This window comes from Desulfovulcanus ferrireducens, from assembly GCF_018704065.1.
GTDB classification, from domain to species: domain Bacteria; phylum Desulfobacterota; class Desulfovibrionia; order Desulfovibrionales; family Desulfonatronovibrionaceae; genus Desulfovulcanus; species Desulfovulcanus ferrireducens.
On sequence record NZ_JAGUQP010000027.1, the window covers coordinates 1 to 42,703 of the forward strand.

37 protein-coding genes are annotated in these 42,703 nt (G+C 41.9%); 15 read left to right on the forward strand and 22 right to left on the reverse strand.

Going from position 1 to position 42,703, the window contains the following annotated elements:
* Nucleotides 1–671 precede the first annotated feature (671 nt).
* The 5 genes from KFV02_RS09400 (at nucleotide 672) to KFV02_RS09420 (ending at nucleotide 8,888) form a co-directional block, all read left to right on the forward strand.
* Complete coding sequence (locus KFV02_RS09400) at nucleotides 672–1,649, forward strand: universal stress protein (protein WP_252381294.1); 978 nt, start codon at nucleotides 672–674, stop codon at nucleotides 1,647–1,649.
* A 193-nt stretch (nucleotides 1,650–1,842) separates the two neighbouring features.
* On the forward strand, nucleotides 1,843–3,642 hold the full coding sequence (locus tag KFV02_RS09405) for an SLC13 family permease (protein ID WP_252381295.1): 1,800 nt from the start codon (nucleotides 1,843–1,845) through the stop codon (nucleotides 3,640–3,642).
* A 111-nt stretch (nucleotides 3,643–3,753) separates the two neighbouring features.
* Nucleotides 3,754–4,209 (forward strand): CBS domain-containing protein, encoded by a 456-nt coding sequence (locus KFV02_RS09410; protein ID WP_252381296.1) that lies wholly within the window; start codon nucleotides 3,754–3,756, stop codon nucleotides 4,207–4,209.
* A gap of 229 nt (nucleotides 4,210–4,438) precedes the next feature.
* The gene (locus KFV02_RS09415) at nucleotides 4,439–5,776 is read left to right on the forward strand and encodes an ArsB/NhaD family transporter (RefSeq protein WP_252381297.1); all 1,338 of its coding nucleotides are present in this window, start codon (nucleotides 4,439–4,441) and stop codon (nucleotides 5,774–5,776) included.
* Between the two features lie 1,084 nt (nucleotides 5,777–6,860).
* Nucleotides 6,861–8,888 carry a S16 family serine protease gene (locus KFV02_RS09420; RefSeq protein WP_252381298.1) on the forward strand — a complete coding sequence of 676 codons (2,028 nt, stop codon included), beginning with the start codon at nucleotides 6,861–6,863 and terminating at the stop codon, nucleotides 8,886–8,888.
* Nucleotides 8,889–8,947: 59 nt separating this feature from the next.
* On the opposite strand, the gene KFV02_RS09425 is transcribed toward KFV02_RS09420, so the two are convergent.
* The 6 genes from KFV02_RS09425 to fliJ form a co-directional block, all read right to left on the reverse strand.
* Entirely contained in the window at nucleotides 8,948–10,306 is a 1,359-nt protein-coding gene (locus tag KFV02_RS09425) for a sigma-54-dependent transcriptional regulator (RefSeq protein WP_252381299.1), read from the reverse strand.
* A 21-nt stretch (nucleotides 10,307–10,327) separates the two neighbouring features.
* Nucleotides 10,328–11,731 (reverse strand): sensor histidine kinase, encoded by a 1,404-nt coding sequence (locus tag KFV02_RS09430; RefSeq protein ID WP_252381300.1) that lies wholly within the window; start codon nucleotides 11,729–11,731, stop codon nucleotides 10,328–10,330.
* Nucleotides 11,732–11,890: 159 nt separating this feature from the next.
* Entirely contained in the window at nucleotides 11,891–13,732 is a 1,842-nt protein-coding gene (locus KFV02_RS09435; RefSeq protein ID WP_252381301.1) for a hypothetical protein, read from the reverse strand.
* Nucleotide 13,733: 1 nt separating this feature from the next.
* Nucleotides 13,734–14,480, reverse strand: a complete 747-nt coding sequence (truA, locus tag KFV02_RS09440; RefSeq protein WP_252381302.1) for a tRNA pseudouridine(38-40) synthase TruA — start codon at nucleotides 14,478–14,480, stop codon at nucleotides 13,734–13,736.
* A complete protein-coding gene (locus KFV02_RS09445) occupies nucleotides 14,477–15,034 on the reverse strand; it encodes a MotE family protein (RefSeq protein WP_252381303.1) in 558 nt (185 codons plus the stop codon). The genes truA and KFV02_RS09445 overlap by 4 nt, the downstream gene beginning before the upstream one ends.
* A 31-nt stretch (nucleotides 15,035–15,065) precedes the next feature.
* Entirely contained in the window at nucleotides 15,066–15,503 is a 438-nt protein-coding gene (fliJ, locus tag KFV02_RS09450) for a flagellar export protein FliJ (protein WP_252381304.1), read from the reverse strand.
* 336 nt (nucleotides 15,504–15,839) lie between these two features.
* Here fliJ and KFV02_RS09455 point away from each other — a divergent pair, with 336 nt between their 5' ends.
* The gene (locus KFV02_RS09455) at nucleotides 15,840–17,783 is read left to right on the forward strand and encodes a molybdopterin biosynthesis protein (protein ID WP_252381305.1); all 1,944 of its coding nucleotides are present in this window, start codon (nucleotides 15,840–15,842) and stop codon (nucleotides 17,781–17,783) included.
* A 15-nt stretch (nucleotides 17,784–17,798) separates the two neighbouring features.
* Here KFV02_RS09455 and KFV02_RS09460 read toward each other — a convergent pair whose 3' ends face one another.
* From KFV02_RS09460 to KFV02_RS09475, 4 genes are all read right to left on the reverse strand, one after another.
* A complete protein-coding gene (locus tag KFV02_RS09460) occupies nucleotides 17,799–18,368 on the reverse strand; it encodes a nitroreductase family protein (RefSeq protein WP_252381306.1) in 570 nt (189 codons plus the stop codon).
* Between the two features lie 478 nt (nucleotides 18,369–18,846).
* Nucleotides 18,847–19,584, reverse strand: coding sequence for an adenosylcobinamide-GDP ribazoletransferase (locus KFV02_RS09465; protein ID WP_289510138.1), 738 nt, complete (start codon nucleotides 19,582–19,584; stop codon nucleotides 18,847–18,849).
* On the reverse strand, nucleotides 19,581–20,360 hold the full coding sequence (locus KFV02_RS09470; RefSeq protein WP_252381308.1) for an SAM hydrolase/SAM-dependent halogenase family protein: 780 nt from the start codon (nucleotides 20,358–20,360) through the stop codon (nucleotides 19,581–19,583). Before KFV02_RS09470 ends, KFV02_RS09465 begins: the two co-directional genes overlap by 4 nt.
* 253 nt (nucleotides 20,361–20,613) lie before the next feature.
* Nucleotides 20,614–21,477 (reverse strand): YitT family protein, encoded by an 864-nt coding sequence (locus tag KFV02_RS09475; protein WP_252381309.1) that lies wholly within the window; start codon nucleotides 21,475–21,477, stop codon nucleotides 20,614–20,616.
* Nucleotides 21,478–21,810: 333 nt separating this feature from the next.
* Between KFV02_RS09475 and KFV02_RS09480 the strand changes: the two genes are divergently transcribed.
* Nucleotides 21,811–22,677: a DUF2156 domain-containing protein gene (locus KFV02_RS09480; RefSeq protein ID WP_252381310.1), complete on the forward strand. Its 867-nt coding sequence runs from the start codon at nucleotides 21,811–21,813 to the stop codon at nucleotides 22,675–22,677.
* 65 nt (nucleotides 22,678–22,742) lie between these two features.
* Here the strand turns inward: KFV02_RS09480 and KFV02_RS09485 are convergent, their stop codons facing one another.
* The 3 genes from KFV02_RS09485 to KFV02_RS09495 form a co-directional block, all read right to left on the reverse strand.
* Entirely contained in the window at nucleotides 22,743–23,591 is an 849-nt protein-coding gene (locus tag KFV02_RS09485) for a transposase (RefSeq protein ID WP_252381311.1), read from the reverse strand.
* A 127-nt stretch (nucleotides 23,592–23,718) separates the two neighbouring features.
* Nucleotides 23,719–25,986, reverse strand: coding sequence for a type I DNA topoisomerase (gene topA / locus KFV02_RS09490; protein WP_252381312.1), 2,268 nt, complete (start codon nucleotides 25,984–25,986; stop codon nucleotides 23,719–23,721).
* A 120-nt stretch (nucleotides 25,987–26,106) separates the two neighbouring features.
* Nucleotides 26,107–26,496: a Ros/MucR family transcriptional regulator gene (locus tag KFV02_RS09495; RefSeq protein WP_252381313.1), complete on the reverse strand. Its 390-nt coding sequence runs from the start codon at nucleotides 26,494–26,496 to the stop codon at nucleotides 26,107–26,109.
* A gap of 462 nt (nucleotides 26,497–26,958) precedes the next feature.
* Here KFV02_RS09495 and KFV02_RS09500 point away from each other — a divergent pair, with 462 nt between their 5' ends.
* Nucleotides 26,959–27,450, forward strand: coding sequence for a hypothetical protein (locus KFV02_RS09500; protein WP_252381314.1), 492 nt, complete (start codon nucleotides 26,959–26,961; stop codon nucleotides 27,448–27,450).
* A 13-nt stretch (nucleotides 27,451–27,463) separates the two neighbouring features.
* On the opposite strand, the gene KFV02_RS09505 is transcribed toward KFV02_RS09500, so the two are convergent.
* From KFV02_RS09505 to KFV02_RS09540, 8 genes are all read right to left on the reverse strand, one after another.
* Nucleotides 27,464–27,973 (reverse strand): hypothetical protein, encoded by a 510-nt coding sequence (locus tag KFV02_RS09505; RefSeq protein ID WP_252381315.1) that lies wholly within the window; start codon nucleotides 27,971–27,973, stop codon nucleotides 27,464–27,466.
* A 4-nt stretch (nucleotides 27,974–27,977) separates the two neighbouring features.
* Entirely contained in the window at nucleotides 27,978–28,589 is a 612-nt protein-coding gene (locus tag KFV02_RS09510) for a hypothetical protein (RefSeq protein WP_252381316.1), read from the reverse strand.
* On the reverse strand, nucleotides 28,574–29,104 hold the full coding sequence (gene thrB, locus KFV02_RS09515) for a homoserine kinase (protein ID WP_252381317.1): 531 nt from the start codon (nucleotides 29,102–29,104) through the stop codon (nucleotides 28,574–28,576). The genes KFV02_RS09510 and thrB overlap by 16 nt, the downstream gene beginning before the upstream one ends.
* A gap of 10 nt (nucleotides 29,105–29,114) precedes the next feature.
* A complete protein-coding gene (locus KFV02_RS09520; protein WP_252381318.1) occupies nucleotides 29,115–29,840 on the reverse strand; it encodes an ABC transporter ATP-binding protein in 726 nt (241 codons plus the stop codon).
* A complete protein-coding gene (locus tag KFV02_RS09525) occupies nucleotides 29,840–30,607 on the reverse strand; it encodes an ABC transporter ATP-binding protein (RefSeq protein ID WP_252381319.1) in 768 nt (255 codons plus the stop codon). The genes KFV02_RS09520 and KFV02_RS09525 overlap by 1 nt, the downstream gene beginning before the upstream one ends.
* Before the next feature lie 13 nt (nucleotides 30,608–30,620).
* Nucleotides 30,621–31,634: a branched-chain amino acid ABC transporter permease gene (locus KFV02_RS09530; protein ID WP_252381320.1), complete on the reverse strand. Its 1,014-nt coding sequence runs from the start codon at nucleotides 31,632–31,634 to the stop codon at nucleotides 30,621–30,623.
* Nucleotides 31,635–31,811: 177 nt separating this feature from the next.
* Entirely contained in the window at nucleotides 31,812–32,741 is a 930-nt protein-coding gene (locus KFV02_RS09535) for a branched-chain amino acid ABC transporter permease (RefSeq protein ID WP_252381321.1), read from the reverse strand.
* 175 nt (nucleotides 32,742–32,916) lie between these two features.
* The gene (locus KFV02_RS09540; RefSeq protein WP_252381322.1) at nucleotides 32,917–34,080 is read right to left on the reverse strand and encodes an ABC transporter substrate-binding protein; all 1,164 of its coding nucleotides are present in this window, start codon (nucleotides 34,078–34,080) and stop codon (nucleotides 32,917–32,919) included.
* 199 nt (nucleotides 34,081–34,279) lie between these two features.
* Here KFV02_RS09540 and KFV02_RS09545 point away from each other — a divergent pair, with 199 nt between their 5' ends.
* The 3 genes from KFV02_RS09545 (at nucleotide 34,280) to hemC (ending at nucleotide 36,372) form a co-directional block, all read left to right on the forward strand.
* Nucleotides 34,280–34,900: a D-sedoheptulose 7-phosphate isomerase gene (locus KFV02_RS09545; RefSeq protein WP_252381323.1), complete on the forward strand. Its 621-nt coding sequence runs from the start codon at nucleotides 34,280–34,282 to the stop codon at nucleotides 34,898–34,900.
* Nucleotides 34,901–35,153: 253 nt separating this feature from the next.
* Nucleotides 35,154–35,399 (forward strand): FmdB family zinc ribbon protein, encoded by a 246-nt coding sequence (locus KFV02_RS09550; protein WP_252381324.1) that lies wholly within the window; start codon nucleotides 35,154–35,156, stop codon nucleotides 35,397–35,399.
* Between the two features lie 52 nt (nucleotides 35,400–35,451).
* Nucleotides 35,452–36,372: a hydroxymethylbilane synthase gene (hemC, locus tag KFV02_RS09555; RefSeq protein ID WP_252381325.1), complete on the forward strand. Its 921-nt coding sequence runs from the start codon at nucleotides 35,452–35,454 to the stop codon at nucleotides 36,370–36,372.
* A 58-nt stretch (nucleotides 36,373–36,430) separates the two neighbouring features.
* Here hemC and KFV02_RS09560 read toward each other — a convergent pair whose 3' ends face one another.
* A complete protein-coding gene (locus tag KFV02_RS09560; RefSeq protein ID WP_252381326.1) occupies nucleotides 36,431–37,591 on the reverse strand; it encodes a hypothetical protein in 1,161 nt (386 codons plus the stop codon).
* 130 nt (nucleotides 37,592–37,721) lie between these two features.
* Here KFV02_RS09560 and KFV02_RS09565 point away from each other — a divergent pair, with 130 nt between their 5' ends.
* The 4 genes from KFV02_RS09565 to KFV02_RS09580 all read left to right on the forward strand — a co-directional run bounded on the left by KFV02_RS09565 (nucleotide 37,722) and on the right by KFV02_RS09580 (nucleotide 42,573).
* A complete protein-coding gene (locus KFV02_RS09565) occupies nucleotides 37,722–38,681 on the forward strand; it encodes a rhomboid family intramembrane serine protease (RefSeq protein WP_252381327.1) in 960 nt (319 codons plus the stop codon).
* Between the two features lie 80 nt (nucleotides 38,682–38,761).
* Nucleotides 38,762–40,051 carry an MATE family efflux transporter gene (locus KFV02_RS09570; protein ID WP_252381330.1) on the forward strand — a complete coding sequence of 430 codons (1,290 nt, stop codon included), beginning with the start codon at nucleotides 38,762–38,764 and terminating at the stop codon, nucleotides 40,049–40,051.
* A gap of 251 nt (nucleotides 40,052–40,302) precedes the next feature.
* The gene (locus tag KFV02_RS09575) at nucleotides 40,303–40,701 is read left to right on the forward strand and encodes an FxsA family protein (protein ID WP_252381328.1); all 399 of its coding nucleotides are present in this window, start codon (nucleotides 40,303–40,305) and stop codon (nucleotides 40,699–40,701) included.
* A 21-nt stretch (nucleotides 40,702–40,722) separates the two neighbouring features.
* Nucleotides 40,723–42,573, forward strand: a complete 1,851-nt coding sequence (locus KFV02_RS09580) for a UbiD family decarboxylase (RefSeq protein ID WP_252381329.1) — start codon at nucleotides 40,723–40,725, stop codon at nucleotides 42,571–42,573.
* Nucleotides 42,574–42,703: the final 130 nt, after the last annotated feature.

The window sequence follows — 42,703 nt, forward strand, 5'->3', positions numbered from 1 at the left end:
GACCAAAAGCTGAGTTACGGTGTCTTGATGCACCAGAAAGTTGAACGGTCTGTCACGCCTAAATTCTTATTTCTTTATCTCTTAAATTTGAAAACAGGTGATGTAAACATACGAGAAAGTTGAGGTGGGATATTTTGATTAAACAAATATTCTTTTTATTACCGATAGTTATGCTCAACTCACTTTGAGATAAGTATTTCTTGGTTTTCCAAGATATCCTTAGCTCGATTTTTATCCTCCCCTTAGGCCTGTCAGAATTTATCACCGTTTATCCATCATAAGTAATCATTGTCATAAGCTGAATTTTTCTTAAAAGTTAAATTGCTGGAGTTTGTGAATTTTGTTACAAAATGTTACGCTGTTGCAATGTGCAGCTTGACAACAGGGGCAATGCTTTTATTGTAGAGCCACCCTCCATTTATTCTGGCTAGTTAAGCTACCCTTCGAAAAAGTTATCCTCCTTTATTTCGATAATAATCCTTTCGTGAGCACCATTGTTGAGAAACTAACATTGCATCCTGCAACGTTAGTTTGTTTGTTTATTTATAATAAAAGTTAATCGTTCTGGTAGGTTAGAGGTAAATCTCTTTTGGCACTGATTTTGATTATAAGCTGTCAAGAATATTTGTTTTAAATAGCAAACCTAAAGCTAGGATAAGGAGATTGATGTGATGGGTGCAAGTTTTATAACGGACATAGAGACGGCTGAGAAAGTATTAAACGATGCCAAAAGAAAAATATTGGTTGTATCTACTTATCCATACCATGGCGATAAAAATATTTTTCAGGTCATTAACCTGGCTTCGAGGCTAGATAAAGAAGTAGTGTTTATGTCGGTAGATAATATATCCCGGCTTTATGATTACAAGAGACAAAGACAAAGATATATCAAAAAGTATGAAGAACGAGCAAAAAGAAATTTTTGTCGTTGTGATAAGTTGTGTAAATCATTTGGTGTTAATGTGTATTATTTGGTTGTGCATGATAACTTGGACAAAATACTCTCGCGCATATGCAAAGCAGTCAAGCTTATTGATATGATTGTTTTAGAGCCAGATATAGATATTTATAGTATTACAAGTAAACTTCCTGTGCATTTATACAGTATCCATGTATTGTCTGATATAGATATACAGGGATACGAAGTTGATAGTTGTAGAGAAAATATAAAAAACAAAAAAGAAGAAGATAGAGGTGGTGCCATGTTTCTAAAACTTAAAAGAAAAAGAAAGAAGAAAAAGGAAGTGGAAGAGAAAGAGCATTTAAACAAGCCTACAGCGCAGCAATCATGTGAAGAAAACAAAATTTTGGTGGTTAGCAAAGATTCTTCATTTACCCAGGCTATTATCGAGTATGCTGTGCACATGGCTTCTAAGTTAAATGCCAAGATTGTCGCTCTAAATTTAGATGAAAAGTCTCAGAATTTTGAGGCATTTAAAAAGCAGGCAAGAGAAGCTGCTTTGGTGTTTCAAGCTAAGGCAGGAGAGAGAGGGGTAGGATTTTCTCATCTTGTAGCCGAGGGTGAGGAGAGTGCTGTTATTCGTCAATTGCATGCTAAAGATAAAGCGATGAAGTATATTATTGATGATTCTCCGACCTATATAGAAAAGGGACAACATTTTCCTGTTTATTGTCGTCTTCAGGTATAGACTTGCAGTTTCTAGCTTTGAGAGTCTGTGTCCAAACCTTACTTAAGAGGGGAATTTTTCATAATTTTTTTTCAATCCTGATTTCTAATCTGGTAGTCAAAATGGGGTTTGGCCACAGACTCTTAAGTGAGGGATGTGGACTTTCGGATCCTGACTCTGGTTTGACTGAAAACTTAACTTGAAGGGGGATTGTATGACCTTTGAGATGATTTTGGTTATGGGGGTGCTTTTTGTAGCTATCCTTATGTTTATTTTTGAGTGGGTACGTGTTGATGTAGTGGGCATTATCATGATGGTTGTTTTGCCTCTTCTTGGCTTGGTTACTCCTAAGGAGGCTATAAGCGGCCTGAGTAGTAACGCTGTTGTCTCTATTATTGCCGTAATTATTATTGGCGCAGGACTGGATAAGACTGGAGTTATGAATTCTCTGGCTCGTCTTATTTTGAAGTTTGCTGGCAAGAGCGAAAGCAGGATTATTGCCCTAATTTCAGGAACTGTCGCCTTCATATCTAGTTTTATGCAAAATATTGGAGCAGCAGCTTTATTTTTACCTGCGGTGCGCAGAATAGCAAGGCAAACCAACATTCCGGTTCCGCGCATCCTCATGCCAATGGGCTTTTGCGCTATCATTGGCGGGTGTATTACCTTGGTTGGCTCCAGCCCCCTTATTTTACTGAATGATTTAATGAAGGTGGTTGGAGATTATCAACCATTTGGACTTTTTAGTGTTACCCCGCTTGGTCTCGCTCTTACAGCGGCAGGCATATTATATTTTATTTTTTTGGGAAGGTATATTTTACCTGCCAAGGCCAGTGAAGAAAAATACGGTCCGTTGTCTCCAGTCTTGGCAAAGACATACGGAGAAATTGGTGATTTGTATGAACTTCATATCCCCGATAGTTTTAAGGAGCAGAGCTTAAAGGCTATTGACTTACGGCCGCTCTATTTTTGTACTGTAGTGGCAATAGCCAAGGGCACAACGCGTCAGAGAGTTTTTGCCCCTGAGCCAGATGAATTCCTGGGGCCTGGGGATGATATCGCCGTGGTCGGGCCGCGTGAGCTGGTAGAAAAACTCGCTCAAGATTACGGATGGAAATTAAAAAAGGAGCTAGAGGTTTTTGCCGAAGACCTTTCCCCTAACAACGCTGGTATTATGGAAGCTATTGTTACTCCTCGTTCACAACTGGTTCACCATACTTTAAAGGAATTTAAGTTTCGTCGTCGTTTTGGTGTAAACCCGATGGCCATTTTTCGCAGAGACAAGATATTTATTAGCGGTATTTCGGACATAGAGTTGTTGCCTGGTGATGCGCTTTTGTTGTTTGGACGTTGGGAAAAATTTCATTTCCTAAAAGAAAAACCGGATTTTGCTTTTACAGAACCAGTGAAAGGGGAAATTATTAATACGGAAAAGGCCAAGTGGGCCCTTGGTTGCCTGGTTGTGTCTCTTGTTATGATTTTGGGCTTTCATGTGCAACTTTCAATTGCTTTGCTGACCGGTGCCTTGGGCATGGTGATTACCAAAGTCTTGACGATTGATGAGGCATATGATTCAGTTGACTGGATGACTGTTTTTCTTCTGGGGGGCCTTATTCCTTTGGGCGTAGCTTTTCAGAATACTGGGGCAGCTAAGTTTATAGCAGATTCGATTATGTCAGCATTAGGAAGTGTTTCTCCCCTTACATTATTTATTGTTATTGGTCTATTGACTTCATTCTTTACCCTTGTTGTTTCCAATGTGGGATGTACCGTATTAATGGTTCCTCTTTCCATGAATATGGCTATTAAGGCGGGAGCCGATCCAAGAATCGCCGCATTGGTAGTGGCTGTTGCGGCCTCCAATACTTTTGTCTTACCTACCCATCAGGTGAATGCCTTGATTATGCGGCCAGGTGGATATCGTACTATTGATTATGTAAAGGCAGGATCTGGTATGACCATCCTTTACCTAGTAGTAATGATAGCTGGGTTGGCTTTATTTTATGGTTTCTAAGGCTATCTAACTTAAGTTTGTACCGGCATGGCCGCTAAATGCCATGCCGGCGCGTAAGGATAGGGTTTTGTTCACATGTCTTTATCTTATAAAAAATAAGTGGAGCTATGTATGTTGGTTTCTAAAATCATGCAAACAGAACTTGTGTTGGCTGATATGGAAAGTGATTTTGTGACACTTTTATGCAAGATTAGTAACTTATCGCCAAGACAAATTTACGTAGTTGATGATCAACTAAAATTGCAGGGGATAATTACTGGGTATGATTTGTTAAAGGTGGTATTGCCTGAATATATAGATTCAAATTTATTACGTTCAATTAGAGACCAGAAAATTGATGATTATCTTTTAAAATGTATTGACCATATAAAAGAGAAAAAAGCCAGTGAAATTATGGTTCGTGACTTTACTTATTTAAAAGAAACAGATCATGCTATGGAGGCTGAGGCTTTGATTGTTGAAAAAAGAATTAATGCTTTACCTGTACTAGATGAGAATGGAAAAATTCTTGGAGAAGTGCACAGACGTGATATTTTGAATTATATAGCCAGGCTTTGCTGTAAATAATAGACTGATATGAGAAAAAAATATTAGCAAGATTTTATATCCAGCATATTTTGTTAAACTTTTTTTTGTCCATAGTTTTTTGGGTCTTCAATCTTGGTTTTTATGGGAGTGCATCCGTTGGTTCTTCCAGATTGGGAGTTGGGATGCTTTAACCTCCCATTTTTTTGTGAAATAAGTATAGTAATTGGGGAATCCAGATATAGTTAAGTGATATTTAGGGAGGGAATAAATGTTTTGGACGGCGACCTTAATATTTGTCATTTCATATGCGGTAATTGTATCTGAAAAGATACATAAAACCAAGGTGGCGCTGTTTGGAGCTGCCCTGGTTTTAATTACAAAAATCCTTTTGCAACACGAGGCTCTGCACGACATTGAGCTTGGTGTAGATTGGAACGTTATCTTTTTGCTCATTTCAATGATGATCATCATCAATGTTATGACCAAAACAGGGGTTTTTCAATATGTAGCCATCAAATCTGCCAAGGTAGCCAAAGGAGAGCCATATACCATAATGGCCATCTTTGCCGTGATTACTGCCATTGGTTCGGCCTTTCTGGACAATGTAACCACTGTTCTTCTTCTGGCTCCGGTAACTCTGTTAATTGCAGAACAACTGGAAGTGGACCCGGTCCCTTACCTGATTACCGAGGCCCTGGCTTCAAATATTGGCGGGACTGCCACGTTAATTGGTGACCCCCCAAATATCATGATCGCATCTAAAGCGGGTCTGAACTTTATGGACTTTATTGTCCATCTTACCCCGGCCATTATTATCATCTTTGTTATCTGGATGCTTTGCTGGAAAATCATTTTTGGCAAGCGTCTTCATGTTAAGCAGGAAAACAGAGAGCGCGTCATGGCCATGAATGAAAACGAGCTTATCAAAAATCCTGTCCTGCTCAAAAAATCACTCTTTGTTCTAGCCTTAACCATTACTGGTTTTATCCTGCATGGGGTATTTCACTACGAACCAGCCACAGTAGCCTTGATGGGTGCAGCCACATTGTTGCTTATTTCCGGAGAAGAGCCGCATGAAATCCTGGCCGAAGTGGAATGGCCAACCATTTTCTTTTTTATTGGCCTGTTCATCATAATTGGCGGCACGGTCAAAGTCGGACTTATTGAACTCATGTCGCAAAAAATGATCCAAATAACCAACCCCCAACCGGATAACATGTTCACCCTTTCCATGGTGATGGTCTGGTTCTCTGCAATTGCCTCAGCTATTGTGGACAATATCCCCTTTGTGGCCACTATGAATCCATTGCTCATTGATATGGTCCACAAGGTTTACGGTTTAACTGACGCTGCAACAATGGAGCACATCCAGCACGCAGCCATGATGCCGGTCTGGTGGGCCTTGGCCTTAGGTGCTTGTCTTGGGGGTAATGGTTCTCCCATTGGGGCCTCCGCCAATGTTATTGTTGTTGGTATGAGCGAAAAGGCAGGGCATAAAATAACCTTTGTTCGCTTTTTAAAATATGGTGTGCCAGTAACGGTTTTGACTATTGTTATATCTATGCTTTATATTTATGTACGGTATTATGTGTTGGGTTGGGTATAAAAAGCGATTTATTGCCGTATTTTTGTAAGTGATAGGCTAAAAAAATAAATGTGAATGGTTAATTCCTGTTTTTTGCTAGTTATAAATGTTATTGTACGTGTTTTGATGTTGTGAGCTTAATAAAAATTGAACAAGACTAACATAATAAATAAGTTACTCAGCTTTCTGAGTTAATTTGCGAGCGCATTTTCTTCAATGCTAACAAAGACTTGGACAGATCTAAGGCTTGCTTGCGGGCTGTGCATAATGGGGTTAGTCAATAGAATATTATTTAATGCTTTTTCTGTTGTTATGATGGGTTTCGAAAGTTCGATGGAATAACCTCCCTATGCACAGCACTTCCGCAATCTTCGCCAAGATGTGTTACCCAACCCGTTTGTAATGCATTTCAGAAAATGCTCTCTTCAATTGTGTAGTAATTTGAGGATGTTAATCATGTCAGCAAGTTGAGTAAGTTATCATCAACACCTAAAGAGACTGTGGCCAAACTTTACTTAAGAGGCCAAATTTTCATCAATCCTGATTTCTTTCATGCTGGTGCAAATGCCTGGACCCATCTATAGTTTGCTTGCGAGCAGAGCATGAAGGGATACTTTGGGTAAACAAATAGGCTTTTAATTATACTCAAGTTGAGCGATTTTCAGTCAATGGGTGAGATTGCCACGGACAGCTTCGCTGCCCTCGCAATGACAATCTCGCTCCTGTCATGGCGAGCGGAACAAAGTGAAGCGAAGCAATTTCAAGGTTTGAACTGCAAAAAAATCGCTCAATTTACACGATAGATAGTTATAGTAAGGCCCGTAAGGTAGTTAACTTTGTCGCCCCGATGCTCTGCTTATCCTCAAGCTTCGTCCCGCACCCATTTTGACTGAGTATCTGAAAAGCGATGAGCATCGATGGTTTTAAAGTTAATTTTTTGCTTTGTCACAAAATTTGCTGAAAATGGGCGCGGGATTACCCTGCCCTTTGCAATGCATTCAAGAAACCAGGATTTTCAATCATAGTAGTGAAATGGGGTTTGGCCACGGACTCTAAAATGTAATATTTCCTCAAAAAACGGGGGGATTTAGGGGTTCCTGTTATTATGTTTTTTAGAAAAAAAAATCGTATTATAGAAACGGACTTGCCATCAACGCCTCCACAGGAACTCTTGCGTTTGGATCCCTTGGAAAGCTTAAAGAAGAAGGTTGAAGAAGCAAATCTGACTTTCCCAGCCAAGGATGCTGTCAGAAATGAATTGCGTAAGCTAGAGAAAACAGATCCTGCCTTACCAGACTATACGATTGGCCTTAATTACATTGACTTCGTCCTCAGTTTACCGTGGCAAAAAAGTACACCTGACCGTTTTGATCTTCTTTCTGTAGAGCAAATTCTACAAAAAACTCATTACAGTTTGCGGGAGGTAAAGGAGAGGGTACTGGATTTTCTGGCATCCAAGGTTTTACACCAACTTAATCATAGTCATATTTTGGTGGTAGATGATGAAGAAATAACCCGTTCCAACTTAAAATATGCCTTGAGCAAAGATGGATATAATGTTTTAACCGCGGCTAATGGCAGCGAAGCCCTTGATATACTCAACAAATGCAGGATCGATGTATTAATCTCAGACCTTAAAATGGAACAGATCAACGGGGAACAACTTTTGGAAGAGGTGAAGAGAGTATCTCCCTCTACCCGTTTTATTATGATCACTGGGTATGCAACCGTTGACTCTGCTGTATCGATCTTAAAAAAGGGAGCTGTGCATTATTTACGCAAGCCCGTTGATTTGAACGAACTGCGAAAATGTGTGAGGATGGCTTTAGATTACTCTTCGGCTTATATTGCCAGAGGAACTGTCCTTTGCTTTGCCGGGCCTCCAGGTACAGGCAAGACCTCAATAGGCCAGACTATTGCCCAAGCCATGGGCAGAAAATTTATTTGTTTTTCAATGGCCGGTTTGCGTGATGAAGCAGAACTTAAAGGACACCGTAGAACTTATATTGGTGCCATGCCAGGCCGCATTATCAGTGAAATAAAAAAGGCCGGTGTGAACAACCCTGTTATTATGCTTGATGAGGTCGATAAACTCGGTACTGACTTTAGAGGATATGCTTCTGCTGTTTTACTGGAAATTTTAGATCCTGCTCAGAACCATAACTTTATTGATTTTTTTCTGGACGTTCCTTTTGATCTTTCTAAAGTTTTTTTTATCGCAACGGCCAATGAAATAGAGCGCTTGCCAAGGCCATTGCTGGATCGAATGGAAGTAATCTATTTCCCCAGTTATTCAGAAGAAGAAAAAATAGCTATAGCCAAACATCATCTTGTCCCTCGACAGCTTAAAGAATGTGGGCTCGCTATTGGTGACGTAATGTTTCAGGAAGATGCTCTCCAGGAAGTTATTCGGAGTTACACACAGGAGGCAGGGTTAAGGGAGTTGGAACGTCAGATAGCCAAAATTTGTCGTAAATTAGCCAGGAAAAAATTGAGACGGGAAGAAAACTCTTTTCTTATCGACAAGGAGGAAGTGTATCGTCTTCTGGGACCGAAAAGAGTTTACAGGCCTTTATTAAAACCGAAGCAACGTGTTGGAGTAGCCAGGGGACTGGTCTGGTCTGAATTTGGAGGCGAGGTGATTTTGGTTGAGGCCTGTAGAATGCAGGGCAATAAGCAGCTTTTGCTTACTGGTTCCCTTGGACGTGTCTTGCGAGAGTCTGCCCGGATTGCCCTTAGCTTTATTCGTACAAATGCCAGTCAGCTTAAATTAGCGCCGGATTTTTTTGCCAACTCTGATATCCATGTACATATTCCAGCAGGTAGTGTGCCCAAAGATGGTCCTTCTGCAGGGCTGACTATCGTCATGGCCTTGATCTCGTTACTTGCCGATATACCTATATTTAGTGATGTGGCTATTTCGGGAGAGATAACTTTAAGCGGAGAAGTTATGGCTGTAAGCGGTTTGCGCGATAAACTTCTTGCAGCTAAAAGAGCGGGAATAAATAAAGTTATTTTGCCTTTAGCTAATAAGGAAAATGTATTATATATGTCAGATGATGTTAAAAAGGGGCTGGAAATTGTCTTTGTAGATGAGATCTTGGATGCTGTCCCTTATGTTTTAAGTCGATAGGTGCAATTGTAATTCAAGAATGATTCATCAATGTGGTTAGTGTCAACCGTTGCTAGTATTTATATATCGCAGTCATATTTTTTTAGTTTACGCCATAGGGAAACACGGTCGATTCCTAGAATTTTAGCTGCCTTTGTTTTATTTCCTTTTGTCATTTCCAGAACTTTTAAAATATATTGTCGTTCGTGTTCTGCCAGAGGGACAAAGTGTCGAGGCTCACTTTCTTCTATTGGAAGGATGACACTTTCCGGGTTTTGACGCAGATCTGGTGGCAGATGTCCAACATCAATAGTGTCTGCATGACACAAAGCGATGCTCCTTTCTATAATGTTCTTCAGTTCCCTTACATTGCCTGGAAAATCATATTGCATCAGCCTGCCCAGCGCCCGATCAGAAATCTTTAGTTCTTTATCTGGCTGCAATTGTTTCAGAAAATGGTGAACAAGTAGAGGGATGTCTTCTTTTCTTTCTCGAAGCGGAGGTACCTCTATAGTAATTACATTTAGTCTGTAATAAAGATCCTGGCGAAAGCTGCCTTGTTCTACTTCGTAGCTTAAAATTTTATTGGTGGCGGCGAGAATTCGAACATCAAGGTCAATTTCTTTTGTCCCACCTACCCTCATTACCTTTTTTTCCTGAAGCACGCGCAACAATTTTGCCTGCGTTGTTAATGGCATGTCTCCAATTTCATCAAAAAGCACTGTGCCCTGGTTGGCTATTTCTAAAAGCCCGGGTTTTGCGCGATGTGCCCCGGTAAAAGCACCGGCTTCATAGCCGAAGAGTTCGCTCGCCAGTAGAGATTCGCTGAATATACTGCAGTTGATGGCCAAAAACTTTTCTTTTGAGCGGGGACTGAGGGCATGTATCATCCGTGCTACCACTTCTTTGCCAGTGCCTGTTTCTCCAGTAATTAAAACGGTTGTATCCAGTAAAGCTATCTGAGAAATCGTTTCCTTTAGGGCAATGATTTTGGGAGATGAGCCAATGAGTTGTACACTGGATTTATTTTTTTCTTCCAGTTGTTGTCTCAGAGAGTGCACTTCTTTTTTGAGAGCACTTTTTTCCAGGGCTTTTTTGACAAGAATGCGTAGTTCTTCAATTTTAAATGGCTTTGTTAAATAATGGTAGGCACCTTCCTTCATGGCATGGACGGCCGTATTGATTGTAGCGTAGGCGGTTATAATAATTACCTCTGTTGCCGGATGCAATTCTTTGCATCTCTTTAAAACCTCAATCCCGTCTATATCTGGCAATTTTAAATCTGTTATTAGTAGGTCATAGTTATCTTTTTGAAGAAGTTCCAGAGCTTCTTTTCCAGTAAGAGAGGTAACTGTCGTATATCCTTCTTTTTGTAAGATATAGGCAATATTGTCCAGAGTGATTTGTTCGTCGTCGCATATAAGTATTTTGATGCTCATTGTCGTATATGTGTGTATCGTTTACAATGGTAAATAAATTGTAAACGTAGTTCCTTGGCCTAATTTGCTCCTTAGTTTAAGATGGCCACCATGTTTTTTTACTACGTTATAGACAATAGAAAGACCTAATCCTGTCCCCTCAGATGGGCCTTTAGTCGTAAAAAATGGATCAAAAATCTTATCCTGAACATCGTCAGGGATACCTTTGCCATTATCTTCTATTTCTATTACTGCTTGATTGTTTATATTGTCTTTTTTGCAGCGGATAATGATGCGTCCCGGCGGCTTCTCAATAGCCTGGATAGCATTTAAGATAAGGTTTAAAAGTGCCTCTTGCATTCGTTGTCTATCAAGAGGCAGAGTTATATCCTCTTGTATTTTTAGGTCTATGGTGATGCCCGATGGCATTTCGCTCATAGCCAGAAGCTTGGCTCGTTCAATAAGGTTGTTTAGAGATGTTGGATTGAGTTGGAATTCCTGTTGACGAGAAAACTCTAACAACCCCTTTACAATATCTCTTGCTCGCAGACTTTCGGACTCTATGTTCGATAGATTTCTGTCCAAAAAATTTGTTTCAATATCGGGCAACTCTTCTCTAAGGATTTGAGCGGTTGTCAGGATGTTGTTTAAGGGATTATTTAACTGATGGGCGATACCCGAGGCGAGGATACCGATGGATGACATTTTTTTAGCTTGAATAAGCTGTTGCTGATGTATTTTTAACTCTTGAACCATTTTGTTAAAAGCATCAATAACCAGTTGATTCTCGTCATAAGTAGTTAGAGGGGGAATTGGTTCGAAGGAGCCATGGGCAATCATATTCGCCGCATCCATGACAGTAGTTAATGTTTTAAAGACTCCTTTGAACAGGATAAAAAAGATAATCATACCTGTTAAAATGGTCAAAATCCCGGTAAAAATAAGTTGTAGCTTCAAATTTCTAACGATTCTATCCAGCTCTTTTTTTTCCGAGTCGGTAATAGTTTTTGTCAATTGGAGCATCGACTGAGCAACTGACCTTAGGTCTGTAATAAGCTCTGATTTTTTTGTGGGATGTGAGGAATAAGCTTTAATATCGTTAAATATTTTTTTGTATTTTGGGATTAACTCTTTTAGCTTGACTAATGGGTCGTGTATATGCTTTGACTGCGGTATAATATTGTTTAATATATTTAAGGAGTTGTCAAGGTAGATGATTGTTTTGCGAAAATCGTTATCATCTTTATATAATAAAAAATTTTTTTCGTATCTTCTTACTTGAAGAAGGTTATTTCTAAACTCTTCACTCTTTTCCAGAAAAATAAGTTTATCGTTTATTTTGTTCAAATTAATATAAGAAAGACACCCTATTATCAATTGAGATACGGTATAAAAAATAAATATTATTATTATTTTTTGTTTGAGTGTTAATCTGAATATTTTCATCTCTGTCTATAGCTCGCAGATTTTTATGTTAAAAACGCTATGTATGAACGTGACAAATTTTAAATATAGTTTCTATGTATTGAGAGGTCTCAACAATAGTTCGGAAATAAGTAACTAAATTGCCTGATATTACATTTCGTATTACACAAATTTGCGTTTTTATTCAAACAAGTCAAGTAAGTTCTCTTTTAATTCATTGTCTAATTTTTTTTCCCATGGTAGATAGTGGTCCATATAGGCTGTGGCCGGGAGAAGGAAAGATTCCAGCCCTTTTTTGTTCATGTAAGAAAGCATGCCCTTCCATTTTGGTATAAGGCCTTTTGTCTCATCCAGGAGAATGCGTTTAACCCTATGTTTATCCTCTCCCAGGGCTTGCCAGAATCTATCTCCGTTGATCCATAACAATCCTTTTTCTTTGATCTTTTGTATGCCGAGCCAGTCCAGCTCAGTTTTAAGGTCATTTGCTGGTTTTTCCCAGTCTGAAATAAGTTCCTTCTCAAAGATGTCTTCGTCTTTGCGTAGAAATAGAAGTAGATCATTATAGGCATGGATAACTTCACCCAGGCGTGCATGCACTTCCTCCATGGCCTGGACTATTTTTAAGGGCAGTACCTGGCCAAACACCTTCTTTAATTCTATATTCACTTTGCCCCGATCCTGGCTGAACCAGTTACTGGCTGAGGTGTAGGTATGACCATTAATATTTAAAATAGCATCAGAACCGGGTCTGGCTGTGCTTTTCATGCCTAAAAGAGCGAGAGGTGAATTGTTGCCGTCCTTTAAATACATTCGCTGGCCAATTTTAGGCTCTTTTAAATTGACTTCCAGAAATAGTTTGGAGGTATAAAGGGTTTTGTCCTGGCTATAGTCCGGAACGTCACGCTTGCTTACATTTACCTGGACGTTTGTGAGTGATGAATTGAGATAGCGGGCCAGGCCGGATAATAAATCTTCGTATGTGCTCTCCGGGAAAACAACCAGCCCTTGTCCGCTAAGTTGTGAGACAGTTGAAGCCCAGGTAGCATTATCGTCTATTTGACTGCTATTAAAGGTTAAATTGGATACTTTAGTTTCCCAATCTGCTGTGTCCTTGACCAGGGCCTGAGGGTCCTGCGCCAGGGTTTGTGCTTCTTCCCAGGTGTTTTTATCAACAACAAATACAGATATATTTGTCGTAGTTTGATCTACGTTTATACTGAAAGTGTATTTTTTTATGCCCCAGTTTATTTCTCGGTTGGCAGAAAACCCTGATGATGTATAAAGAGAAGGGCTATTAATACTTTGTCCTTGTAAAAGGTATGTTTTAATCTTGGCTCCGGGGATTGGTTCATTAACAGGATACAGGCCAAGTTTTTTGAGCAAAAGGCCATTTGTGTCTTTAATCTCCAGTTTTTGTTCTGCATTGGGATGATTTACACTGATAGCTAAAATTCGACCCAGAGAAGGCGAACTTACTGCTTGATATGGAGAATAATGGTGTACAGTCTCGGCCTGTACAGGCAATGAACTGGCATTGATTACATTTTTTACTGTGTCCAAAACCTTAGCGTATGTTTGTCCATCCGGAATGGTTAGGCTGAGGGTCTGCTCGCGACCATTAATTTTCAGGCTGAATCTATAGGTTCCAGCCGGGATATTGGCGGTTCGATTAGCTGGAAAAGCACGCGAAAGATATTGGTATGGCGGGATGATTTGGTGTGGTGTAATGGCTTTGACTTTGTCTTGAAGTGTAGAATCTGCGCGGGTTAAAGTTGATTTGTGCCAGGGTAAACCATCAGCAGGCCAGTCAAATTTGTCCAATGCATTCTGAAGCCCATTTAATTTTTGTTCCAGGGAAAGCACAAAAGGTTTGGCCAGACGCAGGTAACTTTTTTTTGCCCTGTTTCTTTGTTCTTTTTGAGCCCATATAGATGATGTCCACAGTCCTGTTTTGTTCAGGATACTGTTGGTGCCTTCAAAAAGGCGGTTTAAAAAAGGATTGATGAACTTGATATTGACCATCCTAATACTCAACCTGTTCCAGACATAATCCTTGAGCCGGGGCCGTTGCTGGAGCCAATGTTCTGTCTTTTTTATGGATGATGTCTTTTACTTTTTGCAGAGGAAGTTCTTTTTTGCCAATACACTTTATGAGGCCGGCAATATTTCTGACCATTTGTTTTAAAAAGCCATTGGCCTGGATAGACATGACCAGTTCCTGCGGATAAAAACCAGGCCTGAATTCAAGCATGTATACGTTTCTGACCGTATTTTTAACCGGTGTACCAACATTCATAAAAGATTTGAAGTCATGCTCGCCTAAAAGATAAGCACTTGCCTTTTGGAGCAGGTCCAGATCCATGGGCCCAACCGGCCAGACATAATCTTTGCGCCACGGGAGGACATATTTTTTTTCTGTCCAAAAGGTATAGGTATAGGTTTTAGATTTGGCGCTGTACCGTGCGTGAAAGTTTTGTGATACAAACTCGGCTTTTACCACACTAATATCTTTTGGCAAAAGTGAATTTAAGGCCTTTTGCCAGGGAATGCTAGCTTTGTCAGTGGGCACATCAAAGTGCGCCACCTGGCCTAAGGCGTGTACCCCCGCATCAGTGCGCCCTGAGCCATGTACACGGATAAATTGCTGACAGATTTTTGTAATGGCCTCTTCCAGAGTACCCTGAATTGTAGGGCCATTTTTCTGCACCTGCCATCCGCAAAAATTGGTTCCGATATAAGCCAGAGTGAGCTTTATACGTTGCAGGCTCATTTTTTATCTTCAGCAAATGGGGCGTGAAGCTGGGTCAACTTCTCAGAGAGCTTGGCAGCTTTTTTAGCCTCGACATAGGAGAGTATCTCGCCTGCTTTGCGCCCACGCATTCCGGACAGAATTTTGACAGCCAAATCTTCGTCCACTGTTGACAGGACCTGTGCGGCTTGTTTGGGTTTCATATTGGCATACATATCTACCAGATGTTTGATTTTTTTGTCCTTTAATACGTTGGCTTCCTCAAGCATCTTCTTTAGACGGGCCTCAACTTTTTGCAACTGCTTCAGTTTGGCATTGAGTTCTTTTTCAAGAAGTTTAAGACCTTGTTCCTTCTGGGCCAGTTCCTTTTCTTTGGCTTTAAGACGCTTTAGCTCAGCAGAGAGATTGACTGGTTGAGTTTTTTTAGGCGGAGCACTTTTTTTCTGTTCTTTGGGCTTGGAAGCGGCAATGGCCGGCTTTGTCAGTTGCAGATGCGTTCCTTGTTTGGCCGGATCATATTCTGGCTGGATAGCGATACCTAGAAAAAAGGCCAGTTTTATGACGCCGACAGCCATCACAACCTGAAGCAACCTGGAAGGTTTGAGACTAGCGCTGTTGAAAACGCAAGACAGCCATCTCGTCAAATTCTTTTTGTTCTTTTTGTTTTTGTTCATACTCATGTCTAATCATTTGTTTTTGTTTAAATTTTTCAAGCAGCTTCCTTTCTTTGCTTCTTAAAATAACTTCCTGCCGGCATGTATTTACTTTTTGAGCTAAAAGATGCAGTTTTTTTTCCGCAACGGCAAGGTCAGCTTTTAAGTTATCCCGATACGTTGTCCATAGCCATAATTCAGCAGGAGTTAAATTTTTTTGGGCTAAGAATTTGGCTTGGTGCTGATGCAGTTCATTTTTTATTTTTTTTACCAACTCGGTTTGGGTTTGATATTCAAGCTTGGCCCGGGCTAGATTTTGTTGAGCCTGTTCTTCACGCTGAATCCGCAGATCCAAGATCTTTTCTAAAGAAAATTTAAAAGGTTTAGACATATTTAAACATTGGTTAAGTTGAGGTGTCTTTTATTTATTACTCTTTTATTGAGGAGTATGCAACTTTTGCGCCATGATTGTTAATGGTTGAGAGTCGATGTCGGGCTTGACTGCTGAGTAAAAAAAGACTCAACAAGCTCAATAAAGCCAACAAACGGGTGTGTCCTCAAAAAATCAAAGGGTGAACTCAAGACTGATACACACCTTGCACCTTCTATCTTATGAGATTTTTTCTTCACTTCGCTCAGAATGAGGCAAGTCAAAAGACCAATTTACGCATTGCCAAATAATGTGCATTTTCATATGGATGCGTTTTAATTTTAAAAAGGAGCTTTTATGTCCAATAAACGTCATATTTATCTGCAAACCATAGAAATAGAGGAAGCTATTCATAAGGTAAAACATGTCCTTCAACCCAGTCAATTAGTGCAAAAAGAAATGGTGCCGACCCATGATGCCGTAAGGAGAATTACAGCCGCTCCCATCTGGGCGAAGTACTCATCCCCTACCTTTCATAGTGCGGCCATGGATGGGGTGGCAGTAAAAGCAGACAAGACATTTCAGGCCAGGGAAGGCAGTCCCGTGTATTTAAAGAAGGAGCAGGATTATATTGAAGTAAATACAGGCAACCCCCTGCCAGAAGGTATGGATGCAGTGATCATGATTGAAAATATAGTCCAGGTCGATGATGATACTATTGCTATAGAACAGCCTGCTTTTCCCTGGCAGCATGTTCGTCGAATCGGGGAAGATATCGTGGCCACGGAGCTCCTTCTCCCCCAGAATCATGAACTTTCGCCCTATGATATCGGAGCACTTTTAAGTGCTGGCATTTGGGATGTAGAAGTGTGGGAAAAGGTGAAGATTCTCATCATTCCTACAGGCGACGAAGTCCTGGACTTTCGCTTGCGCCCCAAGCCTAAAGCCGGCCAAGTAGTGGATAGTAACTCTCAAGTTCTGGCCAGTATGGCCAAATCCTGGGGATGTGATGTCCAAACCATTGCCCCTGTGCCTGACGATGTGAATAAACTTGAGGCAGCCGTGGACCAGGCCTTGAACTCTTCTGCCCATGTTGTGGTCATTGGCGCAGGGTCTTCTGCAGGGAGTAAAGATTTTACGCGCCAGATTATGGAGCGCTTTGGTCAGGTGTTGGTTCACGGCATTAAGGCCATGCCAGGTAAACCATCTCTTTTGGGCGAGGCCAGGGGAAAGTTGTTGGTTGGTGCACCTGGTTATCCTGTCAGTGCGGTCATCTGTTTTGAGCAATTGTTAAAGCCCATTGTTCATTGGCTTGGGCGCAAAGTTTTATCTGAGCCAGAAAAAATAGAGGTTGAATTAACTAGGCGGGTGCCGTCTAAACTTGGAGTGCGCGAATTTTTGCGTTTGTCCATTGGGCGGGTGGGGGATAAATATGTGGCCACACCTCTGGCCAGAGGCGCTGGAATGATTACAACTTTAACAAAGGCCCAGGGCATGACCATTATTGAGGAAAAAAAAGAGGGTTTGGAAGAAGGCGCCATTGTGCCAGCTGTTCTTTTGCGCAACAAAAAGGAATTGGATCAAGTCCTGGTGGCTGTTGGCAGTCATGATAACACTCTGGATTTGTTGGCAAATGAACTAATGGGTCTGAGCCAGCCCATCCGGCTTTCTTCCACCCATGTGGGCAGTATGGGCGGCCTTATGGCGGTCAAAAAAGGTTCCACGCATTTAGCCGGCATACATTTATTCGACCCGGAAACAGGAGATTATAATTTCCCCTTTATTGATAAATATATCCCCGGGTTAGAATTTAAATTGATTAACCTGGCAATCAGACATCAGGGCCTGATTGTGGCAAAGGGAAATCCAAAAAACATAAAAGGGATTGATGACCTGACCAGAAAAGATGTTCGGCTTATTAATCGCCAGCGTGGGGCCGGTACGCGTATTCTTTTAGACCATCATCTTAAAACAGCCGGGATCAGCCCTAACCAGGTAAATGGTTACGATAAGGAGGAATTTACGCATATGGCTGTGGCAGTAAATGTACTTAGCGGAGCTGCTGATTGTGGTCTGGGAATCTATGCGGCGGCTAAAGCCCTGGGTCTGGATTTTGTGCCTTTGGCCAAGGAGCGCTATGATCTTCTTATCCCGGATTTTGTAATGCAGGATGAAAAAGTGCAAGCCGTGTTGGAGTTTTTAAATAACGATGCCTTTAAAAATAAAATTCTCGCTTTGGGCGGTTACGAGGTGGACTTGACCGGACAGGAGATGAAGCCGTCCGGCCAGAGGCTGGATTGATTGGCGGACAATATTTTAGTCAACTATAATTTCCTCCAGCGTCCGTTTGGGCACATGGTGTTTACCGTCTTGGTCTCGCCAGTATTTGATATCTCCGTCAGGGCCGACAGACTCCAGGACAACAACCTCCCTGGGCTTACCAAGGGCAATGACGAGAAGAATTTCAAATTGAGCGGGGAGGTTTAAGGCTTGCTCCAACTTTTTTCGGTTAATGGAGCCGATAATACATGCACCTAAGCCTTTTTCGGTTGCTCCCAGACGGATTGTCTGCGCAGCTATCCCATGATCGCAGCCAAAAGATTGACTAATATTTTTGTCACCCAGAATAATGATGTACGCTGAAGGCCTCTCGCCAGGGGCAGGTCCGGACCACTCCGGGATGTAAGCTGCCCAGCCAAGATGGGGGAAAATCAGGGAGTTTTTTTTGGGTTCGCAGGAAATGAAGTATTTTAGTGGCTGGATATTCCCTGCCGAAGGGGAAAATCTGGCAAGATCTATAAGCTCGAGAAGGGTTTCTCTGGCTATACTTTCTTCCTCATAAAAGCGGCGATAACTTCTGTTTTTGAGTACAAGGTTTTTGAACATTTTCAAGCCTCCTTTATTTCCTGATCCTCGTAGACTCTAGGAGGATCAGGATGGGAAAGCAACCTATATCCTTTCCTTATCGTTGTTAAAAAAACTTGCTGCAAGTTTTTAAAGAAAAAAGTTTGACTTGTAGAGTCTGTGGCCAAACGCTATTTTAAGCGCTGATTGAAAGTCTTGGTTTCTGAAATGCCTTACAAACGGCTTGGGTAACCCATCTTGGCGAAGCTTGCGGAAAAACAGAGCATCGGGATGAAAGGGGTAAATACTTTGCGATGTTAACCATGACTATCGATATTAAAAAGAATTTTTGTTTACTCAAAATATCCCATTATGCTCTGTCCGCAAGCAAGTTTTAGATGGGTCCAAGTCTTTGTACCAGCATGAAAGAAACCAAGACTTAGAATAAGCCATGAAAATTAAGTTGATAAAAAGGTTTGGTTACAAGCTTTGGTATTGTTTTCCCCAGTGTTTTTTTACCTTATGAAACAAGCAGAACACAAAAAAGACCGCTGATTTCTCCCCAGATAATTGCTGCCCCAAGAAAATCACCGTTCAATCCTTCCTGTTTCCTGGCTAGCTTGTAAAGCCTTAGCAGTCCAGGGCCAAGGATTAGAAAGGAGAAAACGACCTGCTCAATATTTAAGATAGACAGTCCTAGAAGGAGGCTTAAGAAGAGATTTAAGAACAGGACTTTTGGGGTGGCGCCTTGAAGAAAATATTTGCCCATGCCGGGTCTTAAAAGGTTTCTTCCCGAAAATGCGAGAATAACCGCTGCTGTCCGGCCCAGGACAATGGCCCAGATGATGATGGCCCATTTGTTAGCTGCTGCAATTTCATAATTTAAAATAAGTTGGCCAGTGAGCCCCAGGATGAGACCGATTACCCCAAAGGCACCAGTATGGCTGTCTTTAACTATGGTCCAAAATTTTTCTCCTTGCGCATTACTTCCTAAGCCGTCCCAGATATCTGCCCAGCCATCCCAGTGCAGGGCCCTGGTCAAATAGATGTTTAAGCATAATATGAGCCAGGCCTGGACAAGTGGATGTCCCTGGCCCAGACCCAGATAAAAGGGTAGAGTGATAATAAGCCCTAAAATGAGACTTACAGGGAAAAAATAGATCATGCACCGGCTCATGTCTTGAGGAGTGGCCATAGGAGCTTTGCCAATCCGCGATAGAAAAGATAGCGTCAATAGAAACAAGTTTTTATGGTTCATTTTTGAAGAGTCAAAGAGATTTTTTGTCCTATTGAAAGGTTTAGTCTTTTCTGGGCACTGGCCTGGTTTAAGGCCAGCTCATACATTTTTTGACTGCCAGGGATAAGCCCTAGTTCATTTGTCGGTATATGGCCATAAGTGGAAACCAGATGAAGTTGAAGTTCATTAAAAAAGAGTCGAGAGTGCTGCTCAAGAGTTGTCTCCCAACTGGTAATAGGTAGATTGAGGACTATATTGCCAAAATGATCAATATGTAAAACAGTAGTGGTTATTTTCTGTTCTTTATACTCTGGCTGTATATTGGGTAGCATATAAATGCTGTCCGGATTAATTTCTTTACCCAGGTCATGCGCTTCTTTTCCAAGGCTTAAGCGCGCGGCCAAGGGTGCAAAAATGTCGCGGCCATGGAAAGTGCTGCTGGCCAGAAAATCTTCATGTGAGACAGTATAGACTTTATCCAATAGATGTTCATGGGCCAGCATCGTTAGCAGGCCGTTGTCCGGAGCAAGGAAAAGTCGGGTTTTGTTTTTAGCTATAAGAATTCTCCTTTTTGTGCCTACGCCTGGATCTACAACGCAGACAAAAATGGAGTCTTCAGGAAAATAGTTATAACTTGACCATAAAAAATATGCCCCTTGGAGAATATTGAAGGGCTGGATGTGGTGGGTTAAATCGATAACTTTTATTTGGGGGTTATAGTGGGAGATAACACCTTTTAGCTGGCCCACATACATATCTTCCAGGCCAAAATCAGTTAGCAGGACTATGGGTTTCATAACAAAGTCTATGGGTTAAGGAGTTAAAAGGTTAAAGTGTGAAGAGCTAAGAAGACAGAAAAAGTTAACTTCTTAGCCTTTTAGAGTCTGTGGCCAAACCCTACTTAAGAGGACAATTTTTATAATTTTTTTCAATCCTGATTTCTTTCAAGCTGGTGCAAATGCTTGGACCCAGCCCATTGCAATGTATTCAAGAAACCAGGATTTTCAATCTGGTAGTCAAAATGGGGTTTGGCCACAGACTCTTTAATCTTTAATAGACTTTTCTTTTGGAAAATCCGCGGCCTATGACATTTAATGTGTTTTCAAAAATGACAAAGGCTTCCGGGTCAATGGAAAAGATTATTTCTTCAAGTCTTTTGAGTTGGATATTGTTGACCACGGTCATGACGATTTTTTTGCGCTGACCAGTATATGCTCCCTCACCATAGATGAGAGTTGAACCGCGGCGTAAGTTTTCATTTATGCTTTTAGCGATGGCATCTGGGGAGTTACTGATGATGAGGACCATTTTGCGTTGGTTAAATAAGGACATAAAATATTCACTGACAAAGGAAGAAACAAAGACTGCTGCCAGTGAAAAGAGCACCAGGTCCGTATCTAAAAAAGCAAAGCTTAAAGCAAAAATGATGAAATTAAATAGAAAGTTTGTTTGGCCAATACGCAGGTTAAATTTTTGATGCAAAATGATAGTCAGGATACTTGCGCCACCTGTTGACCCCAGAGTTCGAAAGGCTATGCCGCCTCCAGCACCTGCAATACAACCGTAACTTAGTGCTGCCAGAAAGTGATCATGAATAATAATGCGAAAGTTGATGACCTCCAGAAAAAAGGTCATGGCCAGCATTCCAAAGAGGCTATAAAGAAAAAATCTTCGGCTGACAAAAATGAGTCCGAGGACAAATACGGGTATGTTTAAGAGAAAAAACCAGATGCTTGGACTTAGTTTATGCGTGGAGTAATAAAAAAGAAGGCTTAAGCCCGAAATCCCGCCGCAAATAAACTGATGATCCAGGGCAATGGCCTTAATGGATGTTGCAATAAGAAAGGCCGCCAGAGTCAGGAGCCCAAGGTTCCATGGAATGGAAAAAGTAAAATCGCGAATGCTTTTTTTCACTTCAACTCGCCTCCAGGCATCCAAACCAGATAATCTGGTTTTAGTTGCCCTATCTTCGATTTGTGTGCTCGGCCTTCGACATGTAAGCGCACAAAGACCTACCGGTCCTTTAGCCTTTGTGTCTGCTTGATACCCTGTGATTGGTTATTTCGGCATTAAACGAGCCCTTCCTCTTTGAAGGGCAATGGTTTAGTCTTTTCGTCAAAAAAACAATTCTTATTTGGTTGACCAGCGAAAAAGAGTCACCTAGCCTATATAGTTTGGGGCTGCAGGTGCAGATTGCAATTAGTTAATACATCGATTTTTTTAAGGGAACTCACGAATCACAAAGTTATGAATTTTGTTAACGTAGCGCTTTCAAGACAGGATGAATATAATAATTTCTTTTGTCAATGTGCACAAAAGGCATCAGATTATAGTTTTGCCAATATTTGGGGATGGGCAGAAGAATATGGGATAAAATGGTCTTTTGCTGATAACTTGGTCTGGCTCAAACAAACCAGACCGGAAGAAGTTTTTTGGGCCCCTGTTGGCGATTGGAACCTGGATTGGAGAAAAATTTATACTCGTATCAAGAAACCTGTTCGCTTTATCCGAGTCCCTGAGAAGTTAAAGCAAATCTGGCTTGAGCAACTGCCGGAGATCATGGTGCAAGAAGCCAGAAACCATTGGGATTACCTTTATCTTGTTCAGGAACTTATAGAGCTAAGGGGGAACAAATTTCATAAAAAGAAAAATCTATTGAATCAGTTTGTAAAAAAATATGATTTTACTTATGTTGAACTTGATCAAAAATATATTGAACATGCCCTTGCCTTACAGACTGAATGGTGCTTGTGGAAAGAGTGTTTCAATTCGCCTGCGTTGGATGCAGAGAATAAGGCCATCATAAGGATTTTTCACGATTTTGATAGAATAAAAGGTTTATTTGGAGCTGGACTTTTAGTTGATCAGAAAATGATCGCCTACACAGTGGCTGAGGAGTTGGAACCAGACACCCTGGTTATTCACTTTGAAAAGGGATGTCCCAATTATAAAGGGGTTTATCAGGCTATAAACCAGCTATTTTTAAAAAATTCTGCTTCGAGATATAAGTTTGTAAACAGAGAACAGGACCTGGGTGATCTTGGACTGCGCAAGGCCAAGGAATCCTATCATCCGGTAGGCTATTTAAAGAAATATGAAGTTATTTGGAAATGATATTTGTTTGACTGTTCCGCCTCCGGCGGGATTAGGTTGACTGGCTTGTTTGATAGTTTAAAAGGCTATGAGTTATTTAACGTGTCATTAGGGATCAAGGCACACAGATAACTGGCTAGAGTAGTAAAGGCATCGCTGTTGCGGTGGTTATAGCGAAATTCTAGTTCTTTAAAGTAGAGTAAAAAGCGTTGGGGATTCATTGTTTTGAACCGTTTGAGCCTGGGCTTGGCAAAGGCCCAGAAATTTTTGTTGCCATCAATGGCGAGAGATTTCCCATTGTGTTTTAAACCGTATTGGGCAGAGATCCCGTCATCGTAAAATAAGATGCTTAAGTATTCTTTATACCGGTCAGAATAGACAATGTGCCCGATATTTTTAGTTTGTAGATGAAAATTAAGTTTAAAGTGAATTACTGTCTCTAGGCTTAAATCTGGTAAAAAATCCACAAAGACCTGGTCTGACCGTTCCAAGATACCCAAAATCGGACTGATCCTTCTGGCAGGTGGTTTGTTTTTCAAAAGAGAAAGCAGGGATAGGGAAGCAATAATCTGCGGTCCATCCAGGGAATGGGCTAGGATTGCCAGGCGAAGGACTGTCAGGGCCTTACGAACAGTATTATAGCTAACATCCAGCTGTTTGGCCATAACATCCGTGGTTACCTCCAGTTCAAAGAGTTTTAAAAATCTCAACCATTGCCGGGGAGAAAGTTGACCATAATTGATAAATCTGCGGCTGAAGTCATGGAAAGTATAGCCACACTTGGAACAGCGTCTTTTGCCGCTGGAAAGTTTATACAGCTTCCGACAGCGGCAGCGTGGACAAAAGCGTTGATAGTTTTTCCAGCAAAACTTGAGTAGAAATTTTTGAGCTGCAGCTCTGGTTTTTATTATTTTTTCGTAATCATAAAGGTACATAGTTTACGTGTTTAGGAATATAGGATGTTGGGAAGCTTGGAAGTCAAGTTCATGTTAAAAAGTGAGTAGAATGCTTGCTGAATTTTTGCACCTCCCCTTTTTTGTTCTTTTTAATCTTCCCATCTTCCTATTCAATCTTTTCCCAGTACCGGCATCCTTTTTCAGGACAGGCAAGATGCTCTCCTCTGGCCTTGGTGGTTTTTTTGACCAGAATTTTTGACCCGCACTCAGGACACTCTCTCTCCACGGGAAAATCCCAAACAGCATAAGTGCATTCGGGGTATTGGTCGCATCCGTAAAAGATTTTTCCGCGGCGAGAACTTCTTTCCACTAATTCCCCCGGACAGCCGGGGGCAGGACATGGAACATGGGTGGAAAATGGCTTTGTATAATTGCATTCTGGATAACCTGTACAGGCAATGAACCGGCTGCCTGTACGCGCTTTTTTTTCCACCAAGTCGCGGCCACATTTTGGACAGGTTCCTACTTTCTTTAATTCTATGGGCTCTGAAGGGATAATTTGAATTTTGCCTGATTCATCCCGTGTAAAATTGGCTGTATTTTTACACTCCGGATATCCAGAACAGGCCAGAAAGGTTCCGTTTCGACCAAAACGAATAAGCATGGTCTGGCCACATTTGCTGCATTTTATATCAGTTTCTTTGCCAGCCTTAACTTCAGCCATTTCTTTTTGGGCTTTTTCCAACGTAGGGTAAAATTCTTGAGCAAATTTCTGTAAAACATCGACCCAATTCTTATCTCCCAGGGCAATGGTATCCAGGTCTTTCTCCATAGCTGCAGTAAAGCTTGCATCCATGAGTTTGGGGAAATGTTTGACAAGGAGATCGCACACTACATTACCTAGTTCAGTGGGAACAAACTGCTTTTCCTGCCTGGTTACGTAATCTCGGTCTGTAAGGGTCGAAATGATGGTGGCATAAGTTGAAGGACGGCCAATGCCCAATTCTTCCAGTTTACGCACCAGGGAAGCCTCTGTAAAGCGGGATGGAGGTTGGGTAAATTTTTGTTCTTTGGAAAGTTCCAGGAGATTTAAACCTTGGCCTTCTTTCAGTTCAGGTAATTCTTTGTCGGCCTGATTTTCGCCATTAGCATAATAAATCTTTAAAAAACCCGGGAAAATTTGTCTCTGTCCCTTGGCGCGCCAGAGAGTATTCCCGGCTTTAATGGTCACCACTGTATCCCAGAATCGGGCTGGAGCCATTTGCGAGGCCATAAACCGTTGCCAGATGAGTCTATATAAACGAAAGTGATCAGCCGGAAGATAGGCTTTGACCATGTCCGGGGTGAGGCTGGGATCCACTGGGCGGATAGCCTCGTGTGCATCCTGTGCTGCAGCCTTGGTTTTAAAATTTCTTGGCTTTGGCGGGCAGAACTTCTGCCCCAGGTTCTCCAGGATCCAGGCTCTGGCTGCTTCCTGGGCTTCTTTAGCAATGCGTACAGAATCTGTGCGCATATAGGTAATCAGAGCTGTTGTTCCCATATCCCCCAGGTCAACACCCTCATACAGTCTCTGAGCTACGGTCATGGTCTTTTTGGCTGAAAAATTTAGTCTGGTGCTGGCTTCCTGTTGCAGTGTGGAAGTAATGAAAGGGGGCTTTGGTTCTTTTTTCCTTTCTTTTTCCGTGAGCTCTGAAATTACAAACGACGACTTACGGACTTCCTGTTCAAGCTCTTGTGCTTTTTGGGCGGAAGGAATGTGGGCCTTTTTTTTGTTGATCTTCCAGAGTTCGGCCACAAAGTTTTTCCCTGGGGCCGCTGAAGGCTCTTTATTATTTTCTGCCTCTAGCTTGGCTTTGAATAGCCAATATTCCTCGGGAACAAATTTTTGCCGTTCCCTTTCTCTGTCCACGATAAGGCGTAACGCCACAGACTGAACTCGACCAGCGGATAGACCTCTTTTGACCTTTTTCCATAAGATAGGGGAAATCTTATACCCGACAAGGCGATCCAGAATGCGCCGTGCCTGCTGGGAGTTAAACAGGTTTTCGTTCAAGGGCCGGGGGTGTTTCAGAGCTTCCTTTACTGCCCTGGCAGTGATTTCGTTGAATTGAATGCGGTTATAATTGGGATTTTTATCTTTGATAAGCTCAGCTATATGCCAGGCTATGGCTTCACCTTCCCGGTCCGGGTCCGGAGCAAGAAATACCTGGTTGGCCCGTGAAGCTGTTGCACGCAACTTATTGACGATTTTTTTCTTGCCAGGAATAATTTCATACTGGGGTTGGAAATTATTGTTTTCATCTACTCCCAGGCTTTTTGTGGGTAGGTCGCGTACATGACCTACTGATGCTTCAACCAGATAATCCTGACCCAGAAATTTTTTTATGGTCTTTACCTTTGCCGGCGATTCAACAATGATTAAATCTTTACTCATAATAGGGCGGCTATATCCAGATGGTGTGGTATTTTGCAAGTAGAAAAATGATCAAAAATAAAAAAGTGAGGCTAATGGCCTCACTTTTTTGTAACAAAATTGGCTTGTGGTTTAATTAATCTATTTCTTTTTTCTCTTTTCCCATAACCTCATGTCTTGCATTTTTTTTCTTCTTTCTCTAGCCAAACCTTTGGCAACCAAAGAAGTGTTCTTTTTATAACCCCATTTTTCTTTGTATTCTTCTGGGGTTAGTTCGTGGGAAGCAAGGTGTTTTTTGGTCAATACTTTAAAGGACTTTCCACATTCCAGACAGACAATACTTTTTTCACGAATGGCTTTCTTTGGGTCAACAGCGGGTTTTGTGGCTTCTTGTTTTTGTTCTCCTTCTGCCACGTTTCGGATACCTTCGGCAAGTGTTCTAACCATAGAAGTAATTTCGTCTTCGGTCATATTACGTACACTTGCCTGAGCTTTAACAATTTCTAGCGCTTGTTTTAAATACTCTTCCATTTTTACTAACCTCCAATGTTTTATTAATTTAAAAAAAAAGATATATGAGCAATATAACTTTATTAAACACAGAGTTTTTTTTTGTCAATAAGAAAAGAAAATCTTTCAGGTTTTGATTATTGTTTAGAACCTTTTTTTTTCTATAAACATATTTGTAAAAAAATGTAAAGATAAGCAATTTTTTCATATCTCTTTAAAACCCGAAGGTTTATTTTTGACCTCATTAAAAATATGTTTGCTTTCTATAAAAAGCGTACCTGTTTTTTGTATGATTGTTATTATTTAATATTATTTTAAAAAAGGTGTTTTTTGGAAAAATAGGATGTTGATCTATAGCAACATGGATAGTGGCTGTTTTATGTGTAAGCTATTTAATTATAATTGTTTTTTTTTATTGCCTGGTAACTGTAAAGTCGATAGCTTTATTCTTAGCAGGGGTAACTAAAAGATAAGGAGATACTTATGGAGAACAAGATTCAAAGTGCAGTAAAAGAGGTCTCGAAACCTTTTAAATTCGAGCATTGGCTGAGGTTTTATTTTGTTCATCAAGCTGGAGAAGATCTGGTTATTTTTTTAAGTCCCGAGCATGTTCAGAAATTAAAGGAGAAATACGGTCAGCTGTCTAGATTGGCCGAAGAGTTAAATGGTAAGGTAATATCTCCGCAGCTTTCACAACAGACTATTGTTCAATATATTCAGCAAGTTTACGATGGCACTAAATACGAGGTAGGGTTTATTCCCAGGGTTTTGGATAGCTTGGAATTTAATACTGAAATACATGGCTTTAATATTTGGGTTTCCTTACACGAAGAACAGCTGGATAAGAAGGTGCTTGATTTTGATACGTGGTTGGAAATTTATGATGAGTGGAAAAAAACAGAAAATGCTCAGAAGATAATTATGTCTTTGAAAGTTAATGGGATGCAAAATGTCGGCTCAAATAAGCTAAATTAGGCCTTTAATAAAACTACCTCGTTAGCGCCCCCTGGCTGGCATAAAAGACTCTAGTCTCTTCTCCTGTCAGGGGGCGGTCAGTTACTTTGACAAACTGGTGGGGGGTTAGTTGCATACTGTAGCCAAAAGTGACGAACAAGGGGCCTGCCGAGGGGAGTTTCTCCGGCTGGAGCTGAAACTCGAATTGTACTCCTTTGAGGTAATCTAATTTGCTTGGTAGATAGACTTTAAGATCTTTGGCCACCACATGTCCATTTATATCACTTAAATAGGCAGAGAACCATAGGTCTTGAATCCACTCTGCCCAAGCGGGAATAACTTCTTTTTTGGGATAGGCAACCCCTTTGATATTATAGGAGTTGTCTATAAAAAAAGTCTTATACTCGAAGGTCCAAAAACGCATATCCAATGTTTGGCTGGTATTTAATGACCAGGGGTTTTTGCTCAAATGTTTTACGCTCAAATGCGTACAACCGAGGAAGAACAGTAGAGGGAGTAAAGCTAAAAGATATTTTTTCATCATTAGCTTATCTTGCGACAAGTTTTGGCGGCCCGAGTACAATCATCTCGGCCAGCGTTAAATTTACTTTAGGCATGTTTTTGATTTTGGGCCCGACAAAAGCCATTTCCAAGTGAGCCAATTGTGTGTAGAAGTTTGTCCGGTCCAAAACCGGATAGTCTTGCAAAGAACTACACAATTCCTGGCAACGGTAACAACCTGGGAAAGAGAGCGTTTGGTTGTCAGGTCTGGTCAAAGAGTTGGGTACGCCATGCATCCGGCAGATCATTAATCGATATTTATACAGGACGCATAGGCCATCTTCATTAACAGGGCACATAATGTCTGGTCTTATGCCCTTGTTGAGATTTTCTTTGGCTTTTTGGACATAATTTTTGGCCCGCTCAATAATTCTATCCTTCAGGTCGTGAGGACAGGCGTTCAACCCTTTCCAGAAATAGGCCCATTCTAGATAGGTGTGATGCTGAAAAAAGCTAGAACAGCAGTTATCCGGACATTCCTGGCATGTAAGGCCAATCTTTTCAGCGCATTTTTTATAAACTTCCTCCATTTGAGCATAGAGTTGTTCTAATCTATTGAAGGCGATTTTAGGCAGAATTTTTTTTATTTTTTTAGCCATTGTTCAATTAGTTGCACACATTCCTGAGGCGAATTCTGATCGGTACTGACTACAAAATCAGCATATTGTTCATATAGCGGTTTTCTTTGCAGGTAAATGTCTTCCAGGGTTTGTCCTTTGTCCATAGCCAGGCCACGGGTGGAGACATTCTGTACTCGTTTTAGTATGGTTTGCAGATCTGCATGCAGATATATGATTGGACCCAGACTTTTTAAAAAGTCCATGGCGGGTGCGCTGTAAACTACACTGCCGCCGGTAGAGATAACACACCGGTTGAGTCTAAGGTCCAAAACTACCTTTTCTTCGGCCTGAAGGAATCCCTTAAGCCCCAGATGATCGCGAATGGATTGCAGATTTGTTCCCCACCATGCTTCCAGGAGCCAGTCTGTGTCAACATGTGCCCAGGACAAACTCTGGCTGAGTAGCTTGCCCAGGGTTGATTTTCCTGAACCAGCCATGCCTATCAAGGCGATGCATGGCCTTTTCCGGACATAAAAGGACGATTTTGAACTCATGAAAAATGGTCTAGCCTCCCAGATAAGCCTTTTTGATATCTGGGTTTTCCATTAATTCCTGAGAAGTGCCCTGCATAACTATTTCGCCGGTATCAAGGACATAACCCCTATGGGCAAAGTTCAAAGCCACCCGGGCATTCTGTTCAATGAGCAAAATGGTCATGCCTTGCCTGTTTAGTTCTTTTAAAGCCCTGAACATATCGTACATTAAAAGAGGTGCCAGACCCATAGATGGTTCATCAAGGAGAATAAAGTTAGCTCCTGTCATCAGGGCACGACCCACGGCGAGCATTTGCTGCTCACCTCCGCTTAGTGACTCGCTACGCTGCTTGCGCCGCTCATAGAGCCGGGGAAACAGATCATAGACCCGTTTGAAATCATTTTTGATGTTTGGGTCATTTTTACGAGCATAAGTTGCCAGGACCAAATTTTCTTCCACGGTCAAGTTCCCAAAAATATGTCTGCCTTCCGGAGCCAGCGCAATTTTTAATTTATGAACCACATCATGAGGTTCTACTTTGAGGATTGATTCGCCCTTGTATAAGATATCCCCTTTGGTCACTTTTGGTCCTTCAGGCGGGGGAACGCGAGTAATGGTGTGCAAGGTGGTAGTTTTGCCTGCACCATTAGCTCCGATGAGGGTAACAATTTCACCTTCATTTACATGAAAAGAAATACCATGCAGGGCCTCAATATTTCCATATTTGACGTGTAGCTCTTTAATTTCGAGTAACATTAGATTGTCTCATCTCCCAAATAGGCTTTGATTACTTGTGGATTGTTCTGAATTTCCTCTGGGGTACCTTCGGCAATAGTGGCCCCAAAGTCGATTACCTTTAGCCAGGAGCAGAGGGTCATGACCACTGTCATCTGGTGTTCAATCATCCAGATGGTGATCTTAAATTCTTCATGGATCCACTTAATCAGTCGGATCAGGTCCTTGACATCAGCAGAATTCAAACCTGCAGCCGGCTCGTCTAAAAGCAAGAGATCCGGTTTGATAGACAGAGCTCTTGCAATTTCCACTTTTCTTTGCATCCCATAAGGCAGGTTTTTAGGCTTTTCATGGATATATTTTTTCAGGTCAAGTGCTTCCAGGATATCCACTGCTGTATCCAGGATGCGTTTTTCATTTTCCATGTATCTTCTGGTGCGCAGGATAGAGTCAAATAAACTATAACCGAGATTATAATGTTGAGAGATACGGATATTGTCTAAAACAGTCATTTCATGCCAGAGGCGGATGTTTTGAAAGGTTCTGGCAATACCTAATGCTGTAACCTGATGCGGTTTTAGGCCGGCAATATTTTTTCCTTTGAATATAATTTTTCCTTTTGTCGGCTTATAAAATCCGCTGACCAGATTGAAGACAGTGGTTTTACCTGCTCCGTTAGGGCCAATGAGCCCCATTAATTCACCGCCTTCAAAGCGGATGTTAAAGTCTGAAAGAGCGCATAATCCCCCAAAGTACTGGGTTAGGCCATGTATTTCCAATAAGGACATAATGTTCTCCAACCTATTTGAACTTATATAATTTTCTAAGACCTGGAAAAATGTCTGATAGCTCTTTGTTGCCCATTATTCCTTCAGGACGGAATTGCATGAGGATAATGAGGAGAAGAGGGACAACTATCCACTTGATGATTTGCAAAGGGCGTAAAAGTTCCAGAAGAAGAGTGAAAGCAATTGCCGAAAGGACTGAGCCGGATAATGATCCCATTCCTCCGAGATAGACCATGACCAGGGCTTCTGTTGACTTGAGTATGCCAAAAGAACTTGGATTTACATAGCCCAGGACATGGGCGAACAGTGCCCCGGCCACGCCGGCCAGACCTGAAGAAATCATAAAGGCTATCAACTTCATTTTGTTGGTATTCACACTCATAATTTCAGCGGCTACTTCATCTTGGTGAATAGCAACTATCCCTTTCCCCAGAGTAGATGAAACAAAGCGGCGGATCATCCAGATTGACAGAACGGTAAAAATGAAGACCCAGATGATCATCCAGGGAAGGAAAACCACATCTTCCATGGCAAAAATAGTATTTTTCATCCCCATAAATCCTCTGGCTCCACCAATGCTGTCCAGATTGATGATGGTGGTGATGATTATATAGTTGGCCGCTATGGTGATGATAGCCAGGTAGTCACCCCTGGTTTTAAAGGAGGGAATTGCTATCAAAAGTCCAGCCAGTGCAGCTACTATAAATGCGACGACTAAAATTAAAGGAAAACCTAAAATGGCGTATTCAGGTGAAAGTAATGGCGGGCCAAAGACCCTGTCTTGAGCGAATAGGAGAACGCTTAATACAGAAGCCACATAGGCCCCGACAGCCATGAATCCAGCATGGCCACAAGAGAATTCTCCCATATATCCATTTACTAAATTTAAGCTGCTGGCATAAATAATATTTATACCCATAAACATTAAAACAGACTGGGTATATAAATCTATTAATTCATAGTAGGATAGGCCAACAAGTAGGCCGAACAAAAGAAGCAAAGTCAAAGGAACTGTAAATCTTCGCATACTTATCCTTTGTGTTGTTCCTGCAATCACGCCCATGGCGAAATTGCAGAGGGTTTTAAGTTATTTTAGTAGATTGTAAGGGTCTATATATTGCCAAAATAAGAGAAACTGTTTTTTGGATACGCGTCTGTTTCTCAGACTTTTTTAAACCAAATATAGAGTCTACAGTTTAGGCTCTTAAATTTTTGTTGTTTTTGCTACGCCGAATAGCCCTGTGGGCTTAATAGAGAGAATCAATAACAGTATACTAAAGGCTATTAGATCTCTAAACGTAGATGGGAAAAAAGCCACAACCAGAATTTCCACAAATCCGAGGATGTATCCTCCGACAAAGGCCCCGCGTATATCACCGATTCCTCCGACAACAGCGGCAATAAAGGCCTTCCAGCCTATAATGGCTCCCATGTATGGGTCTAAAATGGGATAGGACATGGCGAATAACAATCCGGCTAAACCAGCCATGGAAGAACCTAGAATAAAAGTAAAAACAATAATGGTATCTATGGGTATCCCCATTAAGGGGACAGCAAATTTATCATAGGAGATGGCCCGCATGGCCATTCCGATTTTTGTTTTGGTAACGATAAAATGCAAAAGGCCAAATACCAGAAAGGCAGAAATTATTACGGCAATTTTTAGGTTGGTCACACTGATGGAACCGAACGTGTACACTACTTTGTCAATGAGTTCAGGAAACTTGCGTCGACTAGCGCCTAAAAGGGCCAGGTTGCCGTTTTCCAGAATCAATCCGCACATGAGTGCGGTGATGACTACGTACAGTCGGTTGGCTCCTTTTCGGCGTAAAGGGCGATAAGCGACTCTTTCAATGAACACGCCCACGCAGGCAGTGAGAACCATGGTCAGTGGGATAGTCAGTGCCAGGACTGCCCACTTGGGCAGGGCCAGTGGCAGACCAAATGAATATTGGCCCAGGAAGAAAGTGGCCACAAAAAAAGCAATATAAGCACCAACCATGAAAATATCGCCATGGGCAAAATTAATGAGTAGGAGTACTCCATAAACCAGACAATAACCCAAAGCTATTAATGAGTAATAACTGCCCCATTGTAAGGCATTGAAAATGTTTTGTATAATACTTTCGAACACCAGATTACCTCATTGGTCATGTGTTTTGAGTTCTGTGTTTTATGATTGAAAATTTGCAGTTCATTTCGATAAAAATTATTTCCTGCGCAGGATAATATGCGCAGGAAGTAAAAATTCTAAAATCATAAAAAGACAAAGCGTGAAGTAAACCCTCACGCTTTGTCTAGCTAGTTTGTTATGGACATACAGATTTGGTGAAGACGAAGTCACCATTTTCATCAATACGAACCACAACGGCACATTTGATGGGGTCGCCCTGGTCATCAAACTTCATTTTGCCAGTTATGCCATCAAATTCTTTAATGTTAGCCATGGCGTCGCGGATGATCTTACGATCTTTTCTTACTCGACCGGTGAGATGACCAGCTTCCTGAATGGCCTGGAGAACAATACGGGTTGCATCCCATGTCAGAGCGGCTACATCATCTGGGGTGTAACCATATTTGGCTTTATACCTGTCAATAAACTCTTTTGTGGCTCCGGTAGCTCCAGCAGCAGCATAGTGAGTAGAAAAGTAGTGTCCTTTACAATCGTCACCACACAAGGTCATGAGCTCAGCAGAACCCCAGGCATCAGATCCCATAAAAGGTCCATTCCAGCCGAGATCGTGGGCCTGTTTTACGATCAGGGCAACCTCATTATAGTTGTTTGGCAGAAAAATAAAGTCTGGTTTTGCAGCAATGATTTTTGTCAACTGGGCACTGAAATCCTGATCCTTATCACCGTAGCTTTCAAAAGCGACTACAGAGCCAGGACCGTTTTTCTTTTCAAAGTCTTCCTTAAAAATTTCTGCGAGACCTTTGCTGTAATCATTGGCAAGGGCAAAAAGGACTGCAGCAGTTTTGGCTTTGAACTGTTTCATGGCGAAGTCAACAGCCACTGGCCCCTGGAATGGGTCTAAAAAGGCAGCCCTGAACACCCAGGGACGGTCCTTGGTTGTATCGGGATTGGTGGACCAGGGAGAAATCATCGGAGTCCGGTTGTCATTACAGACTTGACCGGCCGGTACAGCCTGTTTACTTGAGTTTGGTCCGACAATGGCCAGTACCTGATCTCTCTCAATCAGTTTTAAGGCTGCAGCAACAGCGGACTCGGCTTTGGATTCATTATCTTCATAAATGAATTCCAATTTGTATTTTTCACCGCCGACTTCGAGTCCACCTTGACCATTGATATCCTCTTTAAGCATTTCTGCAGCTAACTTGGACGATTCGCCTACCTTGGGGATATCTCCCGTCAGGGGGATGTTAAAGCCAATTTTAATTGTTTTCCCAAAGGCGAATCCAGAAACCAACAACACAAAGCAGGAAACAACAGTGGCGAAGAGCAACTTCCTCATCGTAAACCTCCTTAATAAGTTTTCCAGAGGCTATAATAAAAAAAGATATAAAAAAAAAGAGAAAAATTGCCCAAAAATTGGTTTGATGGATTTGTTTTTTAAGTATAAAATAAAAAAATAATCCATGATTTTCTATGAGCTTATTGATTTGTCTTTCATAAAATTTTGCTATAAAAAATATATAGTTAAGGAGTATGTTATGCCTGATCAGGCACTGACTATTATCAGCGAGCATGCGCAAAAAGGTGTTCTTGTCCGGGAGAAGTTTTTTAAAGAAAATGCACAGGTTTTGGTCGAAGTTGCTAGGATCATGGCTATTAGTCTGGCCCGGGGAGGTAAGATACTTTTTTGTGGCAATGGCGGAAGTGCAGCAGATGCCCAGCATTTGGCTGCCGAATTTGTTAACCGTTTTTTAATGGAAAGGCCTCCCCTCCCGGCTCTGGCCTTGACAACTGATACTTCTGTCCTAACTGCAGTGAGTAATGATTATAGTTTTAACGAAGTATTTGCTAAACAGGTTAAAGCTTTGGGGCAGGCTGGAGATGTCCTGGTAGGGATTTCTACTTCGGGCAGCAGCCACAATGTGAATAAGGCCTTGAGTCAAGCCAGGGAGTTGGATATGATTACCGTGGGTTTGAGTGGGAAAAATGGGGGCGAAATGACCGATTACTGTGATTATGTTTTAAGTGTCCCGGATAAAAATACACCTATAATTCAAGAGGTACACATTGCTGCCGGGCATCTATTATGCCGCCTGGTAGATTACTATTTGTTCGAAGCTGTCTCTGAATTGGAGAAGTACCTTGTGAGTGATGAGTAAGCCTTAAAGCGGACAGTTGAGAAAAGCGAAGAGCGGATAAAAAAGCTGTAGAAGCGGCACATACACGCCCTGAGGTGATGCGTGTAAATAGCGTCACAAAAATTTGCATAAGAGCCTGTGTATAACGGGTTAAAATGATTGAAGAGTCTGTGATCAAAATGGAGTTTGGTCACAGACTCTGAAAATATAGACCGCAAAAATTTTATGCTGTCTCGGTTAGGGAGATAATCCATGAGAATCAGGAGGATATGATATGCCTATATATGAATTTCTTTGCAACAAGTGTAAAAGAGAGTTTGAAGAACTGGTTTTTAAAGAAGATGAGCAGGTTCAGTGTCCTGACTGTGGCTCTCAGGATACCCAAAAATTGATGTCTGCCTGTAAGTTCAGGACTGGCGGTCCCATTGTTTTGGGCAAGCCTTCTTCTAATGCCATTACAACCAGAGGCAAGGCTGGCTGCGCCAGTTGTTCCGGCGGCAATTGTTCCTCCTGTGGTTGATAGGTGACAAATTCCAGAAAACACAAGTTCCAAGTAATCAGTGGTAAAGACAATGAATAGAATTATTATTGCTACTAGAGGTAGTAAACTGGCTTTGTGGCAGGCTGAGCATATAGCTGGGCAGCTTATGTCCCGCTATCCTGATCTTGAGGTGAGGTTGCTAAAAATTAAAACCAAAGGGGATAAAATATTGGATGTCCCCCTAGCCAAGGTGGGGGGGAAAGGTCTTTTTGTTAAAGAAATTGAAGAAGCGCTTATGGATGGTCGGGCTGATATTGCTGTTCATAGCATGAAAGATGTGCCCACAGAGCTTCCTGCGGGGCTTAAACTAGGCATTATTCCTGAGCGTGAAAGCCCAGAGGATCTGCTCTTGTCCTGTAAATATGAAAATTTAATGGAGTTGCCTGAGAAGGCTAGAGTAGGCACATCCAGTTTACGCAGGCAGGCGCAGCTTTTGCAATTAAGACCGGATCTGGATGTGGTTTCCCTGCGGGGAAATCTGGATACGCGGGTTAGAAAATTAAAGGAAGGGCAGTTTGATGCCATTGTTGTGGCCAAGGCTGGCATGCGTCGGTTGGGCCTGACAGTAGATTATGAATTTGAACTCGCACCTCCAAGTTTTTTGCCAGCGGTGGCACAAGGAGCTTTGGGCATTGAATATGCTGAAGGGCGTCAGGACTTGGATGAACTTTTGGGTTTTATGGATCACGCCCCTACCAGATTTTGTGTCCAGGCGGAAAGGGCTTTTCTGCATGGCCTAGATGGAGGCTGTCAGGTGCCCATTGCCTGTTACGCCCGCTACGGAGATGACCAATTGCGCATAAGCGGTCTGGTAGCTGATCTTAAGGGTGAGAGAATGGTGAGAAAAGAAAAGACAGGTAAACCTGAGGATGCTTGGCAGTTGGGGCATGAGCTTGCCCAGGAAGTTTTAAAGGCCGGGGCGAGAGAGATTCTAGGTGAACTTTATGCTTAAAGTTAAGCAAACATTTATTAGAAAGAGCCCTGCATTAGCGGGGCTTTTTTGTTGATAGTTAGTTTAAATTGGTTTTGGACACAGTGTTTAATTGGGCCTTCAAGTCGAGGCAAGTTTTTTTACCTAGGCATAATTTTAGATATTCAAGATTGAGGAGAGCTTCTAAATGATGACGGTTTATTTTTTGTAGATAAAGGCCACTTGTAAACTCTTTTTGTATGTCTTTACTGTTTAACAGAGATGTGCAGGGACTAATTATGGCCAGTTGTTGAAAATAAGCAGCTAATTCTTGCCGTAACTCAGCTGTAGTTTTCTGCCTGATTTGTTTGTTAAATTTTATTAAATTCTGCACGGGGGGCAAATTTGGCGAGTGAATAATGGTTTTTACCCCTTGAGCAAATCTTTTTAATCCAGCCAGAATATGCTCTGGTTGTACAAAATTTATGTTCATCCATCCTGCTTTCAACCAGTTGAAAAAGGCGCATTTTGTTTTGTTTGGCCCAGTTTGAATGTAAATCCCTATTGAGGCTGACTTGTAAATATATGAATCAACCCAGCCTAAGCCAGCTTTGGTTAAGCCTGGCTTTTCTGAATAAAAATAGTTCCAGTTTTCGTCCGGGCCAATGATTTCCCCTTTCTGGCCAACTTTTGACTTGTTTTTTTGTCTGGAGATGGAAATAAGAACTCTTGTCTGGGCAAAGGGCATAAGTATAATGACTCTGTCCAGATCGTAACCATAGTATCCACCGGAAAACAGGTCCGGAGTATTTTCTTCGTATTCCACCCCGGAAAAGATAATGGGTTTACTTAGACGGTCTACCTGGCTCCATAAGCTAGCTAGCTCCAGTCCGTCGCTGCTAGAAATTTTTTTCCAATAGGCAAGGCGAATAGATGATGGACGCAGAATGTTGGATGGTAGCTGGGGGTTAAACCCATAAGCCAAAATTTTTTTTAAGTCAGACTTAAGGGTGAATTGATAAAAAGCCCCTGTCATATTGGCTCGTTGGGGAAGGGTAAAGGATGAATTTTGGTTGTGAAGAACAAAATTTAAGATGGATTCAATGGACTTATGAACAAGGGGCTGAGTAGGATTTTCGCTCAGGGAGAGCAAATAGGAAAAATTTAGATTTATTGCCTCAGGGAATGGTTGGGTGTGCCCAAGATGAGATTCAGCCAAAAAAAAGAAAAACAGACAAAAGGTAAATATACGTTTTAACACAGTGCCTCATAGCTAACTAAAAAGTTGTGATATGCAAAAACATATCTCTCCTAACTTAAGCGGAAACAGTCAATAGGGCAAGAGCTTTTTAATCAAATCCAATTTTTGGGGCAAAACCTGTAAGGCATCAATGGACAGAGACAAAAAAACGTTTAATCCTAAGCCTAACGAATCAAAAGACGACATAAGTATGCAAAAGGGATATGCTGACATAGCAGAACATGTGCAAGATGAAATGCGAGTTGAATTTAAAGCCGAGTGGGAGTTGATACTTTTGGCGTTGGGTATTGACTATCATTGGGGCAAAAAAGGAGAACTTTTGGTTCCCAACGAAGTAGTTGCGAGAGCTGTTCGGGAGATAGAAGAGTATGAGGAGGAAGTGTTTCAAGAAAGGCAAAAAATGACAATGGAAATTCCCGATTTAAATGACAATAAAAAAGCTTGGTTCAATTTACTTGTTCTATCTTTTTTATTGCTATTTTATACTTTAATCGAGAAAAATATTTTTCGGTTGACTTTAGAGAATTGGACAATTTTGGGGGGTGTTGACGGAGAAAAAATTCGTGCAGGTCAATGGTGGCGTGTAATAACCGGTCTTACATTGCACAGCGATCCGGCACATGTCTTGTCCAATGTAGTATTTGGAGCGCCATTTGTCGTTGGTGTTTGTGCCAGGTGGGGGCTGGGCTTGGGCTGGATGACCATAATTCTTTCCGGTGCCATAGGCAATTTGGTAAATGTTTTTGTTTTAGGTCCTAGACACTTGAGCATAGGTTTTTCCACAGCGGTGTTTGGGGCGGCAGGCATTTTGGCCACCAATCTTTTAACAGAAACAAGAGGGTTTGGTAGTTGGTTTAAGTGTATTTTCTACGGCCTGAGTCTGTTGGCTTTACTTGGAGGTGGAGGGCCAAAAGTTGATCTGGGAGCACATTTTTTTGGTTTGGTTTCGGGCTTGTTTTTAGGGATTATTCTGCATAAATTGAATTTTTTTGATCCCAAGAAAAAATTAACTGAAATAATTTTGTTTTTGTCTGTCTTAGCCATTGTCTTGTGGGCGTGGGCTACCACCATACTTAATCACTCAATTTAAGGACGGAGTCTTTGCAGAAAAAAAATCAAACCAAAACGCCATATAGAACCATCTGGGAGCTTGCCTGGCCCCAGGTGTTGATGATGTTCTTTCATTTTTTGATTGGTTTTGTGGATGTGTGGGTGGCCGGAAGGCTTGGCCGGGAAGTCCAAGCCTGTATGGGGTTGATCACTCAAGCCCTATTTTTCTTTCTTGTTGTGGCCATTGCAGTGGCCAATGGTAGTGTGGCGGCCATTAGTCAGTCTTTGGGTGCTGGTCTGAGAAGGAGGGCCCAGCGTTATATCGGCCTTGGTTTAGAAGTAGGTATTGTCTTGGGGGTGGTTATTCTAGGGGCTGGTTATATGGCCAAGGATTTGTTTTTGGATTTGTTGCAAATACCAGAGAGTATCTCGCCCATTGCCAGCTATTTACTCCAAGTTTACCTCTATATTTTACCTGCTTACTATCTTTTTATTGTCAGTAATGCCTTTTTTCGGGCTCAAAAAAAAGTCATGTGCCCTTTTTATGCCATGATAATTGTCACCATTGTCAATACCTTGGGTGATTTTGGTCTGGGCTTAGGACTGTGGGGGTTGCCAAAACTTGGTTATAAAGGCCTTGCCTGGAGTACCTTTGCCTCTATTATGTGCGGGACTGTTTTTAACCTTTCTCTCCTCATACGTGCCAAAATGTTGGTACGGCAGAGTTTTGCTCCCTGGCGCTGGACAAAAAAGGCTTGGCCCTATTTATTTAAGGTAGCCTGGCCAGCAGGCCTTATGCAAATTGTCTGGCATTCAGCCTATATGGTTCTGTATGGAATTGTTGCTTCGCTGCCCAGGGGCAGTGTAGTTGCCCTGGCCGGTATGAGCGCAGGGATCAGGGTGGAATCATTTTTATTTTTACCTGGTTTTGCTTTTAATTTTACGGCCTCTATTTTGGTGGGCCACTACCTGGGGGCCAAGGATGTGGCAGGGGCCAAAAAGATTGGCTATCGGGTCATGCTTTTAGGAGTTACCTTGGTATGCTTTATGACTATCTTGTTGTGGTTGGCGATAGAACCCATTGCCAGTTTTATTGCCCCTGATCCACAAGTTAAGATGGAGGCCATCAACTATTTGAAATACAATATGGCCGCCATGCCGTTTTTGTTGCCGGCAATAATTTTAGGCGGGGCTTTGACCGGGGCCGGGGCCACTATTTATCAAATGGTTGTCATGGGCACTTCTGCCTGGTTAGTGCGCATTCCTTTGGCCTATTTCCTTGGACATATTTATCTTGAGCAGGCTACAGGAGTGTGGCTGGCAATGTTTTTGTCCATGGTTTTTCAGGCAGGGCTTATGCTTTATTTTTATCAATTTAAGGATTGGCCCAAGTTTGCCATGCGCAAGTAAGATGCGCCTGCAAAAGTCCCTTTTTGCAGGCAATGTTGAATTTTGAATGATAAATGTTGAATTATTTGAATAGGTTGCAAGGTGGGGTTGTTTGTCAGAACTGTAAAATTTTAATTATTGCAGTTGCATCAAGTAAAGGACTTGGTTTTAATCTCAAGGTATCAAAGATACATTGTCTTTGTTAGCATTGAAGAAAATGCGCTCGCAAATTAACTCAGAAAGTTGAGTTTAAAAAAAGTAGGTATGATGTAATGTTTATTAAATTTTTCTTGCTTTTTGCTTTGGTTCCAATGCTGGAACTGTATATTCTAATCAAGGTCGGCTCTATTATTGGGGCAGGACCAACTATTGTCCTGGTCATTTTAACTGCCATCGTTGGAGCTTATTTGGCCAAGCAACAAGGGATGCATACGATGTACAGGATAAGACAAAGCCTGAGTCAAAATATGTTGCCGGCTGAGGAATTGGTTGATGCATTCTTGATTTTGATTGCTGGGCTGGTTCTTCTCACGCCAGGTTTTATTACAGATTTGCTTGGATTACTTATTCTTTTTCCGCCTACACGTAAAAGTTTTAAGATTTGGCTATATAAAAAAAATTCCCAGTGGATTGATAAGGGGGATGTCCATGTTTATTATCGCAAATGGTAGATTATTTTCAGGGAGAGATTAATGGGCTTTAGAAATTTAAGTCAGTGTTTACAGGCCCTGGAAGAAAGGGGCGAACTGATTCGCATTGACCAGGAAGTGGATGCCAACCTGGAGATTGGCGCCATACAGCGGCGCGTATTCAGGGCTAATGGCCCGGCCCTTTTGTTTACCCGGGTCAAGGGCTGTGCCTTTCCCATGGCCGGAAATATTTTCGGGACCAAGGATCGGATAAGATTTATCTTCGAGGACAGTTTAAAGGCCATAGATAAGCTCATTAAGCTCAAAATAAGTCCCTGGGAACTTTTAAAAAGACCATGGCAACTGTTCGACGTACCCAAAGCTCTTTTTCATACTCTGCCCAAATGGGTGAAAACCGGCCCGGTGCTTGAGGGTGAAACTAAAATCAGCCATCTGCCACAGCTTAAATCCTGGCCCATGGATGGAGGAGCCTACATAACCCTGCCCCAGGTTTATACTGAGAGTCCGGAGAAACCAGGTATAGCCTGCTCCAACCTGGGTATGTACCGCGTGCAACTTGGTGGCAATGAATACGAGCAGGATGTGGAAGTCGGGCTGCATTATCAGATACATCGTGGGATTGGCGTTCATCATCAACAGGCCTTAAAACAAGGTACACCTTTAAAGGTGAATATTTTTGTAGGCGGACCACCGGCCATGACCTTGGCAGCCATAATGCCTTTGCCTGAAGGGGTGGCTGAAATTCTTTTTGCCGGGGTGCTGGCTGGGCATAGAATAGAGTTGATTAAAAGACCTAACCATCTCCCCATCTTGGCCCAGGCAGATTTTTGTATTGTTGGTCATATTGATTCAGGAGGGGAGAAGCCAGAAGGTCCCTTCGGCGACCACCTGGGTTATTACAGCCTGAAACATGACTTTCCTGTGCTCAAAGTGGAAAAGGTTTACCATCGTCATGGTGCTATCTGGCCCTTTACTACCGTGGGCCGCCCCCCCCAGGAAGATACAATTTTTGGGACCTTTATCCATGAGTTGACAAAAGAATTGGTTCCCACGGTGTTTAGCGGAGTCAGAGAAGTGCATGCCGTGGATGCTGCGGGGGTACATCCTTTGCTTTTGGCCATTGGCCGGGAAAGTTATGTCCCCTATGCCCGGGAAAGACAACCCCAGGAGCTTTTAACCTGTGCCATGTCATTATTGGGCCAGACCCAGACAGCTCTCTCCAAATATGTATTTATTGCTGCCCGGGAAGATGACCCCGGGCTGAGTGTGCAGCATATCCCCAATTTTTTTAAACATGTTTTGGAGCGAATCGACCTAGGAAGAGATCTTCATTTCATTACCAGGACAACCATGGATACCCTGGACTACTCTGGTATCAGTCTAAATCAGGGCTCAAAATTGATTGTTGCTGCTTGTGGCCCGAAAAAAAGGGAATTGGGTCTGCGACTGCCTGATGATAGTGGTAGCCTTTATCTCCCTTCAGATTTTGGACGGATAAAGTTTTTTGCTCCTGGAATTGTTGTTTTGCAGGGGCCAAAACATAAACAGAAAAGAGATACGCAGGATCCTAAATTGAAGGAATTGGCCGCGGTCCTTGAAAAGACCAAAAGCCTAAAAGATTTTCCCCTGCTGGTTGTAGTGGATGACAGTGAATTTACCGCAGCAAACTGGGACAATTTTTTATGGGTGGTATTTACCCGCTCTGACCCGGCCACGGATATTTATGGTGCAGGCGAATTCACTCACTGCAAGCATTGGGGCTGTGCAGGCCCTCTTATTATTGATGCAAGGTTGAAAAGTTATCACGCGCCGCCGCTTGCGCCTGACCCGGAGATAGAAAGAAAGGTGGATAGGTTGGGAGAGCCTGGCGGTCCTCTACATGGTATTATTTAGTTTTAACTCAACTTTCTCGTATGTTTACATCACCTGTTTTCAAATTTAAGAGATAAAGAAATAAGAATTTAGGCGTGACAGACCGTTCAACTTTCTGGTGCATCAAGACACCGTAACTCAGCTTTTGGTC

Excerpts from the sequence above, each read along its gene's own strand:
- KFV02_RS09400 (WP_252381294.1), top strand. The coding sequence starts at position 672 with ATGGGTGCAAGTTTTATAACGGACATAGAGACGGCTGAGAAAGTATTA.
- KFV02_RS09405 (WP_252381295.1), top strand. The coding sequence starts at position 1,843 with ATGACCTTTGAGATGATTTTGGTTATGGGGGTGCTTTTTGTAGCTATC.
- KFV02_RS09410 (WP_252381296.1), top strand. The coding sequence starts at position 3,754 with ATGTTGGTTTCTAAAATCATGCAAACAGAACTTGTGTTGGCTGATATG.
- KFV02_RS09415 (WP_252381297.1), top strand. The coding sequence starts at position 4,439 with ATGTTTTGGACGGCGACCTTAATATTTGTCATTTCATATGCGGTAATT.
- KFV02_RS09420 (WP_252381298.1), top strand. The coding sequence starts at position 6,861 with ATGTTTTTTAGAAAAAAAAATCGTATTATAGAAACGGACTTGCCATCA.
- KFV02_RS09425 (WP_252381299.1), bottom strand. The coding sequence starts at position 10,306 with ATGAGCATCAAAATACTTATATGCGACGACGAACAAATCACTCTGGAC.
- KFV02_RS09430 (WP_252381300.1), bottom strand. The coding sequence starts at position 11,731 with ATGAAAATATTCAGATTAACACTCAAACAAAAAATAATAATAATATTT.
- KFV02_RS09435 (WP_252381301.1), bottom strand. The coding sequence starts at position 13,732 with ATGGTCAATATCAAGTTCATCAATCCTTTTTTAAACCGCCTTTTTGAA.
- truA (WP_252381302.1), bottom strand. The coding sequence starts at position 14,480 with ATGAGCCTGCAACGTATAAAGCTCACTCTGGCTTATATCGGAACCAAT.
- KFV02_RS09445 (WP_252381303.1), bottom strand. The coding sequence starts at position 15,034 with ATGGCTGTCGGCGTCATAAAACTGGCCTTTTTTCTAGGTATCGCTATC.
- fliJ (WP_252381304.1), bottom strand. The coding sequence starts at position 15,503 with ATGTCTAAACCTTTTAAATTTTCTTTAGAAAAGATCTTGGATCTGCGG.
- KFV02_RS09455 (WP_252381305.1), top strand. The coding sequence starts at position 15,840 with ATGTCCAATAAACGTCATATTTATCTGCAAACCATAGAAATAGAGGAA.
- KFV02_RS09460 (WP_252381306.1), bottom strand. The coding sequence starts at position 18,368 with ATGTTCAAAAACCTTGTACTCAAAAACAGAAGTTATCGCCGCTTTTAT.
- KFV02_RS09465 (WP_289510138.1), bottom strand. The coding sequence starts at position 19,584 with ATGAACCATAAAAACTTGTTTCTATTGACGCTATCTTTTCTATCGCGG.
- KFV02_RS09470 (WP_252381308.1), bottom strand. The coding sequence starts at position 20,360 with ATGAAACCCATAGTCCTGCTAACTGATTTTGGCCTGGAAGATATGTAT.
- KFV02_RS09480 (WP_252381310.1), top strand. The coding sequence starts at position 21,811 with ATGAATTTTGTTAACGTAGCGCTTTCAAGACAGGATGAATATAATAAT.
- KFV02_RS09485 (WP_252381311.1), bottom strand. The coding sequence starts at position 23,591 with ATGTACCTTTATGATTACGAAAAAATAATAAAAACCAGAGCTGCAGCT.
- topA (WP_252381312.1), bottom strand. The coding sequence starts at position 25,986 with ATGAGTAAAGATTTAATCATTGTTGAATCGCCGGCAAAGGTAAAGACC.
- KFV02_RS09495 (WP_252381313.1), bottom strand. The coding sequence starts at position 26,496 with ATGGAAGAGTATTTAAAACAAGCGCTAGAAATTGTTAAAGCTCAGGCA.
- KFV02_RS09500 (WP_252381314.1), top strand. The coding sequence starts at position 26,959 with ATGGAGAACAAGATTCAAAGTGCAGTAAAAGAGGTCTCGAAACCTTTT.
- KFV02_RS09505 (WP_252381315.1), bottom strand. The coding sequence starts at position 27,973 with ATGATGAAAAAATATCTTTTAGCTTTACTCCCTCTACTGTTCTTCCTC.
- KFV02_RS09510 (WP_252381316.1), bottom strand. The coding sequence starts at position 28,589 with ATGGCTAAAAAAATAAAAAAAATTCTGCCTAAAATCGCCTTCAATAGA.
- thrB (WP_252381317.1), bottom strand. The coding sequence starts at position 29,104 with ATGAGTTCAAAATCGTCCTTTTATGTCCGGAAAAGGCCATGCATCGCC.
- KFV02_RS09520 (WP_252381318.1), bottom strand. The coding sequence starts at position 29,840 with ATGTTACTCGAAATTAAAGAGCTACACGTCAAATATGGAAATATTGAG.
- KFV02_RS09525 (WP_252381319.1), bottom strand. The coding sequence starts at position 30,607 with ATGTCCTTATTGGAAATACATGGCCTAACCCAGTACTTTGGGGGATTA.
- KFV02_RS09530 (WP_252381320.1), bottom strand. The coding sequence starts at position 31,634 with ATGCGAAGATTTACAGTTCCTTTGACTTTGCTTCTTTTGTTCGGCCTA.
- KFV02_RS09540 (WP_252381322.1), bottom strand. The coding sequence starts at position 34,080 with ATGAGGAAGTTGCTCTTCGCCACTGTTGTTTCCTGCTTTGTGTTGTTG.
- KFV02_RS09545 (WP_252381323.1), top strand. The coding sequence starts at position 34,280 with ATGCCTGATCAGGCACTGACTATTATCAGCGAGCATGCGCAAAAAGGT.
- KFV02_RS09550 (WP_252381324.1), top strand. The coding sequence starts at position 35,154 with ATGCCTATATATGAATTTCTTTGCAACAAGTGTAAAAGAGAGTTTGAA.
- hemC (WP_252381325.1), top strand. The coding sequence starts at position 35,452 with ATGAATAGAATTATTATTGCTACTAGAGGTAGTAAACTGGCTTTGTGG.
- KFV02_RS09565 (WP_252381327.1), top strand. The coding sequence starts at position 37,722 with ATGGACAGAGACAAAAAAACGTTTAATCCTAAGCCTAACGAATCAAAA.
- KFV02_RS09570 (WP_252381330.1), top strand. The coding sequence starts at position 38,762 with ATGATGTTCTTTCATTTTTTGATTGGTTTTGTGGATGTGTGGGTGGCC.
- KFV02_RS09575 (WP_252381328.1), top strand. The coding sequence starts at position 40,303 with ATGTTTATTAAATTTTTCTTGCTTTTTGCTTTGGTTCCAATGCTGGAA.
- KFV02_RS09580 (WP_252381329.1), top strand. The coding sequence starts at position 40,723 with ATGGGCTTTAGAAATTTAAGTCAGTGTTTACAGGCCCTGGAAGAAAGG.